General features: G+C 61.9%; 49 protein-coding genes and 2 tRNA genes (1 of these 51 running past the window's edge). 33 read left to right on the plus strand and 18 right to left on the minus strand.

The features are described 5' to 3' along the window. A partial coding sequence (locus tag BUA69_RS13180) for an IS5/IS1182 family transposase (RefSeq protein WP_072866560.1) occupies positions 1-346 on the plus strand: 346 nt, incomplete at its 5' end. Here the strand turns inward: BUA69_RS13180 and BUA69_RS13185 are convergent. Continuing rightward, positions 343-1,167: a sugar phosphate isomerase/epimerase family protein gene (locus BUA69_RS13185; RefSeq protein WP_244468785.1), complete on the minus strand. Its 825-nt coding sequence runs from the start codon at positions 1,165-1,167 to the stop codon at positions 343-345. The two genes, BUA69_RS13180 and BUA69_RS13185, sit on opposite strands and share 4 nt — an antisense overlap. A 183-nt stretch (positions 1,168-1,350) precedes the next feature. On the opposite strand from BUA69_RS13185, the gene BUA69_RS13190 reads away from it, so the two are divergent. Then, entirely contained in the window at positions 1,351-2,139 is a 789-nt protein-coding gene (locus BUA69_RS13190) for a DUF1684 domain-containing protein (RefSeq protein ID WP_046135962.1), read from the plus strand. A gap of 92 nt (positions 2,140-2,231) precedes the next feature. Here BUA69_RS13190 and BUA69_RS13195 read toward each other — a convergent pair whose 3' ends face one another. The 3 genes from BUA69_RS13195 to BUA69_RS13205 all read right to left on the minus strand — a co-directional run bounded on the left by BUA69_RS13195 (position 2,232) and on the right by BUA69_RS13205 (position 4,435). Beyond that, positions 2,232-3,005 carry a L,D-transpeptidase family protein gene (locus tag BUA69_RS13195; protein WP_046135963.1) on the minus strand — a complete coding sequence of 258 codons (774 nt, stop codon included), beginning with the start codon at positions 3,003-3,005 and terminating at the stop codon, positions 2,232-2,234. Positions 3,006-3,174: 169 nt separating this feature from the next. Beyond that, a tRNA-Arg gene (locus tag BUA69_RS13200) sits at positions 3,175-3,251 on the minus strand. A 116-nt stretch (positions 3,252-3,367) separates the two neighbouring features. Next, positions 3,368-4,435, minus strand: a complete 1,068-nt coding sequence (locus BUA69_RS13205; protein WP_046135964.1) for a LacI family DNA-binding transcriptional regulator — start codon at positions 4,433-4,435, stop codon at positions 3,368-3,370. A gap of 227 nt (positions 4,436-4,662) precedes the next feature. Here BUA69_RS13205 and BUA69_RS13210 point away from each other — a divergent pair, with 227 nt between their 5' ends. From BUA69_RS13210 to BUA69_RS13245, 8 genes are all read left to right on the plus strand, one after another. After that, the gene (locus BUA69_RS13210; protein ID WP_046135965.1) at positions 4,663-5,901 is read left to right on the plus strand and encodes an ABC transporter substrate-binding protein; all 1,239 of its coding nucleotides are present in this window, start codon (positions 4,663-4,665) and stop codon (positions 5,899-5,901) included. 221 nt (positions 5,902-6,122) lie between these two features. Beyond that, a complete protein-coding gene (locus BUA69_RS13215) occupies positions 6,123-6,959 on the plus strand; it encodes a carbohydrate ABC transporter permease (RefSeq protein WP_244468786.1) in 837 nt (278 codons plus the stop codon). Next, the gene (locus BUA69_RS13220; protein ID WP_046135967.1) at positions 6,959-7,876 is read left to right on the plus strand and encodes a carbohydrate ABC transporter permease; all 918 of its coding nucleotides are present in this window, start codon (positions 6,959-6,961) and stop codon (positions 7,874-7,876) included. Before BUA69_RS13215 ends, BUA69_RS13220 begins: the two co-directional genes overlap by 1 nt. Before the next feature lie 4 nt (positions 7,877-7,880). Then, positions 7,881-8,972, plus strand: coding sequence for an ABC transporter ATP-binding protein (locus tag BUA69_RS13225; protein ID WP_046135968.1), 1,092 nt, complete (start codon positions 7,881-7,883; stop codon positions 8,970-8,972). A gap of 183 nt (positions 8,973-9,155) precedes the next feature. Beyond that, complete coding sequence (locus BUA69_RS13230; protein WP_046135969.1) at positions 9,156-9,905, plus strand: sugar phosphate isomerase/epimerase family protein; 750 nt, start codon at positions 9,156-9,158, stop codon at positions 9,903-9,905. 5 nt (positions 9,906-9,910) lie between these two features. After that, positions 9,911-11,053, plus strand: coding sequence for a Gfo/Idh/MocA family protein (locus BUA69_RS13235; RefSeq protein WP_046135970.1), 1,143 nt, complete (start codon positions 9,911-9,913; stop codon positions 11,051-11,053). A 172-nt stretch (positions 11,054-11,225) separates the two neighbouring features. Beyond that, positions 11,226-12,281, plus strand: coding sequence for a sugar phosphate isomerase/epimerase family protein (locus BUA69_RS13240; protein WP_046135971.1), 1,056 nt, complete (start codon positions 11,226-11,228; stop codon positions 12,279-12,281). 81 nt (positions 12,282-12,362) lie between these two features. Further along, positions 12,363-13,520, plus strand: a complete 1,158-nt coding sequence (locus BUA69_RS13245) for a Gfo/Idh/MocA family protein (RefSeq protein WP_046135972.1) — start codon at positions 12,363-12,365, stop codon at positions 13,518-13,520. Between the two features lie 328 nt (positions 13,521-13,848). Here BUA69_RS13245 and BUA69_RS13250 read toward each other — a convergent pair whose 3' ends face one another. After that, positions 13,849-14,154 (minus strand): ETC complex I subunit, encoded by a 306-nt coding sequence (locus tag BUA69_RS13250; RefSeq protein WP_046135973.1) that lies wholly within the window; start codon positions 14,152-14,154, stop codon positions 13,849-13,851. A gap of 70 nt (positions 14,155-14,224) precedes the next feature. Next, positions 14,225-14,301, minus strand: a tRNA-Pro gene (locus BUA69_RS13255). A gap of 104 nt (positions 14,302-14,405) precedes the next feature. Between BUA69_RS13255 and BUA69_RS13260 the strand changes: the two genes are divergently transcribed. Further along, positions 14,406-15,143, plus strand: a complete 738-nt coding sequence (locus BUA69_RS13260; protein ID WP_052950634.1) for a phosphatase PAP2 family protein — start codon at positions 14,406-14,408, stop codon at positions 15,141-15,143. Here BUA69_RS13260 and metC read toward each other — a convergent pair. Then, entirely contained in the window at positions 15,125-16,306 is a 1,182-nt protein-coding gene (metC, locus tag BUA69_RS13265; protein WP_046135974.1) for a cystathionine beta-lyase, read from the minus strand. The genes BUA69_RS13260 and metC overlap by 19 nt on opposite strands. A 222-nt stretch (positions 16,307-16,528) precedes the next feature. Between metC and BUA69_RS13270 the strand changes: the two genes are divergently transcribed. The 5 genes from BUA69_RS13270 (at position 16,529) to BUA69_RS13290 (ending at position 22,125) form a co-directional block, all read left to right on the plus strand. Beyond that, positions 16,529-17,545 (plus strand): amino acid ABC transporter substrate-binding protein, encoded by a 1,017-nt coding sequence (locus BUA69_RS13270; protein WP_046135975.1) that lies wholly within the window; start codon positions 16,529-16,531, stop codon positions 17,543-17,545. Between the two features lie 200 nt (positions 17,546-17,745). Further along, on the plus strand, positions 17,746-18,936 hold the full coding sequence (locus BUA69_RS13275; RefSeq protein ID WP_046135976.1) for an amino acid ABC transporter permease: 1,191 nt from the start codon (positions 17,746-17,748) through the stop codon (positions 18,934-18,936). A gap of 10 nt (positions 18,937-18,946) precedes the next feature. Then, the gene (locus BUA69_RS13280) at positions 18,947-20,083 is read left to right on the plus strand and encodes an amino acid ABC transporter permease (protein ID WP_046135977.1); all 1,137 of its coding nucleotides are present in this window, start codon (positions 18,947-18,949) and stop codon (positions 20,081-20,083) included. 5 nt (positions 20,084-20,088) lie between these two features. Continuing rightward, on the plus strand, positions 20,089-20,886 hold the full coding sequence (locus BUA69_RS13285; protein WP_046135978.1) for an amino acid ABC transporter ATP-binding protein: 798 nt from the start codon (positions 20,089-20,091) through the stop codon (positions 20,884-20,886). Positions 20,887-21,084: 198 nt separating this feature from the next. Continuing rightward, positions 21,085-22,125 (plus strand): amino acid ABC transporter substrate-binding protein, encoded by a 1,041-nt coding sequence (locus tag BUA69_RS13290; RefSeq protein ID WP_160300140.1) that lies wholly within the window; start codon positions 21,085-21,087, stop codon positions 22,123-22,125. A gap of 179 nt (positions 22,126-22,304) precedes the next feature. Here BUA69_RS13290 and BUA69_RS13295 read toward each other — a convergent pair whose 3' ends face one another. Beyond that, positions 22,305-23,021 (minus strand): alanyl-tRNA editing protein, encoded by a 717-nt coding sequence (locus BUA69_RS13295; protein ID WP_046135979.1) that lies wholly within the window; start codon positions 23,019-23,021, stop codon positions 22,305-22,307. An 11-nt stretch (positions 23,022-23,032) separates the two neighbouring features. Then, on the minus strand, positions 23,033-24,484 hold the full coding sequence (gene cls, locus BUA69_RS13300; protein ID WP_244468787.1) for a cardiolipin synthase: 1,452 nt from the start codon (positions 24,482-24,484) through the stop codon (positions 23,033-23,035). 563 nt (positions 24,485-25,047) lie between these two features. Here cls and dnaE point away from each other — a divergent pair. From dnaE to BUA69_RS13375, 15 genes are all read left to right on the plus strand, one after another. Continuing rightward, entirely contained in the window at positions 25,048-28,503 is a 3,456-nt protein-coding gene (gene dnaE / locus BUA69_RS13305; RefSeq protein WP_046135980.1) for a DNA polymerase III subunit alpha, read from the plus strand. Positions 28,504-28,759: 256 nt separating this feature from the next. Continuing rightward, the gene (locus BUA69_RS13310; RefSeq protein ID WP_046135981.1) at positions 28,760-29,140 is read left to right on the plus strand and encodes a GFA family protein; all 381 of its coding nucleotides are present in this window, start codon (positions 28,760-28,762) and stop codon (positions 29,138-29,140) included. Positions 29,141-29,575: 435 nt separating this feature from the next. Next, positions 29,576-30,352, plus strand: a complete 777-nt coding sequence (rpsB, locus tag BUA69_RS13315; protein WP_046135982.1) for a 30S ribosomal protein S2 — start codon at positions 29,576-29,578, stop codon at positions 30,350-30,352. Between the two features lie 153 nt (positions 30,353-30,505). Next, positions 30,506-31,432 (plus strand): translation elongation factor Ts, encoded by a 927-nt coding sequence (gene tsf / locus BUA69_RS13320; RefSeq protein WP_046135983.1) that lies wholly within the window; start codon positions 30,506-30,508, stop codon positions 31,430-31,432. Positions 31,433-31,635: 203 nt separating this feature from the next. After that, positions 31,636-32,355, plus strand: coding sequence for a UMP kinase (gene pyrH / locus BUA69_RS13325; RefSeq protein ID WP_046135984.1), 720 nt, complete (start codon positions 31,636-31,638; stop codon positions 32,353-32,355). Positions 32,356-32,372: 17 nt separating this feature from the next. Continuing rightward, positions 32,373-32,933 carry a ribosome recycling factor gene (gene frr / locus BUA69_RS13330; RefSeq protein ID WP_046135985.1) on the plus strand — a complete coding sequence of 187 codons (561 nt, stop codon included), beginning with the start codon at positions 32,373-32,375 and terminating at the stop codon, positions 32,931-32,933. Positions 32,934-32,965: 32 nt separating this feature from the next. Continuing rightward, a complete protein-coding gene (locus BUA69_RS13335) occupies positions 32,966-33,727 on the plus strand; it encodes an undecaprenyl pyrophosphate synthase (RefSeq protein ID WP_046135986.1) in 762 nt (253 codons plus the stop codon). After that, positions 33,724-34,581, plus strand: coding sequence for a phosphatidate cytidylyltransferase (locus tag BUA69_RS13340; RefSeq protein ID WP_052950636.1), 858 nt, complete (start codon positions 33,724-33,726; stop codon positions 34,579-34,581). The genes BUA69_RS13335 and BUA69_RS13340 overlap by 4 nt, the downstream gene beginning before the upstream one ends. 39 nt (positions 34,582-34,620) lie before the next feature. Then, positions 34,621-35,757 carry an RIP metalloprotease RseP gene (rseP, locus tag BUA69_RS13345; RefSeq protein WP_046135987.1) on the plus strand — a complete coding sequence of 379 codons (1,137 nt, stop codon included), beginning with the start codon at positions 34,621-34,623 and terminating at the stop codon, positions 35,755-35,757. 184 nt (positions 35,758-35,941) lie between these two features. Beyond that, positions 35,942-38,056, plus strand: coding sequence for an outer membrane protein assembly factor BamA (bamA, locus tag BUA69_RS13350; RefSeq protein WP_052950637.1), 2,115 nt, complete (start codon positions 35,942-35,944; stop codon positions 38,054-38,056). 71 nt (positions 38,057-38,127) lie between these two features. Then, complete coding sequence (gene lpxD, locus BUA69_RS13355; RefSeq protein ID WP_046135988.1) at positions 38,128-39,153, plus strand: UDP-3-O-(3-hydroxymyristoyl)glucosamine N-acyltransferase; 1,026 nt, start codon at positions 38,128-38,130, stop codon at positions 39,151-39,153. Further along, positions 39,153-39,638 carry a 3-hydroxyacyl-ACP dehydratase FabZ gene (gene fabZ, locus BUA69_RS13360; RefSeq protein WP_046135989.1) on the plus strand — a complete coding sequence of 162 codons (486 nt, stop codon included), beginning with the start codon at positions 39,153-39,155 and terminating at the stop codon, positions 39,636-39,638. Before lpxD ends, fabZ begins: the two co-directional genes overlap by 1 nt. Next, positions 39,635-40,444 (plus strand): acyl-ACP--UDP-N-acetylglucosamine O-acyltransferase, encoded by an 810-nt coding sequence (lpxA, locus tag BUA69_RS13365; protein WP_046135990.1) that lies wholly within the window; start codon positions 39,635-39,637, stop codon positions 40,442-40,444. The genes fabZ and lpxA overlap by 4 nt, the downstream gene beginning before the upstream one ends. Further along, entirely contained in the window at positions 40,445-41,284 is an 840-nt protein-coding gene (locus BUA69_RS13370; RefSeq protein ID WP_052950638.1) for an LpxI family protein, read from the plus strand. After that, positions 41,277-42,413, plus strand: coding sequence for a lipid-A-disaccharide synthase (locus tag BUA69_RS13375; protein ID WP_046135991.1), 1,137 nt, complete (start codon positions 41,277-41,279; stop codon positions 42,411-42,413). Before BUA69_RS13370 ends, BUA69_RS13375 begins: the two co-directional genes overlap by 8 nt. Here the strand turns inward: BUA69_RS13375 and gltA are convergent. Together gltA and gltX are read right to left on the minus strand one after the other, a co-directional pair. After that, positions 42,400-43,689, minus strand: coding sequence for a citrate synthase (gene gltA, locus BUA69_RS13380; protein ID WP_046135992.1), 1,290 nt, complete (start codon positions 43,687-43,689; stop codon positions 42,400-42,402). The genes BUA69_RS13375 and gltA overlap by 14 nt on opposite strands. Positions 43,690-43,835: 146 nt before the next feature. Then, complete coding sequence (gltX, locus tag BUA69_RS13385; protein ID WP_046135993.1) at positions 43,836-45,254, minus strand: glutamate--tRNA ligase; 1,419 nt, start codon at positions 45,252-45,254, stop codon at positions 43,836-43,838. A 216-nt stretch (positions 45,255-45,470) separates the two neighbouring features. Here gltX and BUA69_RS13390 point away from each other — a divergent pair, with 216 nt between their 5' ends. Beyond that, entirely contained in the window at positions 45,471-47,489 is a 2,019-nt protein-coding gene (locus BUA69_RS13390; protein ID WP_046135994.1) for a ComEC/Rec2 family competence protein, read from the plus strand. Here the strand turns inward: BUA69_RS13390 and BUA69_RS13395 are convergent. The 4 genes from BUA69_RS13395 to BUA69_RS13410 are packed head-to-tail and all read right to left on the minus strand — an operon-like array spanning position 47,458 to position 51,852. Beyond that, positions 47,458-49,416 carry a beta-galactosidase gene (locus BUA69_RS13395; protein WP_046135995.1) on the minus strand — a complete coding sequence of 653 codons (1,959 nt, stop codon included), beginning with the start codon at positions 49,414-49,416 and terminating at the stop codon, positions 47,458-47,460. The two genes, BUA69_RS13390 and BUA69_RS13395, sit on opposite strands and share 32 nt — an antisense overlap. 10 nt (positions 49,417-49,426) lie before the next feature. Continuing rightward, positions 49,427-50,305 (minus strand): SMP-30/gluconolactonase/LRE family protein, encoded by an 879-nt coding sequence (locus BUA69_RS13400; RefSeq protein WP_046135996.1) that lies wholly within the window; start codon positions 50,303-50,305, stop codon positions 49,427-49,429. After that, the gene (locus BUA69_RS13405) at positions 50,302-50,916 is read right to left on the minus strand and encodes a 2-dehydro-3-deoxy-6-phosphogalactonate aldolase (RefSeq protein ID WP_046135997.1); all 615 of its coding nucleotides are present in this window, start codon (positions 50,914-50,916) and stop codon (positions 50,302-50,304) included. Before BUA69_RS13405 ends, BUA69_RS13400 begins: the two co-directional genes overlap by 4 nt. Before the next feature lie 12 nt (positions 50,917-50,928). Next, positions 50,929-51,852, minus strand: coding sequence for a 2-dehydro-3-deoxygalactonokinase (locus BUA69_RS13410; protein WP_046135998.1), 924 nt, complete (start codon positions 51,850-51,852; stop codon positions 50,929-50,931). Between the two features lie 284 nt (positions 51,853-52,136). Here BUA69_RS13410 and BUA69_RS13415 point away from each other — a divergent pair, with 284 nt between their 5' ends. Then, the gene (locus BUA69_RS13415) at positions 52,137-53,945 is read left to right on the plus strand and encodes an IlvD/Edd family dehydratase (RefSeq protein ID WP_046135999.1); all 1,809 of its coding nucleotides are present in this window, start codon (positions 52,137-52,139) and stop codon (positions 53,943-53,945) included. A gap of 782 nt (positions 53,946-54,727) precedes the next feature. Here BUA69_RS13415 and BUA69_RS13420 read toward each other — a convergent pair. The 3 genes from BUA69_RS13420 to BUA69_RS13430 all read right to left on the minus strand — a co-directional run. Then, positions 54,728-55,162 carry an NUDIX domain-containing protein gene (locus BUA69_RS13420; RefSeq protein ID WP_052950640.1) on the minus strand — a complete coding sequence of 145 codons (435 nt, stop codon included), beginning with the start codon at positions 55,160-55,162 and terminating at the stop codon, positions 54,728-54,730. Positions 55,163-55,171: 9 nt separating this feature from the next. Further along, positions 55,172-55,882, minus strand: coding sequence for a transcriptional repressor LexA (lexA, locus tag BUA69_RS13425; protein ID WP_046136000.1), 711 nt, complete (start codon positions 55,880-55,882; stop codon positions 55,172-55,174). Between the two features lie 116 nt (positions 55,883-55,998). Then, positions 55,999-57,671: the final stretch of a hybrid sensor histidine kinase/response regulator gene (locus tag BUA69_RS13430; protein ID WP_046136001.1), read on the minus strand. It continues 1,741 nt past the right edge of the window; 1,673 of the gene's 3,414 nt are visible here — the last part of the coding sequence; the start codon falls outside the window, past its right edge; its stop codon occupies positions 55,999-56,001.

Below are 57,671 nucleotides of genomic sequence, written 5' to 3' on the forward strand. Positions count from 1 at the left end.
ACCCGGGCAGGCCTCAGACAAAGCAGCGGTTCCCGCCCTATTGGCAACACGAGCAGTCGTCGGTGACGTGGTCGCGGACCGCGGCTACGACGCGCAAGCCATTATCGAGATGATCCAGCAAAGAGGCGGCCGCGGCCACATCCCAACCCAACGGGACCGCAAGCAGCAGCGCAGCGTCGACCCAGCCATCTACCGCCAGCGCAACCTCGTAGAACGGTTCTTCAACAAGCTCAAACACTTCCGCAAGATCGCAACCCGATACGAAAAGACGGCGCGCAACTATCTCGCCGCCGTTCTCATCGCTTGTTCACGCCTCTGGATGCGCTTTTATGAGTCCGCTACCTAGGCCGCAACGGCGCGGTCTGCCCGTGCCTTCAGGTCGGCAAGGTGCTTGCGGTCGCCGCCCGGCATTTCGACCGAAGCCCAGCCCGAATAGCCGACTGCCGATAGCGCACGATTGACCGCCGGCCAATCGCAGTCGCCATCGCCGAGCGCCACGTCAAAGCCCTTCCAGGTCCCTTCGGCGTCCATCTTCTTGAGGCTGAATTCCTTCATGTCGATCTTGAAGATGCGCTGGCCCAGCGCTTCGATCCAATCCACCGGGCGGACATAGCGCAGCACATTGCCGACGTCGAAATACCAGCCGATCCGTGGGTGCTCGAAGGTATCGATGAACCGGGCTGCCTCGAGCGGGCTGAGCAGGAAATCATTCCACACGTTTTCGATGGCCAGCGAAACGCCGGTGCGGTCGGTATGCGGGAGGATCCTGGCTATTTCGCTGACCGCCAGTTCATAAGCCGTCTTGTAGCTTGTACCCGGCTTGACCACGCCAGGAACCAGCAAGACGGTCGTTGCTCCAAGCTGCTGGGCCTCATCAAGTGCTGCAATCGTCGCATCGACGCAGGCTTGCCGCACCGCCGGATCGGGATCGGTCAGCGGGAGCTGCCAATGCTGACAATTGACCACGCCGGGCACTGTCAGCCCGGTCTTGTCGCGTGCAGCGATGACTTCGGCCAGCGGCAGGTCGCCGGGGGAATCAATCTCGATGCCGTCAAAACCCAGATCCTTGGTCAGCTGGAATTTCTCGAGGATGCTGAGACCGTCCTCCTCGATCATGTTCCACTTCAGGCTCAGCTTCGCGAGCGGGCGGGGCGTTTGGGCGGTCACAATTGCATCCTGGTTCTTGGTTGGCGCATGCATCAGTCTGTCAGGCGATTGGCAGGCCGATCAAGCCCGCAGAATGGAAAAGCGTGGAACCCGTGACCTTTGTTTTCGCTGCTATTCGTGGCATTGGCGAAAGGGTGCTGTTGGCGGGAACGCGCCCGCCAACCCAAGGTCCCGAGGAACACAATGTCTGACTATCAAGCCGAGATTGCCACCTGGCGCGCTGCGCGCCTCAAGACCCTCTTTGGCGATGAGGGATGGCTCAATCTCATTGGCCGCGAATGGCTTGCGCCGGGCAGTGCCACCATCGGCTCCGCCGAGGATAATGATCTCATCATGGAGCGGGGACCCGCCCATATCGGTACGGTGACGCTGGTCGAGGACGGCACGGTGACGCTTGTCTCTGCCGACAGTCTGACCACGCTCGAATTTGCGCCCAGCAGCCTGTCGCAGCGTCAGGTGCTGGGCTCGGTTCTGGTCGAAATCCACCAGTTCAATGGCCGCCCCTCCATCCGCCTGCGTGATCTTGATAGCAATCCCGGCGCCACCTTTCCGGGCATCGAAACTTTCCCGGTCGACCCGGCCTGGCGCGTCACCGGGCAATGGGTCAGCCTCGATACGCCACAGGCGATCGAGATCGACACCTTCGCCGGGATTCCCACGACGGTGACCGCGACCCATCGCGTCGACTTCACCCTTGCCGGGCAATCCCTGTCCCTGCTCGCCACCCATGGCTCGCGCGAGAAGCCCATGTTCGTGTTGCGCGACAAGACCTCCGGCGTCGAGACCTATGCTGCCGCCCGCTTCCTCTATGGCGAGAATTCCACCGACAAGCACGTGGTGCTCGACTTCAACAAGGCCTTCAACCCGCCTTGCTCGTTCACCCCTTATGCGCTCTGCCCGTTCCCGCCGGGACAAAACGTGCTGCCAGTCCGCATCGAAGCCGGCGAACTCCTGCCGCCAGGCCATCCCTGACTCCGCCGACCTCGCCCGCCGGGCGCTTACCTGGCTTGATAGCAACGTCGACGGGTAGGCACGCGTTCCCTCTTCGGGTGACAGCGTTCTGATCAGAAGTTGGCCATCACCGTAGATGGCGTAACAGGGCAGGCGCCTGCCGGGTCGAGCCCGCCCACGGGCGGATTGAAGACATACTTCTTCTCGCAAACGTCCCAGGCTGGCGGCTGCTTTGTCCGATCGAAAGCGTCGGTGCCTTGCTTGAGGTTGCCCCAGAAGGCGGCGTGTGGGCTGGCGGCGTGCTGAGCCAGGTTGGCATCGGTCATGCGGAATGGCAGCAATTGCAGCTGGAATGAGCGATTGCCGCCCCGGAACGACTCGCGCGCCAACGCATAGATCTCCTTGATCCCCTCATCGGTCATCGCAAAGCAGCCGACCGACCTGCAGTCGCCATGGACCATAAGATTGGTGCCTGTGCGGCCCCAGGCCTGATCAAACTTGTTGGGAAAGCCGACATTGAACGACAGCCAGTAGGCGGATTTTGGATTCATCAGGGCAGGGGTCACGTCATAGAACCCTTCGGGCGATTGATGATCGCCTTCACGGATCTTGGGGCCAAGCGCGCCCGACCATTTGCAGATCGGAAAGGTCTTGAGCAGCGCATACTGGCCCGAATTGGTGCGCTTCCACACTTCCAGCTCGGAACTCTGCTTGTAGACGCGGATCACCATGGGCTGGGCCGGCGAGGAGCCGATCTCTGCGAGACGCGCCACCAGTTCCTTGTTCAGGGGCACATTGTGTCGGTTGTCCCCCACGAACTGGCTGCAGCCGGCAAGGACAACAACGGCGGCGATGGCGATCAAAAAGCGGAGCGGATGGCGGTTCATAAAGGTCTCATTTCAAGACCCCATCCTAGTTGGGCGTGGTTACCCACTCGTATATGGACCCCGGACAGCCCCCCAAACGGGTGTCAGTTCGGATCAATATTTCGGGAGCCGAAATCGCTCTGGGCGCTGCTGACACGCGGTGGCGCTGCTCGCCAGATACCACTGGAATTGGCGATCCCGGGAGGACTCGAACCTCCGACCAACAGCTTAGAAGGCTGCTGCTCTATCCAACTGAGCTACGGGACCGTGCTGGGGTGGCTGCGCGCTCTTTAGCGCATTTTTCTCAGAAATGAACGCCCTTCTTGCGCGTTCGCGCCGAGCGTCCGGATCAAGTTGTGGACGAGGCGGGCGAGCCAGCAAATTCAAGTACAACGGATTTCGGCCGCATTGGGGTGGTGGACGCCAAAGGGCGCAGTGCTGTCGCGCAGGATCAATTCGGAATTGAGCACGATCCGGAGCGGCTCGCCCTGGCGGCTCTCACCTTCGAGAATGTCGATCAGCGCCTCCGCTGCCAGGCGGCCGATTGCGGCCCGGGGTTGGCGTATGGTGGTCAGTGGGGGCGCATAGTGCAGCGCGACGGCAAGGTCATCGAAGCCGATGATGGAGACATCGCGGGGGCACTCCAGACCATGTTCCCGCAACCCTGACAGAAATCCGATCGCCATTTCGTCATTGGCGGCAAAGATTGCGCTGGGGCGTTCCTGCAGGGCCAGGAAATGCGAGGCGGCCAGATAACCGCTCTCCATCTCGAAACTACCGGGAAATAGCCATTTCGGCGACGCTGCCAACCCAGCTTCTTGCATTGCCTGCAAGTACCCTGCACGGCGTTCGGCGGTCAGCACATTACCCTCCGGCCCCAGGATATGGCCGATCCGCATATGCCCGAGGTCGATCAGATGTCGTGTAGCCCTGGCGGCGGCAAAGCAATTGTCGGTTTTGACTGTATGGAACGGCGAATTGGGGATCTCTTCGCAGGCTACCACCAGTGGAACCGTAACCGGGCTGCCTGTCAGGTCGATGAGTTCATCGAGCTCCAGCGAGCCATCCAGCAGCAGCAGGCCATCGGCGCGGTTGGACCGGAAATAGTCTTTGAGGTGGCGAACGGGGTCGTGGCCCGAGAACCGATTGGTCACCAGCACGCCATAGCCACGCAACGCCGCCTCACGTTCAATGGCATCAAGGATGGTCGAAAAGAACGTATTACGAATATCGGGGAGGGCAACGAGGATCGTTCGCGAGGTTTTCTGGCGTAGTGACCGCGCCGCCTGGTTGAGCGTGTAGCCAGTTTTCGCAACCGCTTCGGAAACACGCGTTCGTGTTGCCTCACTCACCCGTCCAGGGTTGGACAGGGCGCGGCTTACAGTTGCAGTAGAGACATTAGCTATCCGAGCAACATCTTGAATTGTTGGGGCTTTTCGCGCTGCTGTCATTAAGTTCAGCACCCTCAAAATGCCGTATACGACTTCTGTCTAAATCGATCTTGACAGGCGCGCAAGAAGTGTCTGAATGTAATGCAATCGATTGCAGAGATTTCGGGCACCGAGTTATGCAATCGATTACACGCGGCCAGCTCGGGACCTCTCTCCAAGAAGATGACCCTGCGGCTGGCGGCTTCGCGGGAGCGATTTGCTCCAAGTGATCGTTGGGAGGACAACCTATGAAGAAGTTTGCAGTGGTTGCCGCTATGGCAACTGCTTTCCTCGGCTCCACGGCTGTTTATGCTGCGGATGTCGAAGTTATCCACTGGTGGACATCTGGTGGCGAACAGGCTGCCGTGTCGGTCTTCGCAGATGAGTTCGATGCTCTGGGTGAAGACAAGTGGGTCGATACCGCTATTGCCTTGGGTGAAAACGCCCGTGCTGCCACGATGCAGCGCGTTCTGGGTGGCGATCCTCCAGGTGCGGCGCAATTCAACCCCGGCCGTCAGTATGAGGAGCTGATCGCCGCGGGTCTCCTGCTCGACCTGACCCCGCTTGCGGAAGCCGAGGGCTGGGACGAGATCGTCCGTCCAGACGTGATTGCCGAGCCTTGCCATATCGATGGCAAATGGTGGTGCGTCCCCGTCAACATTCACTCCGAAGCCTGGATGTGGGCATCGATCCCCGCCTTCAAGAAGGCCGGCGTCGATCTGCCGACCAGCGTCAGCGATCTCGTGGCCAAGGCCCCCAAGCTTCAGGAAGCTGGGCTCATCCCCTACGCTCAGGGCGGCGAAAGCTGGCAGCTGAACGCGGCGTTTGGTGGCATCATCATCGCGGAACTGGGCATCGAGCAGCGCGACCAACTGCTGCGCGACCACAATCAGGATATCGCCAACTCTCCCGAATTCACCAAGGTCTTCGAGACCTTCCGCGAACTCAAGAAGTATAGTGATCCAGGCTCCCCGGGCCGTAACTGGAACGACACCACCAATCTCGTGCTGACCGACCAGGCTGGCGTGCAGATCATGGGTGACTGGGCTCGTGGCGAATTCGGCGTTGCCGGCAAGAAGCCAGGCGTCGATTACGCGTGCCTGCCGCTCGATAGCGCCAACCCATTCGTGACCACTGGCGGCGACATCTTCCTGTTCTTCAAGCAGGATGACCCGGCAGTCGAAGCGGCCCAGCTCAAGCTCGCTTCGACCATGATCAGCCCGCGCGTGCAGGCCCTGTTCAACGTTGCCAAGGGCTCCATGCCCGTTCGTGACGACGTGGACATGTCCCTCGCTGACGACTGCATGAAGCTCGGCCTTGAAATTCTCAAGGACCCTGCAAACGTCGTGACCAGCGCCAACAACTGGCTCTCGAACGACACCACTGGCCAGATGCAGGATTTGATCGCAGAATTCTGGGCCAATGACGACATGCCAATCGCAGACGCTCAGAAGCGTTATGCCGAAATCCTGGCCACGGCCGACTAAGGACGTGATGGAGCGGGCAGCGCGTCGCGCGCGCTGCCCGACGCCTCATGCCATTGGCGCCTTTGCGGGCAATGCCCTGGGCGTTGGCAGCTAACGACAAGGAAATCGTCATGACTGAAGCTGCTTCAGCAAGTCCTTTGGCCAAGTCTCAGGCCAGCGGCAGCGCGAGGCGAGGGCGCTGGCGCCTGTCTTCGATAATGTCGGTGGTCGGAACGACTCCGATGATCCTGACAGCCATCGGTGTATTCGTCGTCTGCATCATCTATTCATTCTTGCTTTCATTCACTAGCTCAAGGCTGTTCCCGTCCTTTGATTTCATCGGGTTCGATCAGTACGAGCGTCTTTGGTCCACTCAGCGTTGGCTGGTTTCCGTCAACAACCTCTGGATTTTCGGTCTGCTCTCGATCGGCTCCAACATGGTTGTCGGCTATTTGCTGGCCGTGTTCATGGACCAGCGTATTCGCCAGGAAGATCTGTTCCGCTCCATTTTCCTTTATCCTTTCGCCATGTCGCTGGTGATCACCGGCCTGGTATGGCGCTGGATTCTCGATCCGAATTACGGTTTGCAGGCGACGGTCCGGGGCTGGGGCTTCGCGGATTTCAGTTTCGCCCCGCTGGTGGATTCCAACACTGCCATTTATGGGCTGGTTGTTGCGGGCATCTGGAACGGCGTGGGCGTCAGCATGGCCATCATGCTGGCCGGTCTGCGCGGCGTGGACAGCGAAATCTGGAAAGCCGCCAAGATCGACGGCATTCCGACCTGGAAGACCTATCTGCAGATCGTCCTGCCGATGATGCGCGGCGCCATCCTGACGGCGTTCATCCTGCAATGCGTTGGCGTCGTGCGTGTGTTTGACCTTGTCGTCGCCATGACGCAGGGCGGCCCCGGCATTGCCACGCAGATGCCTGCCATCTTCGTCATCCAGCACATCACCGACCGCGCCAATGTCGGCCTCGGCATGGCCGCCGCGACCATGATGCTGCTTCCCGTCGTGCTGTTGCTGGGTCTGCAGCAGTTTATCCAGTGGCGGGCCAACCAGAAGCGGATGAACAGCTAATGACCACAGAAGCTCTTTCCCCCTCTGCGTCCCGCGTTGTCGAGGGACCGCGCGGCGCCAAGCCAAAAAGGCTGACCATCAGCCGGATCGGCGTCTATGCCTTTCTGGTGCTGGCGGCCCTGTTCTTCCTGATGCCGCTCTGGGTCATGGTCGTGACCTCGCTCAAGGGCATGCCTGAAATCCAGATGCGCAACCTTTTCGCCTGGCCGTCCGAGCTTACCTTTGAGCCCTGGATAAAGGCCTGGGACACTGCCTGCACCGGCCGCGATTGCAATGGCCTCAAGCCCGGCTTCTGGAACTCGATCAAAATCACTGCAGTCGGCACGTTCTTCTCCATCGTCATCGCGGCGATGAATGGCTACGCGCTGTCGTTCTGGCGCTACAAGGGCGCCAATATCCTGTTCGGGCTGCTGCTGTTCGGCGCGTTCGTACCCTATCAGGTGGTGATCTATCCGCTGATCCTGGGATTCCGTCAGGTCGGTCTGTTCGGCACGTTCCCGGCGATCATCATCGTCCACGTCATCTTCGGCATGCCCATCCTGACGCTGTTGTTCCGCAACTTCTTTGTCAGTTTACCGCCGGAGCTGTTCAAGGCGGCGCGCGTCGATGGTGCAGGATTCTGGCAGATTTTCTTCCAGATCATGCTGCCCATGTCGGTGCCGATCACCATCGTGGCGGTCATCCTGCAGGTTACCGGCATCTGGAACGACTTCCTGTTCGGCACGGTTTTCGCCGGTCGCGAAAACATGCCGATGACGGTCCAGCTCAACAACATCGTTCAGACGACAACGGGCGTGCGTGAATACAACGTGCACATGGCGGCGACCATCCTGACCGCTGCTGTGCCGCTCGCCGTCTATTTCATCTCCGGAAAATGGTTCGTCCGCGGCATCGCCGCTGGTGCGGTGAAGGGTTAAGCAGATGCAACATAGTGTTTCCATCCGGGATCTCTCGCTCAACTTCGGTAATGTCAGGGTTCTGGAAAACCTTAATCTGGATATCGCCCAGGGTGAGTTCATCGTTCTGCTGGGGCCATCCGGCTGCGGCAAGTCCACGCTGCTGAACTGCATTGCCGGCCTGCTCGACGTCACCGACGGGCAGATATTCATCGGTGGCAAGAACGTCACCTGGGAAGAGCCCAAGGACCGCGGCATCGGTATGGTGTTCCAGTCCTATGCGCTCTATCCGCAGATGACCGTGGAACGGAACCTCAGCTTCGGCCTGCGCGTCGCCGGCATGAAGAAGGACGAGATCGAAAAGCGCGTCGCCCGCGCCGCCGAAATCCTCCAGATCGGGCCGTTGCTGCAGCGCAAGCCGGTCGAACTGTCCGGCGGGCAACGCCAGCGCGTTGCCATTGGCCGCGCCCTGGTGCGCGATGTGGACGTGTTCCTGTTCGATGAGCCGCTGTCCAATCTGGATGCCAAGCTCCGCTCGGACCTGCGCGTCGAGATCAAGCGGCTGCATCAGCGCCTGAAGAACACCATGATCTACGTGACCCACGATCAGATCGAGGCACTGACCCTGGCTGATCGCATCGCCATCATGAAGAACGGGGTGATCCAGCAGCTCGCCGATCCGCACACAATCTATAACCGGCCAGTCAATCTCTATGTGGCTGGGTTCATCGGCTCTCCGTCGATGAATTTCATCCAGGGCGAACTCAAAGGCGGCGCCCAGCCGACTTTCGTCGCCGATGACGGCACAGTCATCACCACCGGCAACTACCAGTTTGACGAAGCGCCCGCCGCTTCTGTCAAGGCGGTCCTGGGCGTGCGGCCCGAGCACATCGTGATCGGGGAGGCGGCTCATGCCATGCCGTTCTCGACCGATGTCGAAATCGAGATTGTCGAGCCCATGGGGTCCGACACGCTGGCCTGGACCAAGATCGCCGGCCATCCGGTGACCTTCCGGTGCAGCAGCGACACGGAGATCAGGGTCGGCCAGAACCTCAAGGCCGGCTTCGACACCGCCCGCGGCTCGATCTTCAATGCCGAGACCACCAACCGGGTCTGATCGGCTTTCCTTCCATTTGGCGGCGCCTTTGGGCGCCGTCCATCAGTCGTCGCCGACGAGACTTGGCCAATATTACTATTGCGGTAATTGACCTGCCTTGTCGGCGCGACGGCACCCACAATCCCGGCTAGCCATGCATGCAGCGTGTCAGGCCAAACTCATAATCACTCTCAAGAGGCATCAATGACCGAATTGTCATTCCAGCTCTACAGCGCCCGTAACTTTCCGCCACTGGCCGATTTCCTGCCCAAGCTTGCCGCTCTTGGCTACAAGCAGGTCGAAGGCTATGGCGGACTCTATGGGGACGCGGGCGGCCTGGCAGCCCAGCTCAAGAGCAATGGCCTCGCGATGCCGACCGGCCACTTCGGCCTCGATCAACTCAAGGACACCGCGACCGCGCTCAAGACTGCCGAAACCATCGGCATGAAGAAGATCTACTGCCCCTATATCGGCGTGGAAGATCGCAGCACCGACGACTCCAAGTGGGTCGAGTTGGCCGAAACGCTGGCATCGCTCGGCGAGACCTACACCAAGGCCGGCTATGGCTTCGGCTGGCATAACCACGATTTCGAGTTCTTGCCCACGAGCAGCGGCCGCCTGCCGATGGATATCATCCTGGAGACCGCGCCCGATATCGAATGGGAAGCCGACGTCGCCTGGATCGTGCGCGGCAAGGCCGACCCGATCGCCTGGTTCGATCGCTATGGCAGCCGCATCACCGCCGTTCACGTCAAGGACATCGCGCCAGCCGGCGAAAATGCCAATGAAGATGGCTGGGCCGATGTGGGCCATGGCCGCCTCGACTGGGACAATCTGATCACCAAGGTGACCAGCAAGACCAAGGCTGAGTATTTCGTCGCCGAACACGATAATCCGTCCGATGCCGAGCGCTTCGCCAGCCGCTCGATCGCTACCGCCAAGAAGTGGAAGTAACTCCAATGGCCAAGACTTATGGCGTCGGCATCATGGGTGCCGGCAATATCTCCAGCGCCTATCTCAGGCTCGCGCCGCTGTTCAAGGGCCTCGAAGTGCGGGCCGTGGCCGATATTATTCCTGCCGCCGCCCAGAAGCGCGCCCAGGAATTCAACGTCGCCGCGCAGACGCCGGACGAGCTGCTGAAGAACAGCGAAATCGACGTGATTGTGAACCTCACCATCCCGGCGACCCACTATTCCGTCTCGATGGACATCGTCTCCGCCGGCAAGCACGCCTATTCGGAAAAGCCCTTTGTGCTGACGCTGGAAGAGGGCAAGGCGCTCAAGAAGGCTGCGGACGACCGCGGCCTCAAGGTCGGCAGCGCCCCTGACACTTTCCTGGGCGGTGCGCACCAGCAGGCGCGCGATATCATCGATAGCGGCAAGATTGGCAAGATCATGAGCGGCACCACGCACGTGATGAGCCGCGGCATGGAGCATTGGCATCCCAATCCGGATTTCTTCTTCCAGGTTGGCGCCGGTCCCATCCTCGATATCGGGCCGTATTACGTCACCGATCTGATTCATCTGATCGGGCCGGTCAGGCGCGTCTCCGCCTTCACCAATATGGCGCGCGAAGAGCGGGAAGTGACCGCCGAGGGTCCATACAAGGGTACCAAGATCAAGGTCGGCACGCCGACCACGATCCATGGTGTGCTGGAGTTCCACAGCGGTGCCATCATCACCATTGGCGCCAGCTGGGACGTGGCCAGCCATGGTCACCACAATATCGAACTCTACGGGACCGATGGATCGCTATACGTCCCTGATCCCAACTTCTTCGGCGGCGAGCTGATCACCACCGATATCGCGGGCACCAAGTCCACGGTGACCCCGTGGAGCCATCCGTTCGGTATTGCCAATCAGGATCTGGAATCGCCCAATCCGCGTGCCAATTACCGCACGGCCGGCCTCGCCGACATGATGGCCGCGCTGGAAGGCGGCTACACAGCCCGTTGTGGCCTCGATGTGGCGCTCCATGCCGTCGACGTGATGACCTCGCTGTTGAAGGCCGGCGAGAGCGGGCAGGTGCTGACCCTGTCCACCACTTGCGAACGCCCTATGGCGCTGACGCCAGCCGACGCCCAGGCGCTGCTCAAGGCCTGAGGTTCGTGCGTCATTGACAGGCGGGCAGCCGGTCAATGAATATGGTAATCGATTACATCGGCAGGCGGCGGCCTTTTCGCCGCCTGTTGTTTGGGTCCCAGGGGGCCAGTTAGAATAACAAGTCCGGCTCCGTGTTACGGCCGCCAGGGCTGGCTAAGTGAGGAGCAACGATATGCGCACCATCAAGGGGCCCGGTATTTTCCTGGCCCAGTTTGCGGGCGATGCCGCCCCGTTCAATTCCCTCGACGCCATCTGCGGCTGGGCCGCCAACTACGGCTACAAGGGCGTGCAGATTCCAACCTGGGTGGGCAGCCTCATCGATCTCGAAAAGGCGGCGACGTCCAAGACCTATGCGGACGAGTTGGCCGGCACCGCCGCCAAACATGGCCTGGAAATCACCGAGCTTTCCACCCACTTGCAGGGGCAGCTGGTTGCCGCGCATCCGGTCTATGACACCATGCTGGACGGCTTTGCCCCGGCCAAGGTGCATGGCAATCCCAAGGCGCGCCAGGAATGGGCGGTGCAGCAGCTGCATTGGGCCGCCAAGGCCTCCAAAAACCTCGGCCTCACCGAACACGCAACCTTCTCGGGTGCGCTGGCCTGGCCGTTCCTCTATCCCTTTCCCCAGCGCCCGGCCGGTCTCGTCGAAGAGGCCTTCGATGAATTGGCCCGCCGCTGGACCCCGATCCTCAATGCATTTGACGAGGCAGGCGTCGACGTCTGCTACGAGATTCACCCCGGTGAGGACCTGCATGACGGCATCACCTATGAGATGTTCCTCGAGCGCGTGAACAACCATCCACGCGCCAATCTGCTCTATGATCCCAGCCACTTCGTGCTGCAGCAGCTCGATTATCTCGACTACATCGATATCTATCACGAGCGGATCAAGATGTTCCACGTCAAGGACGCGGAGTTCAATCCAACGGGCCGGCAGGGCGTCTATGGCGGCTTCCAGAGTTGGATCAATCGGGCAGGGCGCTTCCGTTCGCTCGGCGACGGTCAGGTCGATTTCGCCTCGGTGTTTTCCAAGATGGCGCAGTATGATTTCGCCGGCTGGGCCGTGCTTGAATGGGAATGCGCCATCAAGCATCCCGAAGATGGCGCGCGCGAGGGTGCCGAGTTCATCAAGAATCACATCATCCGCGTCACCGAACACGCCTTTGACGACTTTGCGGCGTCGGGCACCGATCTGGCAGCCAACCGCAAGATTCTGGGGCTGAGCTAAACCATCCGCCCCGCCGGGTCATTCCCGCGTTCGTGGGAATGACCGGTGACTTAAAGACAATGACGCAAGAGGGAGGCATCAATGGCTGAAAATGGCGCGAAGCGCATTCGCCTGGGCATGGTTGGCGGCGGCACGGGGGCCTTTATCGGCTACGTCCATCGCGTCGCATCCCGGCTCGATGGGGACTATGAGCTGGTCGCTGGCGCGCTGTCGTCGCGCCCCGAAGTCGCCAGGGAGTCAGGTCGCAATCTTGGGCTGGCCGATGACCGGATCTATACCAGCTATGAAGAGATGGCCCGTGCGGAAGCCGCGCGCCCCGATGGCATCCAGGCCGTGTCGATCGTCACGCCCAATCACATGCATTTTGGGCCGGCCAAGGCCTTCCTCGAAGCCGGCATTCACGTCATTTGCGACAAGCCCATTACCTCGACCATCGAAGACGCGCGCAAGCTCGCCGAAATCAAGTCGAAGAACGGCGCCCGCTTCCTGCTGACCCACAATTACACGGGCTATCCGCTGATCCGGCAGGCTCGCGAACTCGTCGAATCGGGTGCGCTTGGCAATATCAGGGTGATCCAGGCCGAATACCCGCAGGATTGGCTGACCGAGGCCGTCGAGCAGTCCGGCAATGCCCCCGGCGCTGAATGGCGGACCGATCCGGCCCGCTCCGGCGCTGGCGGCGCCATCGGCGATATCGGCACCCACGCCTACAATCTGTTGCGCTTCGTTACCGGGCTCAAGACCGAGGCGGTTTCTGCCGATCTCACCAGTTTCGTACCTGGCCGCAAGCTGGACGACAACGTCCACATCATGCTGCGCTTTGAGGGCGGTGCGCGCGGCATGCTCTGGGCCAGCCAGGTTGCTGTCGGCAATGAAAACGGGCTGCAGCTGCGCGTCTATGGCGACAAGGGCGGTATCGAATGGCGTCAGGACAATCCCAACTACATGTGGTTCACCGAGTTCGGTAAGCCCAAGCAGTTGCTGACCCGCGGCGGCTCCATCACCGGGGCGCCGGCCTCGACCATGAATGTGCGCATCCCATCCGGCCACCCGGAAGGCTATCTCGAGGCCTTCGCCACCCTCTACACCCAGTTCGCCGCCATCATCCGTGGCGATGGCGCTGCCTATGAGGGTCTGCTGCCGACCCTGCAGGACGGCGTCGAAGGCATGGAATTCATCAACGCTTCGGTGAAATCGAGCCAGGACGACGGCAAGTGGACCAGGCTCAGCGACGTTTGAGCTCGATAACCGGCGTCTCGGCTGGGGCCGGGACGCACAACGCCTAAACTGCTCACATCACCTAACCATGGTGTCACTTCAGCCCGGAGTTAGTCCCGCGACGGCGGGAATCTCCTTGGGTCTGGGATGAAGAGATTCCCGCCTGCGCGGGAATGACTCCTTTTTTGGCTGCCAAGCCCGGCTCACCACACTGATACATCTGGGTAAGGCAGGCCCGCTGCAGCAGGACGATTATCTGCGCGGGGGCCAGGGCGTCAGTCCGGAAAAGCAAAGGCGCCGCAATGGCTTGCGGCGCCTTGGTGATTCTTTCTATCCGCCTTGGGTGACGCTAATGCGTCCAGGGCGTCTTGCGGTCGGAGCGGAAATTGTCTGGATAGTAGACGCGCTTGGGTGTTGCGTCGTGCGCCGGCTGCACCGAATAGGGAATGCCGTTCTTCTGGGCGTAGCCCTCGGCAGCTTCCAAGGTGTCAAAGGAGAGGCGGATCTGCTGGCGAGTGTCGCGGGAGCTCGTATACCCCATCAAAGGGTCGATTTCGCGCGGAACAGCAAGCTCGTGCACCAGAACCCACTGGTTCGACTTACCTTTACCCGACTGCATGGCATTACGGGCCGGGCGATAGATACGGGCGGTCATGCGACGTCCTCAACACAGCGCAGAGGCCGTACGGCTGGCCTGCGCCATGACGTAAGGCCAGAAGGTGCGATGGTCGGAGTACAAAGATTCGAACTTTGGACCCCTGGTTCCCAAAACCAGTGCTCTACCAGGCTGAGCTACACTCCGTAATCGCAAGCCTCCACTAGCGCGTTGCCCGGCAAAGGGCAAGCGCTTCTGACAAGTGTTCAGTGCTATTGACGATTTAAGGCTTTCGCCCGAGAAAGTCGCCCATGTTCGATTTGACCAAACCATGGCCGTTGGGCCTGTCTCGCCGCACCTGGCCGGCCTTTTGTGCCGGCATCGTGCTTGTTCTGCTGGTTCTCGCCAGCATTGATGCCTGGGCCTCGCAGGGGGCCATCAACTGGCCCGACGCCTGGCGGGCGCCATTCTTTTTCATCACCGATTATGGCCTGTCCGACTGGATACTGATTCCCAGCATGCTGGTTTTCTTGCTGGCAAGGCTGGCGATGATTCTGCTGCGTCGCTTGCCGCGTCTAGCAGCCTTTGAGGTCTCGCTGGTTTCCGGCTTCATCTTCCTCGGCGTGGCGATGCCGGGCCTGTTCGTTGCCATCGTCAAGCGCCTGATCGGGCGAGGCCGTCCAGACGAGTTCGAGGCCTCGGGCCAGTTTGCCTTTCACCACATCGTCAATGCATGGAATTTCCAGAGCTTTCCATCCGGTCACACCACCACGGCGATCGCCTTTGCCTTTGCGATGGGCTTTCTGATGCCGCGTCTATTCCCTTGGCTCCTGGCCTTGGGTGTCGCGGCCGGGATCTCGCGGGTGCCGGTGGGCATGCATTATCCGACCGATGTGTTCGGCGGACTGATCGTCGGCATGCTGGGCGCGTATCTGGTGCGCAACTGGTTTGCCGCCCGCAGCTTGCTTTTTATCAAGCAAGCGGACGGCAGGATCGTCAGGCGGCCATTGGTGGCCTTGCCGCGCCTGTTTCAGCGGGCGCGGGCGTAACGCTCGATAGCCGCCGCCAGGTCGGCCTTGAGGTCATCAACACCCTCGAGGCCGATATGCAGCCGGAACATGTTGCCTTCCTCGGTCCACTTCACCGCAGTGCGGATGCGGCCGGGCGTAATCGGGGTGCAGAGGCTTTCATAGCCACCCCAGGAATAGCCCATGGTGAACAGGCTCAGGTGGTCGATGAACGCGGCCACCGAGGCCCGTGGCGCCGGTTTCAGCGTGAAGCTGAACAGGCTGCCCGAACCGGAGAAGTCGCGCTTGAACAGGGCGTGGTCGGGATGGCTGGGCAGGGCAGGGTGATACACCTTGCTGACTTCCGGTTGCGTTTCGAGCCAGCTGGCAATCTCCAGCGTGCGGCGTTCATGTTCTTTCATGCGGATCGCCAGCGTGCGCAGGCCGCGTGCGACCAGATAGGCCTCGTCGCCCGAGGTGAAAAAGCCCAGCGCGCCGCGCGTTGCCTCGACGGCCGCCCAGCTCTCCTTGGTGGTGGAAATGGTGCCGGCAAAGGCATCGGAATGGCCGACGAACATCTTGGTCCCGGCATGGATCACGATATCGGCGCCCAGGCTCAGCGGCCGCAGGAACAGCGGACTGGCCCAGCTATTGTCGACGAGCAGCTTGATCCCTGCCTTGCGGGTGACTTCGGCCAGCGCCGGAATGTCCTGAATTTCGAAAGTCAGCGACCCCGGGCTCTCGGCCAGCACCGCCTTGGTGCGCGGAGTGATCAGTTCAGCCAGGCCTGCGCCAATGCGCGGATCGTAATAGCGCGTGGTGACGCCCATGCGCGCCAGGAAACCATCGGCAAACTTGCGGCCCGGCTCATAGGCGCTGTCGGTTACCAGAATTTCGTCGCCGGCCTCGACGCAGCTCAGGATGGCGATGGTGATCGCCGCCAGCCCTGACGGTACCAGCCGGGTGCGATATGCCCCCTCAAGGGCGGTCACGATGGTCTCGACGCCCTCGGTGGTCGGGTTGCCGGCGCGGCCATAAAGGAAGCGCTGCTGCTGCGACTCGATATCGTCCAGGGTTTTGAACAGCACGGTCGAGCCGCGATAAACCGGCGTATTGACGAACCCGAACTGGTCGTCCGGCTCGCGCCCGAGATGGGTCAGTAGGGTTTCTACCGATAGCGCCTGCTTGTTTGCTTCACTGGTCATCGCACTGGCCTGCACAAAATCAACTCACTCCTGTTTGACGCTCAAAAAAGAGACAGTATTCCTGCCTCAACGGTGGATCGGCCCTTGACGCCCGTTCCATTAGCCGCTTCCATGATTAGCAGCATCGCAATTGTCTAATAAGGCACGGTGTGGCCGGCTCCAAGTCGCTGCGAGGCGACGGGGGCACGGGAATAGAAGGTCAGGAAACAAAAAGGCAAATAAATGCAAAAGACGCTCCTTACTATTGCACTGTCGGCCTCGCTCGGGCTGACGGCAACTGCGGCTCACGCCCAGACGCTGGAAGCGGTAAAGGAAAAGGGCTATGTGCAGTGTGGCGTGACCGGCGGCGTGCCGGGCTTTTCCGCTCCCGATGCCAACAATAACTGGGCTGGTCTTGAAGTCGACTTCTGTCGCGCCCTTGCGGCCGCGATTTTCGACGATGCCGAGGCCGTCCGTTACACGCCTTTGACGTCCCAGGAACGTTTCGCCGCCCTCTCGGCTGGTGAAATCGACGTGCTGTCCCGGACCACGACCTGGACCATGAGCCGCGATACCGATCTCGGCATCTCGTTCATTGGCACGATGTACTATGACGGCCAGGGCTTCATGGTCCGCAAGGCGGACGAAATTGCGTCGTCACTGGACCTGTCCGGTGCAGCTATCTGCATCGAGTCCGGCACCACCACCGAACTGAACGCTGCCGACTACTTCGCCGCCAACAATCTCGAATTCAATGTGGTCGTGTTTACCGACCAGGACGAAGTCGTGAAGGCATTTGAAGACGGCCGCTGCGACGTTTACACCACCGACGCTTCGGCGCTGGCGGCGGAACGGTCCAAGTTCGCCAATCCAGATGACTACATCATCCTGCCCGAAATCATCTCCAAGGAACCCCTTGGCCCGGTGGTTCGCCAGGGTGACTCCACCTGGTTCAACATCGCTCGCTGGACCTATTTCGCCCTGCTCGAAGCCGAAGAACTGGGCGTGACCCAGGCCAATGTCGATGAAATGCTGGGTGCCGACAATCCGTCGATCAAGCGCCTGCTCGGCGTTGAAGGCGACTTCGGCGCGCCGATCGGCCTCACCGCCGACTGGGCCTACCGCATCATCAAGCATGTGGGCAATTACGGCGAGTCGTTCGACCGCCACGTTGGTCCTGCTACCCAGATCGGTCTGGCGCGCGGCCTGAACGCCCTCTGGAAAGACGGTGGGCTGCAATATGCCCCGCCGATCCGCTAACCATGATCTCGTCCGGCGCCTCCCCTTGGGGGGCGCCGGTTTCGTTTTGACTGGCGACTTTCGTGAACTCTTGCAAGCCGAACTGCTCTACGGGCAGCCCGAAGTCGAAGCGCTTCCGGTTGCCGGTGGAAGTGTTTGTCGTTTTTGTCTGAAGTTCCACGCAAGCGCTCCTGCTCTTGATTGAGAGGACCTATCGCCCCATGGCCGTGCAAGGTAATTTGCGGACTGCGCCACCCCGGACATCGTTCTTCAACGATCCGGTGGTCCGAGGCATCATCTACCAGGTCGTCGTCGCTGCCATCGTCATTGGTTTCTTCGCCTGGATCATCGTCAACACCGCCCAAAACCTGGCGGCTCAGAACAAGTCGACCGGGTTCGACTTTCTCTTCCGGACCGCAGGGTTCAATATCAGCTTCACGCTGATCCCGTTCGATCGCAGTTCGTATTACTGGGAGGCCTTTCTCGTCGGCCTGCTCAATACGCTGCTGGTCGCCGTCATCGGCATCTTCTTTGCGACCATCCTGGGCTTTGTCCTCGGTATCGCTCGCCTGTCATCGAACTGGCTGATCTCGCGGTTTGCCACCGTCTATGTGGAGACCATCCGCAACATTCCGCTGCTGCTGCAGCTGTTCTTCTGGTATTTCGCCGTGCTCAAGGCGATGCCGGCAGTGCGCGACAGCATTTCACTGCCCATGGGCATCTACATCAATCAGCGTGGCCTGTTCGTGCCCAAGCCGGTGCCCGATGACCAGTTCGTCTGGGTTTATGCGGCCGTGGTGCTGGCCCTCGTATTGTGTTTCGCGCTCAGCCGATGGGCCAAGCGCCGTCTGGAAACCACAGGCAAGCGCTTCCCGGTCCTGCTGAGTTCCATCGGGCTTTTCCTTGTCGTGGTGGCCGTCGGCTTCGTGCTCAGCGGCGCCAGCGTTTCCTTCGACATGCCGGAACTGCAGCGCTTCAACTTCAGGGGCGGGCTCGAACTGCCACCTGAATTCGTGGCTCTGGTCTTCGGCCTGACCATCTATACCGCCGCATTCATCGCCGAAAACGTGCGGGGTGGCATCCAGGCAGTCAGCCACGGCCAGACCGAGGCGGCTCAATCACTGGGGCTCAAGGAGGGGGACCGGCTACGCCTGGTGATCGTTCCGCAAGCCATGCGGGTGATCATTCCGCCCCTGACCAGCCAATATCTGAACCTGACGAAGAACTCGTCCCTGGGCGCAGCCATCGGTTACCCGGAACTGGTCAACGTCTTCACCGGCACGACGCTCAATCAGACCGGCAAGGCGATCGAGGTGATCGCCATGACCATGGCGGTCTACCTGACGTTCTCGTTGCTCACCTCAGCTTTCATGAACTGGTACAACGGGCGCGTTGCACTGGTCGAGCGATAGGAGCGCGATCATGAGCATTGCTTTTGTCCGCACTGACATGGCGCCGTCCCAATCCCCACCCACCCGCAGCAGCGGGTTGGTCGGCTGGGCCCGCAAGAATCTGTTCGCAACGCCCGTCGATACGATCTTCACGATCATCGGCGTACTGTTCCTGATCTGGGCCGTGCCGCCCATTTATGGGTTCATCTTTCCAACCTCGCTGGGCGGCAATGCCGTGGCGCCCGGCGGTACCGTCGAACAATGCCGGGTCGAGAATGCGGGAGCGTGCTGGGCCTATATCGCTGCCCGCTTCAACTTCTTCATCTATGGCTTCTACCCGATCAGCGAATACTGGCGTCCCAACATCGTGTTTGCCATGGGGGCGGTGCTGATCGTGCCACTGCTGTGGCCGGCGATTCCCTACAAGGGCATCAATGCGCTGCTGTTCTTCGTGGTGTTCCCGGTGGTCAGCTTCTACCTGCTCAATGGCGGCGTCTTTGGCCTCAAGCCAGTGCCGACCGAGCAGTGGGGCGGCCTGATGGTCACGCTGATCATCTCGCTGGTGGGCATCATCTGCTCCATCCCGATCGGCATCCTGCTGGCATTGGGACGGCAATCGGACTTGCCGATCATCAAGACGCTCTGCGTGATGTTCATCGAGTTGTGGCGCGCGGTGCCCTTGATTACCGTGCTGTTCATGGCCTCGATCATGCTGCCCCTGTTCATGCCGCAGGGCATGACGGTGGACAAGCTGCTGCGGGCTCTGGTGGGTGTGACGCTTTTCGCCTCGGCCTATCTGGCCGAAGTGGTTCGCGGCGGGCTGCAAGCCCTTCCGCGTGGCCAATACGAAGCAGGGGCCTCGCTTGGCCTGAGTTACTGGAAACGGATGTTCTTCATCATCCTGCCGCAGGCGCTCAAGCACGTCATTCCCGGGATCGTGAACAACTTCATTTCGCTGTTCAAGGATACCTCGCTGGTCTCCATCGTCGGCATTTTCGATCTCCTCAACACGGTGCAGGCAGCATCCTCCGATATTGACTGGGCATCACCGACCCAGGCGGTGACGGGCTATCTGTTTGCGGCCTTCGTGTTCTGGATTTTCTGTTTCGCCATGTCTCGATATTCGCTGTTCATGGAACGGCGTCTCAATACAGGGCACAAGAGGTAAGGCTAATGAACCAAGTTTCCCAAACCGAAAGCACCAGTGCCGCGCCCGGGGGCATGACCGTCTCGGATACCGATGTCGCCATCGATGTCGTCGGCATGCACAAATGGTATGGCGACTTTCATGTGCTGCGCGATATCGACCTGCGCGTCATGCGGGGCGAACGCATCGTCATTGCCGGACCCTCGGGGTCCGGTAAATCGACGCTGATCCGTTGCATCAACCGCCTTGAGGAGCACCAGCAGGGGCAGATCATCGTCAACGGCACGGAGCTGACCAACGACCTCAAGCGCATCGATGAAGTGCGCCGTGAAGTCGGCATGGTGTTCCAGCACTTCAACCTGTTTCCGCACCTGACCATCCTGCAGAACCTGACCCTGGCCCCGATCTGGGTCCGCGGCGTTCCCAAGGCCGAGGCGGAAGACATGGCCATGCACTATCTGGAACGGGTCAAGATCCCCGAGCAGGCGATGAAGTTTCCCGGCCAGCTGTCGGGCGGCCAGCAGCAGCGTGTGGCCATTGCCCGCTCGCTCTGCATGCAGCCCAAGATCATGCTGTTCGACGAGCCCACTTCGGCCCTCGATCCAGAAATGGTCAAGGAGGTGCTGGAGGTGATGATCTCGCTGGCCCAGGAAGGCATGACCATGATCTGCGTGACCCACGAAATGGGCTTTGCCCGGCAGGTCGCGAACCGGGTCATCTTCATGGACCAGGGCCAGATCATCGAGCAGAACGAGCCAGAGGCGTTCTTCTCCAACCCGCAGCATGAGCGGACCAAGCTGTTCCTCAGCCAGATACTGCACTAGCTGCCAAGCTGCGGATTGTCCTGTCGAAAAGACTGGGGCAATCCGCCTGCTGCCTTGACCCGAACTGGTTGACTGCCAATATGCCCGTCATCACGGCAACGGAGACGGGCGCAGCAATGCGGGGTCTTCAATTCACAACTCAAAGTAGGGCGCAACTCCGCAACGGAGTGACAGGCGCCCATGCAAGGCGTGCGCGGTTTGACGAAATCCATCAGGCGATTGCTGTCAGTCGGAGCGCGCATCGCAGGGGCTGCCGCCCTTGTGCTGGCTGCCGCTGGCGCAAGCCAGGCACAGACGCTCGATGCGGTGCGCGAGCGCGGTTTCCTGATCTGCGGGGCCACCAATCCCTTGCCGGGCTTTGCCCAGATGGACGCCGAGGGCCGCTGGTCGGGCTTTGATGTCGATCTGTGCCGCGGCATTGCCGCCGCTGTATTCGGCAATCCCGACCTGATTGAGTTCCGCTCGCTGCGCGGCGAGGCGCGCTTTGCCCCGTTGCAGACCGGCGAAGTCGACGTGCTGACGCGTAACGGTCCGTGGACGCAACGCCGCGATACGCTTTACGGCGCCAGCTATGTCGCCCCGAGCTTTTATGACGGGCAGGCCTTCATGGTGGCGCAATCGCTCGGCTTCGTCTCGGCCTATGAACTGGACGATGTCAGCATCTGCGTGGTGGACTCCGCCGGCGATCTCGAACGGATGGAAGAATTCTTCTTTGCCAATCAGGCCACCTACACCGAGGTGGTTTACGAGGATGTAGCCGACCTAGCTGTTGCCTACGTCGCCGGGAGCTGCCAGGCGGTTTCGGCATCGGGCCGGCAATTGCAGGCCATTCGTCGCGCGCTTCCCGAGCCGGCGAGCCATCGAATCCTGCCCGAACGCATCTCCAAGGAATTGATGGGACCCGTGGTCCGCGAGGGCGACGATCAGTGGTTCAACATCGTCAAATGGACGATGTTCGCGCTGATCGACGCCGAAGAAGTGGGCATCACCTCGCTCAACATCGACTCGCTGGCTGCAGCGCGAACACCGGCGGTGCGCCGCATTCTCGGGGTTGAGGGCGACTTTGGCGCGCCGCTGGGCCTCAAGGCGGAATTCATGAGCAATGTCATTCGCGCCATCGGCAATTATTCCGAGCTCTATGATCGCCATTTCGGCCCGCAGACGGGGGCGGCGCTGCTGCGCGGGCAGAATGCGCTGTGGAGCAATGGTGGGCTGCTTTACGCCCCGCCAGTGCGATAGGGACGCTTAGGTTCAATCACTCATCGAGCTACCCTCGGGCTTGACCCGTGGGCCATTCTCAACACGGCACATGCGACGAGTGACCCGCGGATCAAGTCCGCGGGCAGCGCAGTGGGTGGGGGAAGTGGTGCTTGATTGAGGGAGGCGTACGAAGAGCTCGCCTGCCTCCCTATCGGATTCTATTCCGCAAATAACAGGTTTAGGCGCCTGTTTTGCTTACCCTTATTCTCGATCTTGCCGAGCATTAGCGGACCGATTTCGGACGTATTGCGAACATGGGTGCCGCCGCAGGGCTGCAGGTCGACCGAGCCGATGCGGATTAGCCGAACGCGGCCCTGACCCATGGGCGGCTTGACCTTCATGGTCTTGATCATTTCCGGCTTGGCCGCCATTTCAGCGTCGCTGATCCACTCGTGGGTCACTGCATGCGCAGCGCTGACCATGGTGTCGAGCGCCGCCTGCAAAGCCTGGAGGTCGCCGGGTGCCTCGGCCATGTCGAAGTCCAGCCGCCCCTTGTCGGCGCCGATCGAGCCGCCGGTCACCGGGAAGGGGAACACCACCGAGAGCAGGTGCAGCGCGGTGTGCATCCGCATCAGGCGATAGCGGCGGTCCCAATCGAGATGCGCCGTGACGCTGTCGCCAACCGCGGGGAGGGACTGGCCCTCGGCGGGAACATGGACGATCCGGGTTTTGTCGCCATCCGGGTGGATGGCAGTGGCAATTGCCATGCTCGAACCGTCGGCCAGCTCGATCCGACCGTTATCGCCCGGCTGCCCGCCCGACGCGGCATAAAACACAGTCCGGTCGAGAACAATGCCGCCTTCGGGCGTGATGGCGACGACCGTCGCCGGGTTCGATTGCAGATAGCTGTCTTCACGGAACAGAAATTCAGTCATGCTGAAATACCTTAGAGAACAGGAGAAAACAGGCGGGCCGCCTGGGCGAGGAAGCGCATGGGCAATGGACGCTTGCGCACCTCCTCGAGCCCCACCTGGCGACAATTGTTGAAGTCTTCGAGCACCATGGTCTCGACGGCCTTGATGGTGCGGTGGTTGGTGAACCACAGGGTAATCTCGAAATTGATCGCGAAGGAGCGATTGTCGAAATTGACGCTGCCAATGGTGGCGATGCGGTCATCCATCAGCACCACCTTTTGATGCAGGAAGCCGCTGGTATAGCGATAGATCGAGATTCCATGCTCCACCATGGCATCGGCATGGGCGATGCTGGCGAGCCAGACCAGCTTGTGATCGGGCTTTTCCGGCAACATCACCCGCACATCGACACCCCGCAGCTGCGCAGCGAACAGGGCCGTGCGCACATCGGTATCGGGCACGAAATAGGGACTGACAATCCAGATGCGCTCGCGCGCCTGCGCAATCACGTCGGTGAAGGCGATGGCGCATTCCTCGAGCTTGTCGGCCGGGCCGCTGCCCATGACCAGCACCGACTCGGTGCCCGGCGTCGGCACGGATTCCGGCGGTGTCGCCGGGAGTTTCTCGCCGGTTGCCCATTCCCAGTCCTCGCGGAACAGCAGGGCGCAGCCCAGGGCGGCCGGACCCGATACCCGCACATGGGTGTCTCGCCAGCGTCCGAAGTGCTTGTCCTCGCCAAGATATTCGACGCCGACATTATGCCCGCCGACCCAGGCGACCTCGCCATCGACCACCACGATCTTGCGGTGGTTGCGGTAATTGATCCGTGCGGGACCATAGATCTTGAGAAACTTGTGGCGCTGGTTGAACCCGGCGACCTTGACCCCGGCCTCGCGCATCCGCACCCGGAAGCGCTTGGGCATGCCGGAACTGCCGATATCATCATAGAGCAGGAAGACCCGGACACCGGCCTTGGCCCGCTCGATCAACCTTTCGGCCAGCTCTTCGCCCAGCCGGTCATCCCGCACGATATAGAACTGCACCAGCAGGTAATGCTGCGCCTTCTCAATGCCGGCAAAGATCGAATCGAAGGTGGCGCGCCCGTCGATCAGCACCTCCACCTCATTGCCGGTGAGGAAGGGCACTTCGGAGACCTTCACCTGCACCGGCCATTGCGAGCTGGTTTCCGTGTCGATCAGGCTGAGGTCCTTGGCGCGCAGCGGCCGGGCGGCGCGGCCATTGCGGATCCGGTCGGTGGCATAGTCGTCGAACAGCTTCCAGCCAAAGATCAGGTAGAGAAAGGCCGTGGGGAAGGGCAGCAGGGCCAGCGACAACAGCCAGGCAATCGAGCCCTGCGAGGTCCGGGAATACATGATTTCGCGTACGGCGCAGACAAAGGCCAGCAGGTAGATCGCCGCCATGATGGCGGCAAGGATGCTCAGGTCGGCGGTGAGTGAGCGCAGAATGTCAGCGATGCCGAACAATTTCGTTCCAGACCCATTGTTGAAGCTGCACTGTATCAGTGGTTTGCATGGCGACAATGCGCGAGTTCGGATCCGGTTCGAACCGTTGGCCTCCAGGGCGTCTAACCGGTCAGCAAATCTGGCGTGCGCTCAGGTGAACGAAACCGGCAGAGGGCGGTACTGATGCGCCACCCTTTCACGTTCCAGCGTCCACACGGCTCCTCAACTTGCGGTGAACGGGCAGGGTAGCGAAGCGACAGAATCCTGGCTCTGCGCAACCAATTCGAAACACGTCCTAACGAATTCCTAACCACTTCTTTCCAATCCCCACTGTTCCCGTGTTCCACACTGGACAGGAACAAACGCGGAACTTATAAGAACGTAACGGAAACACAGGAGACGGACATGCTCACCTTCCTCAAGGACTTCATGGCGTTCATCACTCTCGGTGCCTTCACCATCGGCTCGGTTACCTGGATGGATTTGCTCAGCCGACTCGTGTGACGGTCCTGTGGATTGCGTCTTCGGGCCGGTATCGGGATGGCCCGGAGACTGTCACAAAGGCCTCCTAGGAAAGGTCAATCATGAGCGGCCCCGGCTTCATCCATCTGCACGTCCATTCCGCCTTCTCACTGCTTGAGGGCGCGCTGCAGCTCGAAGCCATTCTGGGGCTGGCCAAGGACGACCAGCAGCCCGCGCTGGGCATCGCCGACACCGGCAATCTGTTCGGTGCGCTCGAATTCTCCGAAAAGGCGGTCAAGAAAGGTATCCAGCCCCTGGTGGGCGTGGAGCTGGCCGTTGATTTCGCTGCCGACGAAGAGCGGGTCAGCGAACGCGGGCATGTCGCCTGGAGCGGCAAATCTTCCATCGTGCTGATGGCGGCCACCGAGACCGGCTTCGGCAATCTCTCGCGGCTGGTATCGCGCTCTTATCTTCAGGGCGATGGCGGTGCGGTCAAGGCCCAGATGGACTGGCTGACCCGCGAAAATCTGGACGGCATCATCTGCATGACCGGCGGGCCCGAAGGCGCCATCGATATGGCCTTTGCCAGCGGGCAGGACGCCAATGCCGTCAAGCGGCTCACCTTCCTGCATGACCTGTTTGATGACCGCCTCTATATCGAGCTGCAGCGACATGGGCGGCCACAGGAGGCCGCTGTGGAGCCACGGTTGGTGGACCTCGCCTATCGGCGCGGCATCCCACTGGTGGCGACCAATGAGCCATTCTTCCGCTCCTCCAAGGAATTCGAGGCCCATGATGCGCTGCTGGCAATTGCCGGCGGCACCGTGCTGGCCCAGACCGAGCGGCGCAAGCTCAATGACCAGTATTACTTCAAGACCCGGGCGGAGATGGCGGAGCTGTTCTCCGATCTGCCCGAGGCGCTCGACTCGACTGTCGAGATTGCGCGCCGTATTGCCTATCGCCCGCGCACCCGCGCGCCGATCCTGCCCAAATTCGCCGCCGCACCGGAACTGAGCGATAGCGAGGCAGTCGCCGTCGAAGCCGCCGCCCTGCGGAAGATGGCGGAGGATGGGCTCACCGAGCGCCTTGCTGAGGTCGGCCCCGGCCCGGGCAAGACCGAGCAGGAATACTGGGACCGGCTGGAATTCGAGCTGGACATTATCCAGTCGATGAAGTTCCCCGGCTACTTCCTCATCGTGGCTGACTTTATCCGCTGGTCCAAGTCGCAGGGCATTCCAGTCGGCCCGGGCCGTGGTTCGGGTGCCGGCTCGCTGGTGGCCTATGCGACCACCATCACCGACCTCGATCCGCTGCGCTATAACTTGCTGTTCGAACGCTTCCTCAATCCGGAACGCGTGTCGATGCCCGACTTTGACATCGACTTCTGCCAGGATCGCCGCGAAGAGGTGATCCGCTACGTCCAGCAGAAATATGGCACGGAGCAGGTGGCGCAGATCATCACCTTTGGAACGCTGCAGGCGCGCGCCGTGTTGCGTGACGTCGGTCGCGTGCTGCAGATGCCGTATGGTCAGGTCGATCGCATCTGCAAGATGGTGCCCGCCAATCCGGCCGATCCATGGTCGATCGAGCGGACGATGAAAGAGGTGCCGCAGTTCAAGCAGATGGCCGATGAGGACGAGACGGTGGCCGATCTCGTGGCAATCGCCAAGAATCTCGAAGGCCTGTTCCGCCACGCCTCGACCCATGCTGCCGGTATCATCATCGGTGATCGGCCGCTGCAGGATCTGGCGCCGCTCTACCGCGATCCGCGCTCGGATATGCCGGTCTGCCAGTACAATATGAAGTGGTCGGAAGCGGCCGGGCTGGTCAAGTTCGACTTCCTCGGCCTCAAGACGCTGACGACCATTCAATACGCCGTCAATATGGTCAACCAGGACGGCGGCAGCTTCCGCATCGAGGATATCTCGATCGAGGACGTGCCGACCTATAAGCTCTATGCGCAGGGCGACACGTTCGGCGTGTTCCAGGTGGAAAGCGCCGGCATGCGCCGTGCCCTGGTCGATCTCAAGCCCGACCGTTTCGAGGACATCATCGCTCTGGTGGCGCTGTATCGTCCGGGTCCGATGGATAACATCCCGCTGTTCTGCGACCGTAAGCATGGCCGCGAAGAGGTGGAATATCCACACGAGGACCTGTCCAAGGTGCTCGACGAAACCTATGGCATCATCGTCTACCAGGAGCAGGTGATGCAGATCGCCCAGCTGCTCTCGGGCTATTCTCTGGGCGAAGCCGATATGCTGCGCCGCGCCATGGGCAAGAAGATCAAGGCGGAGATGGATGCGCAGCGCGAGCGCTTCCGCGAAGGCGCCATCAGCTATGGCCTGAAGAAAAGCCTGGCCGATACGATCTTCGACCTGCTGGCCAAGTTCGCCAACTACGGCTTCAACAAGAGCCACGCTGCGACCTATGCGCTGGTTTCGTACCAGACCGCCTATCTCAAGGCGCACCACCCGCACGAGTTCCTCGCCGCTTCGATGACGCTCGACATGGGCAATACCGACAAGCTGGCGGAATTCCGCGGCGAAGCGGTGCGCAACAAGATCGAGCTTGTCCCGCCCTGCATCAATCGTTCGCAGGCGGTATTCTCGGTCAAGGACAAGCGGGTCCATTATGGCCTCTGCGCCGTCAAGGGCGTTGGCCGGCAGGTTGCCGATCATATTGTGGAAGTGCGCGGCAATACGCCATTCAAGGATCTGGGGGATTTTGCCCGTCGGGTCGATCCGCGCGTCCTCTCCAAACGCACGCTGGAAACGCTGACCAATGCCGGTGCGTTCGACGAACTGGTGCCGCGCCGTGAGCAGGCCTTTGCTGCCATCGAGACGGTGATGGGCGTGGCCCAGTCGCTGACCGCCGAGCGCAACGAGGGGCAGTGGAATATGTTCGATTCCGGTGAGCCCGAGCCGATCAAGCTGCCTGCCGGCGTGCCGGCCTGGACCACGACCGAGCGGGCCGACCGCGAACTCTCCGCCATCGGCTTCCATCTCTCGGCGCATCCGCTCGATGCCTATGCCGATCTGTTCGAGCGCATGCGCGTGCAGAAATGGACCGATTTCGAGCGCGCGGTGAAAGACGGGGCCTCGGCTGGCCGCCTTGCAGGTACCATTGCCTCGCGGCAGGATCGGCGAACCCGCAAGGGCACGCCGATGATGATCCTGACCCTGTCCGATCAGAGCGGCAGCTATGAGTGCATCGCCTTTTCCGAGCAGATCAACGATTTCGGTGCGGTGCTGCAACCGGGCAAGTCGGTAATCTTGCAGGTGGGTGCCGATGAGCGCGCCGATGGCGTCAGCCTGCGGCTGCTGTCCGCGCAAGGCATCGAGGCCGTTGCCGATAAGGTGGATCGACGGCTCACGGTGTTTGCTGCCGATGCCAAGGCGCTGGGGCCGATCAGCGCCCAGCTCAAGAAGGGCGGGGAGGGGTCGGTCAATTTCGTCGTCATCCGCGATGGCGGGGCGCGCGAATACGAGATTGAACTCGCCGGTGGCTACCGCCTGAACGCCGAAGTCGCCGGCGGCATCAAGGCGCTCGACGGCGTAACTGACGTGCGGTTCCACTAGGGGGGCTGCGGACTGTGTGGTGCCAGTCCCAACGGGCGGCTGGATCCATGCATCCCCACGGAGTCATTCCCGCGCAGGCGGGAATCCATTCTTCACGGCTTGCCCATAAGAATGGATTCCCGCCTGCGCGGGAATGACCCGGTGGTAGTGACGCGGTCAGTGGGAGTTGAGTGCCCGCAGGCAACAACAACCCCTTGCTCACAGAGGCCCGCATCGCGGTATGCTGGGCTGATCTCAAACCACCGGTGACTGGCAGATGCACAAAGGATCCTGTTTATGCGGTGCGGTGACGTTCACCGTTGAAGGCGAGCTTCCGGCGCCGACCGCGTGTCATTGCTCGAAGTGCCGCAAGCATACCGGGCATTACGAGGCGGGGACGGATGTACCGCGTGCGGCTGTGAGCATTGCGGGTGAAGAGCACGTGACGTGGTTCCACTCGTCGGAGACGGTGCGGCGCGGGTTTTGCTCGATTTGTGGGTCTTCGCTATTTTTTGATCCGCCGCATCTCGACTGGATCGGGATCATGATGGGCGCCTTCGATACGCCGACCAAGACCAAGATTTCGATGCACATTTTCGTCGCCGACAAGGGCGACTATTACGATATTGCTGATGGGGTTCGGCAGAACCTGCAGTGACTGTCCAAAAGCCCCACGGAGTCATTCCCGCGCAGGCGGGAATCCATTCTCCGTGGGCCCATGACCCGGTGAGGACTCACTGTCTCGGTGGGGGGCGAGGCCCTGCGGCGCGATGCGCGCGCGGTGAGCCGGGTCCGGGAGTGTCTTGATGCGGTGTGGCTCTGTCTGCCAGAGGATGGGGCAGGGCACAGTTCTCCGCGTTCCAGCCTGATCCAGGCGTCCCTTGGGTCCAGGCACCACATCAATCGAGTGAGCTGCCGCTGCGGGCCTTGCTTTGGGGTGGCATTTCACCTATATGGCCCCTGCGTTTGACTGCGCGTCAGCGCGATTTCACACACGAAGCACGGCCCCTGATCTCGATCAGGCGACCATCCGGTGGCGGGCAACCGTCGCAAGGCTTCGTGGAGGCATCAACCGGTAAAAGGAGTAGCCATCATGGCACTGCCCGAATTTTCTATGCGTCAACTGCTTGAAGCAGGCGTTCACTTTGGTCACCAGAAGCACCGCTGGAACCCGAAGATGGAGCGCTATATTTTCGGCGTTCGCAACGACATCCACATCCTGGACCTGAGCCAGACCGTTCCGGCCCTGAGCCGCGCCCTGCAGCTCGTCAGCGACACCGTTGCTGATGGCGGTCGTGTGCTGTTCGTCGGTACCAAGCGTCAGGCCGCTCCGCTGGTGGCTGAAGCTGCCCGCTCGTCGGCCCAGTACTACGTCAACTCGCGCTGGCTCGGCGGCACGCTGACCAACTGGCAGACCATTTCGAAGTCGATTTCGCGCCTGCGCGAACTCGAAGCAATGGGTCCCGATGAGCTCGAAGGCCGCACCAAGAAGGAGCGTCTGATGATGAGCCGCGAGCAGGAGCGTCTTGAGCGCGACCTCGGCGGTATCAAGGACATGGGCAACGTTCCGAGCCTGCTGTTCGTCATCGACACCAACAAGGAAGCCAACGCGATCAAGGAAGCCCGTCGCCTGGGTATCCCGGTCGTCGCCATCGTTGACACGAACTGCGATCCCGACACCGTCGATTTCGCCATCCCGGGCAACGACGACGCCAGCCGTGCGCTGGAACTCTACGTGTCGCTGATCTCGCGCGCCGCCATCGATGGCATCAGCCGTTCGTCGAGCGCCATGGGTGCCGATCTCGGCGCTGCTGCCGAGGCTCCGGTTGAGGCTGCCCTCGCCGAAGAAGCCGCTCCGGCCGCCAACTAAGTCCTTTACGGATTTCGCCCCGGACTGGAGTGTTTCGCTTCAGTCCGGGAGCTTAAATATTGGGGTGCGGCTCCGATGCGTTCGGGGTGTCAGGCGCTCTCTTTTCAATTTTGAACCATGCGGCCCCGTGGCGGGCCGCCGAAAGGTGAACCCATGGAAATCACTGCAGGAATGGTCAAGCAGCTCCGCGACGCTACCGGCGTCGGCATGATGGACTGCAAGAAGGCCCTTGCCGAAACCAATGGCGACATGGAAGCGGCGGTCGATTGGCTGCGCACACGTGGCCTTGCCAAGGCTGCCAAGAAGGCCGACCGCGTTGCGGCTGAAGGTCTGGTCGGCGTTGTGACCAACGGCACCGCTGCCGCTGCCGTCGAAATCAACTCCGAGACCGACTTCGTTGCCCGCAACGAGCAGTTCCAGTCGATCGTGAGCAGCGTCGCCAAGCTGGCGCTCGATGCCGACGGCGACGTCGTCAAGCTCGGCGAAATGCCGTTCCCCGGTTCGGGGCATTCGGTTTCGGCCGAACTGACCGCCGCCATCGCCAAGATCGGCGAGAACATGAACCTGCGCCGCACGCAGGCCGTTTCGGTCAGCGATGGCGTCGTGGAAAGCTATGTTCATAACGCCGTCAAGCCGGGCCTCGGCAAGATCGGCATCCTGGTGGCTCTCGAGTCGACCGGTGACAAGGCTGCTCTGTCGGCTCTCGGCAAGCAGCTTGCCATGCACATCGCCGCAGCACAGCCACAGGCCATCGCGCCTGACGAACTCGATCAGGATGTGGTTGCCCGCGAGCGCGCCATCATTCTTGAGCAGGTCAAGGAATCGGGTAAGCCCGCCGAGATCGCCGAAAAGATGGTCGAAGGCCGTATGCGCAAGTACTTCGAGGAAGTGACCCTGATGTCGCAGGTGTTCGTGATCGACGGCGAGACCAAGGTCGCCGACGTGATCAAGAATGCCGAGAAGGATGTCGGCGCGCCGATCAAGCTGACCAAGTTCGTGCGCTATGCACTGGGCGAGGGCATCGAGAAGGCCGAAACTGACTTCGCGGCCGAAGTTGCTGCCACTTCCGGCGTAAAGTAAGCCGATAAACGTCTGCAGGCGGGCCCCGGGGCCCGTCTGCTGCTCTCCCGCCACAGCCTTTCGAGTGGCTGGGATCGAGCGCTTCACCCTGACACAAAGCCAAATCTACCCGCTAGGCGCTTCCCACTGGGGCCGCTTATGCAATAGGGTCTGGCGGGCGTTGCCGGATTCGGCACCCCGCTGCAATTCAAAGGGGTTCGCCGATGGCGCCTGCCTACAAACGCATTTTGCTCAAGGTCTCGGGCGAAGTGTTGGCCGGAGACCAATCGTTTGGTATCGAGCCCGAGTTTCTGCATTCCGTCGCCCAGCAGATCGCCGATGCCGCCAAGGATGGCGTACAGATTGCCATCGTCATCGGCGCAGGCAATATTTTCCGCGGCATGGCCGTCGCCGCTGACGGCACCGATCGCGTCACCGCCGACCTGATGGGCATGCTGGGCACGGTGATCAACTCGCTGGCACTGTCCAATGCGATCTCGCGCCAGGGCGTCAAATCCAAGGTCTTCTCGGCCTTGACCATGCCATCGGTCGCCGACAGCTTCACTGCGCGCGCCGCCAAGGCGGCTCTGGACGAAGGCTATGTCGTGGTCTGCGCCGGCGGCACCGGCAATCCGTTTTTCACCACCGATACTGCCGCTGCGCTCAAGGCGATCGAGCTCGATTGCGACGTGCTGCTCAAGGGCACCAAGGTCGACGGTGTTTATTCGGAAGACCCCAAGAAGAATCCAAATGCAACCCGCTATGATGCCGTCAGTTATGATGAAGTCATCGGCCAGAACCTCAAGGTTATGGATACTGCGGCTTTCGCGCTTGCCCGCGATAATCAGTTGCCGATAATTGTTTACGCGCTCGACGACAAGGAAGGCCTCAGTGGCGTTCTTGCCGGCCGGTCTCGCTTCACGCGGGTCGGCAGCGCCAGTTAGCTAGAAGGAAGACGCCAATGGCCGCCAGTTACTCCCTTGCCGATCTCAAGTCGCGCATGCAGAAGTCGATCAATTCGCTGCGTGACGAACTCGCGGGCCTGCGCACAGGCCGGGCCAGCGCCAGCTTGCTCGAGCCAGTGACGGTCGAGGCCTATGGTTCGCGCATGCCGCTGAACCAGGTCGCGACCGTGACTGTGCCCGAGCCTCGGATGCTCAGCGTGCAGGTCTGGGACCGCCAGATGGCCAATGCCGTCGAAAAGGCGATCCGTGACAGCGGTCTGGGGCTGAACCCGATGGGGGAGGGGCAGGTGATCCGCGTGCCGTTGCCCGAGTTGAACGAAGAGCGCCGCCGTGATCTGACCAAGGTTGCGCATAATTATGCAGAGCAGGCGCGCGTTGCCGTGCGTCATATTCGTCGCGACGGCATGGATATTCTCAAAAAGGCCGAAAAAGACGGCGATATGAGCCAGGACGATGCCCGCGTGCAGGCCGATCTGGTACAGAAGGCGACGGATGCCGCAGTCGCCGAGATTGACGGCGTGCTGGTCACCAAAGAACAGGAAATCATGCAGGTCTAAGGACCCGCTTTAGCTGCGCCGGGAGGGCGTAGATGTCCATCGATCCCGCCATCAATGCCGAACCGGTGCTGCGCCAGCGCTTGCGCATCCCTGTGCATTTGGGCGTGATCATGGACGGCAATGGCCGTTGGGCCAAGGCCCGCGGCAAGATGCGCACCGAGGGGCATATCGAGGGGGTCAAGTCCCTCCGCAACCTCGTTGAACTGTCGATCAATTACGGCATCGCCCACCTGACCGTGTTCAGCTTTTCTTCGGAAAACTGGACGCGGCCCAAGGACGAAGTCGCGTTCATTTTCAATCTGCTGCGGCGCTTCGTTGCATCGGACCTTCAGCGCCTGATCCGCAATAATGTGCGTGTGCGTATCATTGGCTCGCGCGCGGGCCTGGAGCCTTCGCTGATCCGGCTGATCGACGATGTCGAAGCCAAGACCGTCGACAATACCGGCTTGGTGCTGGTCATTGCCTTCAATTATGGTGGCAAGGCCGAAATCACCGACGCGACCCGCAAGATCGCGGTCGAAGTGGCGGCTGGTCGGCTCAAGCCCGAGGATATCACCGAGGCCACGGTGGAGGCGGCGCTGTATACCAGTGGGCTGCCTGACCCCGATCTGATCATCCGGACCAGCGGCGAACAGCGCATTTCCAATTTCCTGCTCTGGCAGGCGGCCTATTCCGAATTCGTCTTCGTGGATGAGAACTGGCCTGATTTTGACGAGTCCAGCTTCGTGCGAGTGCTGGAGATATTTTCCAGGCGCGATAGGCGCTTCGGTGGCATCGAGGCGCAAACCAGTTGACCAGTCCCGGCGAACCCGCTGCCGAAAACTCTTCCAATCGCCGTAAATGGACCGATCTCGGTCCCCGCTTTGCCTCCGCCGCCGTTCTGGTGGCGCTGACCGCAACAGCGCTTTATATCGGCTCATATGTTTTTTCCGCCGTGGTGGGCGCCGTCTTTGCCGGTGCCTATCGCGAATGGGAGACCATGGTGATGCGGGCGCCGATCACCCCGGTCGGCATGCTGCTGATCGGGCTGGTAGCGCTGTCCGGCCTCGTCTTCCCGTTGATTGGCGCCATGGGCTCCATCGGCATCATCGCCGTCGCCTGCCTCATCGCCATCGCGGCGCGGGGGGAGGGGATGTGGTGGCGCGTTGGTGGCCTGGTGGTGTTCGGCGCGATCATCCTGTCGGCACTGCTGATGCGCGGCGATACCATTGCGGGCGTATGGGCTGGCGTCTATCTCGGCACCGTGGTGTGGATGACGGATTCTGCGGCTTTCTTTACCGGCCGGCAGATCGGCGGCGAAAAGCTGGCGCCCGATATTTCGCCGTCAAAGACCTGGTCGGGCGCCCTCGGTGGCCTGGCCCTGGGCACCTCGGCGGGGTTGTTGTTCTGGATCTTCATCAATGATTCCCCTTGGTGGATCGGTTTGGTGTTGTCGCTGGTGATCAGCGTTCTGGGGCAGCTCGGTGACTTGTGCGAGAGCGCGGTGAAACGTCACTTCCGCGTCAAGGATAGCGGCGATATCATCCCCGGGCACGGCGGCCTGATGGATCGGCTTGATAGCCTCACATTTGGCGTGATGTTCGTGCTGCTGGTCGGTGCGGCCCATGGTGGATTTGGCGCCGTGGCCGAAGGCCTGCTGTTCTGGTGATGGCGCGCTGGCGCTGATCGCCCCCCCACAAGGAAGACCATGCTCGATTTCGTTTTCTGGTTGCTATCCTATGTCGTTCCGTTCCTGGCGGTCCTGACTGTCATCGTCTTCGTCCACGAGATGGGCCATTATCTGGTCGCCCGCTGGAACGGCGTGGCTATCGACACGTTCTCTGTCGGCTTCGGCAAGGAACTGATCGGCTGGAACGACAGGCACGGCACCCGTTGGCGGCTATCGGCCATCCCTCTGGGTGGCTATGTCAAATTCACCGGTGATATGAACGCCGCCAGTGTTCCCGATCCCGACGCCCTGGCCAATGTCGATCCCGCCCTGGCGCCGCATCTGTTTGCCAACAAGAATGTGTGGCAGCGCATCGCGGTCGTCGCCGCCGGACCGCTGGCCAATGTGCTGCTGACTTTCTTCATTCTCTATGCGCTGCTGCTCGGATACGGGCGCTACACCATCCCGCCGGTCGTGGGCGAGGTGATTGCCGGTTCGGTCGCCGAGGCGTCGGGCCTTGAGGGTGGGGACGTGATTGTCTCTGTTGATGGCTATTCAGTGCGCGGCTTCGAGGATTTCCAGCGTCTGGTTGCAACCAGTCCTCAGCGCCCGGTCACCATCGAACTGGAGCGGAGCGGTGCGCCCCGGACCATCGTCGTGGTGCCCGAGTCGGTCGAGGTGCAGGACCGGTTCGGCAACAACCAGCGCATTGGCCGTATTGGCGTCAGTCGCGCGGTCGAAGAGGCCGATGTGACGCGCTATCGGCCGGGTCCGGTCGAGGCGATCGGCATGACGTTTGAGGAAATCAGCTTCATCATCAACCGTACGGCGGCGTTTCTCGGCGATTTTTTCGTCGGGCGCGGGGACATCGAGCAGCTGGGTGGTCCGGTCAAGGTGGCCAAGGTTTCAGGAGAGGTTGCGACTCTGGGGATTATCGCACTCATAAACCTGACGGCTTTGCTTTCGCTAAATATCGGGATTTTCAACCTTTTGCCCGTTCCAATGCTCGACGGCGGGCACCTGTTGTACTATTTGGTTGAGGCCGTTCGGGGGCGGCCATTGAGCGTGAAGGTTCAGGAAATCGGATTTCGCTTCGGATTCGCCCTGGTTATTACGCTCATGGTCTTCACACTGTTCAATGATACGCTCTTCGCATACCTGAGGACTCTCAGTTAACCTTCGGTTAACCTTGGTTCGCAAGGTGTTGCAGGAATGCAAGGGCGCCAATCATTTGCTAACCGCGTCGAGGCTTCCGCCTTGCCCGTGGTTAAAAAAACAGTAAAACGGTTCAATGGAGTTAGCTTGGGGGAGCGCTGTGCATGGCGATTCCCCTGGCCGGTCGCAGAAGGCAATAAGAAACATGATCCACCCCACCAAGCTGATGCGCGGCGCTTTCCTTGCGCTCGCAGTCCTGGGCGCCGCCCCGTTGGCCGGCACCAGTATTCCGCTTCTTGGCGTTGCGACTGCGCAGGCTCAGGAACAACTGGTCGGCTCGGTGCTGTTCGAGGGCAATCGGCGCTTCAATGATGCGCAATTGCTCGCCATGGTCGACATCTCGTCGTCCGGCGTGTTCAGCCAGCAGCGCCTTGCAGCCGATATCGAAAGCATCCGTCAGGCCTATGACCGCGATGGCTTCATGTCCGTTGGCGTCACCGCCAAGACCGAAGCTCTTCCGGATGGGCGCATTCGCGTGACTTTCCAGGTCAATGAAGGTGACCGCGCCGGTATCGCGGCGATCAACTTCACTGGCAATAATGCAGTCAATGGCGGCACCCTCAAGGGTGCGATCAACACCAAAGAGACCGGCATTCTCAGCTGGCTGGTGAAGGACGATACCTATGACGAGCGCAAGATCGCCGTCGATCGTGAACTGATCCGCCTGTACTACGCCAATCGCGGCTATCCCGATGCGCAGATCACCTCGGTCGGCGAGTATGATCCTTCACGCAATGCCTACTTCATCAACTTCACCATCAATGAAGGTGAAAAGTATGAGTTCGGCAATGTCGGGATCGAAACCAGCATCGATGGCCTGAACACCAATGCGCTGACCGGATCGGTTCAGACCGGGCAGGGCAGCCGCTATTCGATCACCGACCTGCAGAAGTCGATCGAGGAAATGTCCTATGAGGCAACTGCCCAGGGCTATTCTTTCGCCGACGTCCGGGCTCGTCTCGATCGCGACCTGACCAACAAGACCTTCAACGTCACCTATCTGGTCGATGAGGGTGCGCGGGTTTACGTTGAGCGCATCAACATCACCGGCAATACCAAGACGCGTGACTTCGTCGTCCGTCGGGAGCTGGAGTTCGCTGAAGGCGACCCGTTCAACCGTTCGATGGTTCTGCGTGGCCGTAAGAACATCGAGGGTCTCGGTTTCTTCAAGGCAGTCGAAGTCAGCACTGCTCCCGGTTCGGCCGCAGACAAGGTCGTCATCAACATCGCTCTGGTCGAGCAGTCGACTGGTGAGTATGGCGCGACCGCCGGTTACTCCACTGCCGATGGTATCCTGGGTGAAATCTCGCTGACCGAACGGAACTTCCTTGGTCGTGGCCAGTACCTGCGTGCCGCTATCGGCGCCTCGCAGTCGGGCCGTACCTTCGACTTCTCGTTCACCGAGCCTCGCTTCATGGGTCTCAAGATTGCAGCCGGCGTTGATGCATATCACCGCATCAACGAAGAGACTGTCTCGAGCTTCTATGGCTCGCAGGCAACTGGTGGCCAGCTCCGCTTCGGCGTGCCGATCACCCGCGATCTCTCGGCAACCGTCTTCGGTGGCATTGAGCGCAAGATCATCGTCGACGTTAAGGACACCACCTCGTCGTTGGTTGCCGATGGTCAGGAATTCCACAAGGCGTTCATTGGCTACACCCTGACCTGGAATGGCCTGGATGACGTCAAGAAGCCAACCGAAGGCCTCTATGCAACCTTCACGCAGCAATATGTCGGCTGGGATCATAACCTGATCAAAACCGAAGCGCGTGGCCGTTACTTCATGCCTCTGCTGGACGATAGCGGCATCGTCGCTAGCCTCAAGGGCCAGGCCGGTGTGGTCAATGATCTGAGCGGCAATGGCGTCAGCACTGTCGAAGCCTTCGCTCCTGGTTCCACGCTGATCCGCGGCTTTGAAAACCGTGGCCTCGGGCCGCGCCTGACAAGCGGCGAATATCTGGGTGCCACCGCCTATGCCGGTATCTCCGCCGAGATCCAGTTCCCGATCCCGGTTCTGCCGGAAAGCTATGGCCTGAGCGGCGCCATCTGGGCCGATGCGGCCTGGGTTGATGGTCTTGCTCGGGTTGGCGCAATCGGCCTCGATGCCGAGAGCACCGACCAGCCGTGGCGGACGTCGATCGGTGCCTCGATCATCTGGGACTCGCCGTTTGGCCCTCTGCGTGGCGACTTCGCCCACGTCATGAGCAAGTCGACCGCCGATCGTACACAGGTCTTCCAGCTGACGCTCTCCACCTTGCTCTAAGCAAGCTTGCGTGAAACATTTATCGAGCCGCGGGGCGGTAGCGCCCGCGGCTCTTTGTTTTAAGTGACACAATGGTCGATACCCGTTTCCACCGATTTTCCGGTCCATCAACGATCGGCACCATCCTGACCGCCATTGGTCGGGATGATCTGCTGTCTGGACTAAGCGATCCCGCGCTGGTCATTACCGGCGTTACCGATCTAGAACTTGCCGGTCCCAGCGATCTCGCCCTGGCCGCCAGTCCAACCTATATCGAAGAGCTTCGCTCGACCGCTGCTGGCGCCGTTATCGTGCTGCCGGCCCTGCGCGATGCGGCTCCGGCGGGGCGCGTCATAATTGCCGCTGACCGGCCGCACCCGCTCTTCGCCGATGTGCTGGATCTGCTTTATCCCGACGATACCCGTTCGGTCATCACCTCCCTGGGTGACGATGCGGTCCCTCCGATTGTCGAGCGCGACGTCACTATCGGCCCCAATGTCGTCATCGGCAGCGGTGTAGAGATCGGCCGCGGCAGCGTTATCGGTGCCAACACCGTTATTGGGGCGGGTGTCACCATCGGGCGCAACTGCGTCATCGCCTCCAACTGCACCATTGATTGCGCCCATATCGGCAATGACGTGGTGATTCACTCCGGCGTGCGCGTCGGCACGGAGGGTTTCGGGTGGCTCGATCATGGCCGCTCGAATCGCAAGGTGCCGCAGCTTGGCCGGGTGATTGTGCAGGACCGGGTCGAGATCGGGGCCAATTCGACCATCGATCGGGGTGCGCTGGGCGATACCGTGCTGGGCGAAGGCACCAAGATCGACAATCTCGTCCAGATCGGCCACAACTGCCGCATCGGCCGCAACTGCCTGATTGCGGCCATGAGCGGGCTTGCCGGCTCGACAATTGTTGGGGATGGGGTGCTGATGGGGGGCAATGTTGGCACCTCCGGGCACTTGACCATCGGCGCCGGATCGGTGATCCACGGGCGCTCTGCGGTGACCAAAGACTGGCCACCCGGATCCAAACTTGCCGGGGCTCCCGCGCAGGATATAAGAGACTTCTGGCGCGAACTCGCCACCATGCGGAAACTCACCAAGGGGGACAAGCGGTAATGAACGATATCTCGACCGCCGGTACGGAACTCAAGGCAATGCAGATTGCCGACATCCTGAAGGCCCTGCCGCATCGCTATCCCATGCTGATGATCGACCGCATCGTCGAGATCAATGGCGATGAGACCGCCATCGGCATCAAGAACGTGACCTTCAACGAGCCGATCTTCCAGGGCCACTTTCCGGACAATCCGATTTTTCCGGGTGTGCTGATCATCGAAGGTATGGCCCAGACTGCCGGTGCCATCGTCATCCATCACGATTCCAATGCGGCCAGCGAAGGCCGCAAGAACATCGTCATGATGCTGGGCGTCGATAAGGCCAAGTTCCGCAAGCCGGCGGGCCCCGGCGACCGCCTGGAATATCACATCGCCAAGATCCAGCGCCGGCGCAATGTCGGCCGCTATGAAGCCAAGGCGATGGTCGATGGCGTGTTGATCGCCGAAGCCGAGATCACCGCGATGATCATCGAGGCGCCGCTGTGACCGACGCGACCGTCCACCCCTCAGCCATAGTCGCGCCAACGGCGCGGCTTGGAGCGGGCGTGAAGGTCGGCCCCTTTTGCATCGTCGGCCCCAATGTGGTGCTGCATGATGGCGTGGAGCTGGTGTCGCATGTCTCTATCGATGGCATCACCGAGATTGGTGCGGGCACCCGTATCTTTCCGTTTGCCTCGATCGGCCATCAGCCGCAGGATCTGAAATACGCTGGCGAGGAGTCTCGGCTGGAGATTGGTGAACGCTGCGTCATTCGTGAAGCCGTGACCATTAATCCGGGCACTGAAGGCGGCGGCATGCTGACCAAGATCGGCAATGACTGCCTGATCATGGCCAATGCCCACGTCGCCCACGACTGCATCATCGGCAACAATGTCATCATGGCCAATTATGTTGGCCTTGCCGGTCACTGCGTGGTCGGGAACAATGTGATCTTCGGCGGCGCCTGCGTCGTGCATCAGTTCACCCGCGTTGGTCCGCATGCCTTCGTTGGCGCCCAGTCGATGGTCGATGGCGATATCATTCCCTATGGCATGGCCGTCGGGAACCGGGCTGCGCTCACCGGGCTCAACCTTGTCGGCCTCAAGCGCCGCAAGTTCGACCGTGAGGCGATCCATCGCCTGCGCGCCGCCTACCGGATGATCTTCTCGACCGAAGGCACTTTGCGCGAACGCGTCGAGGATGCCTCCGAGCTGTTCAAGGACGACCAGTTGGTGCAGGACGTCGTGGCCTTCATCGCCGCCGCGTCCGATCGCCCGATCCTGATGCCGCGCAATGGACAGACGACCGAGTAAATGGCCAAGTCGCCTGGGCGCTTGACCATCTTCGCCGGCACGGGTGACCTGGTTCCCCATGCCATCGACGCTGCTTTGGCGGCGGGCTACAAGGTGCAGGTCATGGCGCTGACGCCACGACCCGACATTACGGCGGTCAAGGTCATCGTCGCCGACGTAGCCAATCCCCTGGCGATCATCTGGTCGCTCAAGGTCTTCCGCACCAGCCACATCCTGATGGTGGGTGCCATCCATCTGCCGGACAAGGCCCGTGAGGGCCTGATCCGCTTTGCCAACGGCAATAACCCAACCAAATCAGCCTCTTCGGCGCCTGTCGGCGACGCGACGCTGGCTGCGCTGGGTACGGTGCTGAAGAAAATGACAGGTGCGGATTTGATCGGCGTTCATGAACTGTCGCCCGATCTCCTGGCACCCGAGGGCCATATTGCCGGCCCGGACGTCGCCAGCGACGATGCAGTGTTCGCACTGCAGACGGCGCGGGCCATTGGCCGGCTCGATATCGGGCAGGCCGCCGTGGTGTCCGGCCGCCGCGTCATAGCGGTTGAGGATATTGGCGGGACCGATGATCTGATTGCCCGGGTGGGAACGCTGCGGCGCAATGGGCTGGCGGGGGATGGCGCAGCGCGGTTGACGCTGGCCAAGGCGATGAAGCCGCAACAGCCTGGATTTGCTGATCTTCCGGCCATTGGGCCGACAACGGTTGAGAACTGCGCTGCGGCCGGGATTGCGACTATCGTGGTCGAAGCAGGGCGCAGCTTGCTGCTGATGCGGGCGGATTTGCTGGCAGCTGCTGACAAGCATGGCATCACTATTACCGGCGTGGTGATCGGCGATGAGTGAGGCCCTCAAGCTGTTCATTCTGGCTGGCGAACCCTCCGGCGACAGGATCGGCGCTGATCTGGTCCGCCGCCTGCGCGACAAGGCCACCATCGCGCTGACCGGCGTCGGCGGCGATGAACTGATCGGGCAGGGGCTCAAGCCGTTGTTCCCAATGAGTGACCTCGCCGTTATGGGTCTGACCGACGTGCTGGTGCGCCTGCCGCTGCTCCTGTGGCGGCTGGAGCAGACGGCCCGCGCCATCCTGGCAGCGAAGCCCGATGTCGTGGTGCTGATCGATGCGCAGGATTTTTCCAAACTATTGGCCAAGCGGCTCAAGGCAAAGGGCTATGCCGGACCGTTGATTCTCTATGTCGCGCCCAGTGTCTGGGCTCGCGCGCCGCAACGCGCTGCCAAGCTCCTGCCGCTGTTCAATGAAGTGCTCGCCGTGCTGCCCTTCGAGCCCAGGGTCATGGCCGAACTCGGCGGGCCGCCAACCTGTTTTGTCGGTCATCCCTCGCTTGGCGAAAGCCTGCCCGAGCGAGCACCCGCCGAGCGCGGCCTCGTCGCGCTGCTGCCGGGTAGCCGCAATGGCGAGCTGCGCCGGCATATGCCCCTGCTGCGCCAGGCGGCCATTGATCTGGCCGATCATCCTGCGGTCAGCGGCTTCTTCATTCCCACGCTCCGCTCGCTGGAAGCGCGGTTGCGCGCCGAGACGGCCGACTGGCCGGTGCCGGTGACCATCGTGGCGGATCGCGACGAGCGGCATAAGCTCTATGAGCAGAGCGTGCTGGCGCTTTCGGTGTCAGGAACCGCGACGCTGGAACTGGCCATGGCGCGGGTGCCGATGGTGGTGGTCTATGTGCTGGATGCGCCGCAGGCGCGCGAGTTCGACCGCATCGGCCGCCCCCATGTCGGTCTGCCCAATATCATCCTTGGCCGCAATGTGACCGAGGAACTGATCACCGCGCAGGCCGAGCCCGAAGCCCTGCATGCCGCGGCACTGCGGCTGCTGGATGACAAAAAAGCCCGCCAAAGCCAGGTTGAGGCATTTGGCGAGCTGATTGGTCTGATGGCGAATGGCACGGCAGATGCGCCCCGTCAGGACCCGGCGGACCGGGTCCTCGCCTATTGGCAGATTAGCGGCCGGTGATCTCAGCGTAGTCGCGGGCCGGCGAGCCGTTATACAGCTGGCGCGGACGGCCGATCTTCTTCTGCGGATCGCCGATCATTTCCTTCCACTGCGCAATCCAGCCAACAGTACGCGCGACGGCGAACAGCACGGTGAACATCGAGGTGGGGAAGCCGATCGCCTCGAGAATGATGCCCGAGTAGAAATCGACGTTTGGATAGAGCTTGCGGTCGATGAAGTAGGGGTCTTCGAGCGCGATCTTTTCCAGCGCCTGGGCAACCTGCAGTGTCGGGTTGTTGTGAACGCCGAGCAGGTCGAGCACTTCCTTGGCGGTAGCCTGCATCACGGTCGCGCGCGGATCGAAGTTCTTGTAGACGCGGTGACCAAAGCCCATGAGCTTGAACGGATCGTTCTTGTCCTTGGCGCGGGCGATGAACTCGGGAATGCGGTCGACGGTGCCGATTTCCTTGAGCATGTTGAGCGCGGCTTCGTTGGCGCCGCCATGGGCAGGGCCCCACAGGCAGGCCACGCCGGCAGCGATACAGGCGAAGGGATTGGCGTCGGACGAGCCGGCAAGGCGCACGGTCGAGGTCGAGGCGTTCTGTTCGTGATCGGCATGCAGGGTGAAGATCAGGTCCATTGCCTTGGCAATGGTCGGGTTCACCTTGAACTGCTCGGCCGGAACCGAGAAGCACATGTGCAGGAAGTTCGACGCGAAATCGAGATCGTTGCGCGGGTACACGAACGGCTGGCCGATCGAATACTTGTAGGCCATGGCTGCGATCGTCGGCATCTTGGCGATCATGCGGATCGAGGCGATCTCGCGCTGCTGCGGATCGGTGATGTCGGTGGAGTCATGATAAAACGCCGCCATGGCGCCGACCACGCCGGTCATCACTGCCATCGGATGGGCATCGCGACGGAAGCCGCGATAGAAATAGTGCATCTGCTCGTGGACCATGGTGTGGCGCGTCACCAGGGTGTCGAACTCGGCCATCTGGGCCTTGTTGGGCAGTTCGCCATAAAGCAGCAGGTAGCAGACTTCGAGGTAATTGCTCTTTTCGGCCAGCTGGTCGATGGGGTAGCCGCGATACAGCAGCTCGCCCTTGTCGCCATCGATATAGGTGATGGCGCTGTCGCAGGCCGCCGTCGAGGTGAAGCCAGGGTCGTAGGTGAACATGCCGGTCTTGGCATAGAGGGATCGGATATCGATGACATCCGGCCCAACCGTTCCGGACAAGACCGGGAATTCGTGGGTCTGGTCCCCGATGACGAGTTTGGCGACTTTGTCGGTCATTTAGCTCTCCTCGATGGCCCGCAACCCGGAAGGAATTTCGATGGGCTGGGCCGGCAAATTTGCCTCAGTTAGATACAGGCTTGGGTATCAGCTTTCACCCCTGGAGGGCAACCAATGGGTAAGCATTGCTTACCCTATGGCAGTCCTCAGGGAGCAGTAATCTGGTCGCCCAGCCGCGCCAGGCTTTCTTCCTTTCCGATCAACACCATCACCTCGAAAATGCCGGGGGAGATGGTGCGGCCGGTGAGGGCGGCACGCAGTGGCTGTGCCAGCTTGCCAAGCTTGAGCCCCTTGGATTCCGCCAGGGTGCGCATGGCCGCATCGATTGCCGGAACGCTCCAGTCATTGAGGCCACGCAGCAGCGCGTTCATGTCGGCCAGGACGCCACGCGCGTCGTCGGTCAACAGCACCGCCGCAGCAGCATCGATAGCAAGCGGACGTGTCGCATAGATGAACTGGGCGAGGTCAATGAGCTCCAGCACGGTCTTGGCGCGGGGCTGCAATTCGGGCAGGGCGGCCAGCACGGTCGCCTTGTTGGCGGTGAGCCCGTCGACATCGGTCAGGCGGCCGACTTCCTGCGCGGTCGCCAGCATGACCTCATAGAGATAGTCCGGCTTGGCTTCGCGGATGTAATGGCCGTTGATGCTCTCGAGCTTGACGAAATCGAAGCGGGCCGCGCCCTTGTTCAGCCCTTCGAGGCTAAACCACTCGATCATCTGCTCGGTCGAGAAGATCTCGTCGTCATTGTGGCTCCAGCCGAGGCGGGCGAGGTAATTGCGCAGCGCTTCGGGCAAATAGCCCATTTCGCGATAGGCGTTGACGCCCAGGGCGCCATGGCGCTTGGACAGCTTGGCCCCATCGGCACCGTGGATCAGCGGGATGTGGGTCATCTCCGGCACGGTCCAGCCCATCGCATTATAGATGATGATCTGGCGGGCGGCGTTGGTCAGGTGATCGTCGCCACGGATGATGTGGGTGACGCCCATGTCGTGGTCGTCGACCACCACGGCATGCATGTAGGTCGGGGTGCCGTCCGAGCGCAGGATGATGAAGTCGTCGAGGTTCTCGGTCTTGAACACGACCTTGCCCTGCACGTGGTCATCGACCACGATTTCGCCGGTCAGGGGCGCCTTGATGCGGATGACCGGCGCGACGCCAGCGGGCGCCTCCGACTGGTCACGATCGCGCCAATACCCATTGTAGCGCGGCGGCTTGCCGGCAGCGCGGGCTTCTTCGCGCATCTGGGTCAGCTCTTCGGGCGAGCAGTAGCACTTATAGGCATGGCCCATGGCGACGAGTTCGTGCGCCACTTCGGCATGGCGCGCGGCGCGCGAGAACTGCAGCGTCGGCTCATCGTCCCACTTCAGGCCCAGCCAGGTCAGGCCGTCATAGATGGCCTGGATCGCCGGTTCGGTCGAACGTTCGCGGTCGGTATCCTCGATGCGCAGCAGCATCTTGCCGCCGGTGTGACGCGCATAGGCCCAGTTGAACAGGGCCGTACGGGCACTGCCGATATGCAGATAGCCGGTGGGCGAGGGAGCAAAACGGGTGATGACCTGGGACATGCAAAGACCGGAACGGTTGGACGAGTTTCGGTGCCGTGTGTACCATAGGCGGGCATGAGCGCAAGGGCGGGGGCGCAGCCGGTGCAGGGGCCAGAAATTCTGGACGCAACCAGACCGGGCACACAGGCCCGGCCACCAGCGGTTTGGCCACGCCCGCAGCCAACAGAACTTGCCATTCTTGACCATCCCCTACGCGTAGCGAACTCGTTACGAGCGGTGCTGGCGAATGCCGTCGAGGGCCGCCGGCTCTTCGTGCTGCTGCCCTTCGCGATGATAGCCGGTTTGATCTGCTATGCCGGCCTGCCATTCGAGCCGCAATACTGGGCACTGGCCGGAATCGGTGCCGTCTTGGCGGCCGCAATCATCATGTCGCTGGCGCAAATTAACCGCCTGCGGGTGCTGGTTTTGCTGGCCGCATTCTGGGCCGGGCTGGGGCTTTTGCCGGTGCATGGCGCGCTGTTCGGCACGCCCATGCTGGGTTTTCCGATCTATGGCGAATACGAAGCCGTGGTCGATGAAATCCTGTCCCAGACTGACGTCGAGCGGCGGATCATCGTTTCGCGCCTGGTACCCATCGGCGATGCCAGGCCGGCGGGAATCGTCCGGGCCCGATTGCTGGTCGGAGCTGAGCCGCCCCTGCAGCCCGGCGACGTCATCCGGGCCAAGCTGCGGCTGGCGCCAGTGCCCGGCCCGGTCTTGCCGGGATCGTTCGATGGCCAGTTCCACGCCTTTTTCAGCGGCATCGGCGCCTATGGCAATGTCACCAGCGGATTGAGCCTCGTCTCGGAGGGCAGCGCCTTCGATCCGACAAGGCGGGTCGAGGGACTGCGCTCTGCCATTGCCGGGCGCATCGCAGCGGTGCTGGAGGGGCCGGCCTCCGCCATCGGTCAAGCCATGGTCATGGGCGACCAGAGCGCCATCAGCGACGAAACCCGCGATGTCATGGCCGCCTCGGGGCTGGCGCATATCTATTCGATCTCGGGCCTGCATCTGTCGCTGGTGGCGGGCGGCATGTTCTTCCTGCTGCGGTTGGCATTGGCCTCGGTGCCGGGCTGGACGCAGACCCTGCCGATCAAGAAGATCGCCGCGATTGGCGGCATCGTCACTGCCTGTGGTTACCTGCTGCTGGCGGGCGGCGTGGCCAATGTGCCGGCTCTGCGCTCCACCATCATGCTGGGGCTGATCTTTGGTGCCATCCTCGCCGGGCGGCGGGCACTGACGATGCGCAATGTGGCCATTGCGGCGCTGGCGATCATCATCATCGACCCCGCCAGCATCTTCCGCGCCAGCTTCCAGCTATCATTCGCCGCCGTGGTCGCGCTGATCGGAATTTATGAACTGCCGCGGCTGGCTCCGCCGGAGAATCGCGGCTGGTTCTCGCGTTTCGCCCGCAATGTCAGGCTGACAGCGCTGACCAGCCTGATCGCTGGGACCGCGACGGTGTTGTTCTCGGCCTACCACTTCCAGCAAACGGCGCCCTTGGGCGTCGTCGGCAATGTGCTGGTGCTGCCGGTGGTCAGCTTCGTCATCATGCCATTCGCCATGCTGTCGGTCCTCGCCATGCCATTCGGCATCGAGGCGCCATTCGTGCGCATCATGGGCTGGGGCATCGAGCGGATGGTCGATGGCGCGGAGCTGGTGGCGAGCTGGAGCGCCGGGCTTGATTCCAATCCGCTGCTGACCAGCACGGCCCTGATCATCGGACTAATCGCGCTGGCGTGGTTCGCCTTCCTGCAGAATTACTGGCGCTTGGCCGGACCGGTGCTGGCCATCCCGGCAGTGCTGCTGTTCGGCCTCGATATCAGGCCCGATGTCCTCATTGCCGACACCACGCAAGCCGTGGCCGTGCGGGGCGCAGATGGGATGGGGCTGCTGACCGGCAAGGCGGGCAGCTTTGCTGTCGATGTCTGGAGCGAGCATTATCAGGAAGAGATCGCGCCGTTACTGCCCGGTGCGCGCTGCGATAGCCTGGCCTGTGTGGCCAATGCCGGGCAATTCTCGGTCGCCGTGGTCAAGAGTGCCGAGGCCTTCGCCGAGGATTGCGCGCGCCATCAATTGGTCATCACAAGGTTACGGGCGCCGCAGGCCTGCCGGGCTCAGGCGCAGGTGGTGGATGCCCGCGATCTGGCGGCGGGCGGGGTGCATTGGCTGCGCTGGGACGCGACGGCGGACGGATTTGCCGTCCGCACCGCCGTGCCCAATCTCACCCGGCCGTGGCGAGCCGGGCCAAGGTAACGCCTGCAGCCGGCATATCCACGCCGCCCAGCACATAGCCGGTTTCATCGGCAGCCGGCGTCAGCGTCGCGGGGCCGGCGCCATAGTTGACATAGACCCGCATGCCATCGCGCACGCGGCAGCGCACACCAGCGGGCAGGGCCAGTGTCGGCAGGTCGGCTTCGGCGATCAGGTAATCAACGACGCGCTGGACCAGCGCCTTGGAGCCGCTGGCCGCGAGGTAGAACAGCTTGCCCTGCGACAGCAGCACCGGCCAGTTCTCGGCATCCTCGATCACCACTTCGGCAGTGGTCTCGATGCGCTCGCGCCAGTGATGCACCGAGCCGCCGCCGCCCTTGACCTCGACCTCCAACTGCGGATCGACGCTGTCGACGCGGATCACCTTGGCGGCCAGCAGGTTCTGCGGCAGGTCGGGACCCAGAGCGGCAGGGATCGAGAAGTTCTCCGTCTTCGAACCGCTGCGGGGCCCAATCAGCAGATGGCCCTCGAACTCGGCGATGGCAGTGCGCAGTGTCTCGTTCCAGGCAAACAGCGCCGGAATGGCGACAATGTCATAGCCGGCAAAGCTCTTGGTGTGGGGCGACAGGATATCGATATCGACGCCATGCTTGCGGAAGGCGGCATAGATGGCGCGGACATGGGCGCCATGGGTAAAGCCCCTGGCCTGTGGCTGGATTTCCCAGGCCCATTCGCTCTGATAATCAAAGACAATGCCGACGCGGCCCTTGGCAGCAATGCCGGCAAGGCCGGTGGCGCGCAGCTCCTCTGCGACTTGCGTCGCTTCGTGATAGGCGGGCGCTGGCTCGCTATCGGGCCGCAGCAGGCCGGCATGCATCTGCTCCTGCGCAAACGGCGCCTGCCGCCAGCGGAAATACGACACCACCTCGGCGCCATGGGCAAAGGCTTCCCATGCCCACAGCCGGGCCATGCCGGGCAGCGGATCGGGATTGAAAATGCCCCAGTTCACCGGGCCGGGCTGCTGCTCCATGATCCACCAGCGGCCATGGCCGACCGTGCGATAGAGATCGTGGTGGAAGGCCGCATTGTCGGGGTCGCCTTGGCGCAGATAGAGCCGCTTGACCTCGTCGGGCTCATTGCTGGTGGCCAGGTGGCCGAGCGGATAGCTGTCCCAGCTGGCAATATCGAGGGTTTCGGCCACATCGTAATGGTCGAACTCGGTGTAGCGGCTCATGAAATTGTGGATCACCGGCAGGTCGGGGCGCGCCTGCTTGAGGATGTCGAACTGCACCTTGTTGAAGGCCGCGACCTGATCGGACGCATAGCGGCGGAAATCGAGGTCATGTGCGGGCGCCGCCTCGCAGACCAGGAGGTTCGGCAGTTCGATCTGATCGAAGCGATTATATTCCATCGACCAGAACACATTGCCCCAGGCCTCGTTCAGGGCTTCGATCGTGCCATAGCGCTGCTCCAGCCACAGCCGGAATCCGCTCAGCGCCGCGGGGGAATAGGAATAGGTCGTTCCGTGGCAGCCATATTCATTGTCGGTCTGCCAGCCGCTTAGCGCCGGATGCTGGCCAATGGCATCGGCAAGCAGCTTGACGATGCGCTGGCATTCCGCCCGATAGCCGAGATGGGAGAAGTCATAATGCCGGCGCGAGCCAAAGCCCTTGCGCTGGCCCCTTGCGTCGACCGCCAGCATGTCCGGATGCTTGTCGATCATCCAGCGCGGCGGCGTTGCCGTCGGGGTGCCGAACACCACCTTGAGCCCGTGGCGCCCCAGCACATCCATGGCCCGGATCAACCAATCGAACTGCAGATCGCCCGGGGTCGGCTCCAGCCGCGACCAGGCGAACTCGCCGATGCGGACAATTCTGATGCCCACTTCGGCCATGCTGGCCGCATCGCGCTCCCACCCTGCCTCGGGCCAATGTTCGGGATAGTAGCAAACGCCGAGGGCAGGGGTCATGGGAGCGGCTCTAGAGAGTGATGAGGGCTTCGGGCAGGCCGGCAATATCCAGATCGATGGCGAAGACGCTGCCGGCATGTTTTTCGGCAGCGATCTGCTGGGGGCTCAGGGTCTTGCTGGCAGTGGTGATGTAGAGGGTCTTGAGATCGGGGCCGCCAAAGGCCGGGCATGTCACCTGGCTCACCGGCACTTCGATGATCCGGTCGATCGAGCCATCTGGCGCGTGGCGCACCACGCAGGAGCCGCCCCAGCGGGCGTTCCATAGATAGCCTTCGCTATCGACCACGGCGCCATCGGGATAGCCGCGATGGCCGGACACATCGGCAAACAGCGTCCAATCGCCAATCGGCAGCCCGGTGGCGGGATCGGTCGGGCACTGCATGATCCGCATGGTCGGCGTATCGGTCCAATAGGCGATGCGGCCATCCGGCGAGAAGCAGGTGGCGTTGGGGATCGAAATGCCCGATTTGAGCACGGTCAGCTCCCCGGCGCGGTAATGATAGACCGAGCCGATCGCCGCTTCCTCTTCGCTCTTGGTCATGGTGCCGATCCAGAATGCACCGGACGGATGCACCCGGCTGTCATTGCCACGGGTCTGCGGCTTGTCGGCCTCGATGCCCACAAGCGGCGCAATGCCACCGGTGGCGATGTCAAAGCCCTTGAGGCCAGTTTCGGTAACCAGAACCAGCGTCGCGTCATCAACGATCGCGGCAGCCGCGACGTTTTCATTGAACAGCCACTGGTCGGCGATCTCGCCGCTGGCAGTAACGGCGGACAGCGTCTGCTCGTTGATATCGAAGAAGAACAATTGCTGGCGGCCGACATGCCAGACCGGACCTTCGCCCAGCGAGGACTGGCTATCGAGAAACAGCTTTGCCGTCTGGGTCATTGCGGGCGGCCCTGGTCATAGGCCGCGACCGCTGTAACGGCGCGCTCGCTGACTTCGGCGACACTCATGCCGGGCTTGTAAATATAGGTGCCGAGCCCGAAACCGGCGCAGCCGGCGGCGAAATACTCGGTGAAATTGTCCGGATTGGCGCCGCCCACGGCATAAAGCGGCAAGTCGGGCGGCAGCACCGCCTTCATCGCCTTGATGCCCTTGGGGCCCAGCACTTCGGCCGGGAAGAATTTCAGCCCGGTGGCGCCGGCCTTGATGGCGCGGAACGCATCGCTGGGCGTGAACACGCCGGGATAGGAGCCGAGCCGGATGCGCACGGTCTCTTCGATCACCGATTTGTTGGTGTCGGGCGAAACGATGAAGGTGCCGCCGGCATCAGCCACGGCCCAGACCTGCTTCTTGCTGAGCACCGTGCCGGCGCCGATGGCAGCCATGTCGCCGAACTGGTTGGCGCATAGCGCAATGCTGGTCAGCGCATCCGGCGAATTCAGCGGCACTTCGATCATGGTGATGCCGGCATCGATCAGCGCCTGGCAGACGTCGATGGATTCGGGCGGGGTGATGCCACGCAGAATGGCGATGAGATGGCGGTGGGCCTGCATGATAGTCTCCGATCAGGCGATAAAGCTGCGGGCGGCGGTGAGGCCGGCGATGACGGCCTCGGTGGCGTCGACCAGGCGCGAGCGCGCGCCGATCCTGGCCAGAGCCCCAGCATAAAGGGTGCAGAGTTCGCTCGAACCGATCAGCGGCACTTCGCTGTCGCCGATCCAGTCGCGGTTGGCGCCGATTTCGGTGCCGATGAGGAGGCCCGACAGATAGCCGGCGCACCAGTCCGGCTGGCGGCCCGACAGGAGTGAGCCGGCCCGAACCTGGAACAATTGCCCCATCAGCTTTTCGGGATGAGCGAGGCCAATTTCAACGCCGGCCTCAAAGCCAGCTGCGCGGCCGGGCCCGTTGAGCTCGCCCTGCAGCGAATGGCGCAGCACCGAATGGGTGCGCAGCACCTCGAACATTTCGCCGGTCATGGCGGTGGCAAAGCGCTCGATCCGCGTGCCGTTGAGCTGCACCCATTTGGAATGCGTGCCGGGCATGCAGACAACGCCGGAAAACCCGGGCTGCAGCGCCGCGAGGCCGAGCAGCTGGGTTTCCTCGCCGCGCATGACATTGTCGCCGCCCTGGCCCTTTTGGCACACGCCGGGCAGGATCGCTGGCCGCAACCGGCCCTCTGGCATCTCCGGATGCACCGCGCCTTGCAGCAGCCCGCGCAGATCGGCGGGGGCCTCGAGATAGGGCGCTTCCAGCCAGCCCTGACGGGCGCCGGCCATGCCACAAATCAGCACATCGAGGTCATTGCCACTCGCTGGAACGACATCGCCCAGCAATTCACTCAACGCGCCGGAGAACTCCTCGCGGCTGAGCTTGCCCATGCCCTTGGCTGATGAGCGCGCGAATGTCACCGCGCCGGCATCATCCACCCCCCAGGCGCGCAGATTGGAGGTTCCCCAATCCACCGCGACCCATTCCGCCTTGTTCGTCAACGCCAGACCCCGTTTGTTACAATGGTTGCGGGGAAACTAGTCGCTGTGTCCCGTTTCAACCAGCCCGAATCTGGCGCGCAAAGCTGCGTCCAAACCAACATGAAAGCGGGCAGGGGTCTTGTCGTCCGGTAAGGTTGTTCAGCCGTTCCGGAAACTCCTCAAAGTCTTCTGTCATCAAGGCCGTTTTCGACAGAATCGCCTTCATTCCTAGTATGGAAGTGCTAGAACGACAGGCGACATCAGGCGCGGATGGTGCGCCCAGACGCGGATCGAGGAATACGGACATGACGGCAAGCAACGGCGGTAATCCCAGCAAGAAGCTGCGCTCGCGCGCCTGGTTCGACAATCCGGATAATCCGGACATGACGGCGCTCTATCTTGAGCGCTACATGAATTTCGGGGTGTCGCGCGAAGAGCTGCAGTCCGACCGCCCGATCATCGGCATTGCCCAGACCGGCTCCGATCTCAGCCCCTGCAATCGCCACCATATCGTGCTTGCCGAGCGTGTCCGCGAAGGTATCCGCGAAGCGGGTGGCATTGCCATCGAATTTCCGGTGCATCCGATCCAGGAAACCGGCAAGCGCCCGACCGCCGGGCTCGACCGGAACCTGGCCTATCTCGGCCTCGTCGAAGTGCTCTATGGCTATCCGCTCGATGGCGTCGTCCTCACCATCGGCTGCGACAAGACCACCCCGGCCATGCTGATGGGCGCGGCGACGGTCAACATTCCCGCCATCGCGCTGTCGGTCGGCCCGATGCTGAACGGCTGGCACAAGGGCGAGCGGACCGGTTCGGGCACCATCGTCTGGAAGGCCCGCCAGATGATGGCCGCCGGCGAGATCGATTACGCCCAGTTCATCGAGCTGGTAGCCTCTTCTGCCCCCTCGACCGGTTTTTGCAACACCATGGGCACGGCCACGACGATGAACTCGCTGGCCGAAGCGCTGGGCATGCAGCTGCCGGGCTCGGCCGCCATTCCCGCGCCGTATCGCGATCGCCAGGAAATGGCCTATCGCACCGGCAAGCGGATCGTCGACATGGTGCATGAGGACCTCAAGCCCTCCGACATCCTGACCAAGGACAATTTCCAGAATGCCATCGTGGTCAACTCGGCCATCGGTGGCTCGACCAATGCGCCGATCCACATTCAGGCCATCGCCCGGCACATCGGCGTCGAACTGGAACTGCAGGATTTCCAGACCTATGGCCACAAGGTGCCACTGCTGGTGAACCTGCAGCCGGCTGGCGAATATCTGGGCGAGGACTATTACCACGCTGGCGGAGTGCCCGCGGTGGTCAACGAGTTGATGGGGCAGGGCCTGATCCGCGAGGATGCCCCGACCGTCAACGGCAAGAGCATTGGCGAGAACTGCCGCAATACAACCATTCAGGACGATAAGGTCATCCGCCACTTCGATAATCCGCTCAAGACCGATGCGGGCTTCCTGGTGTTGCGCGGCAACCTGTTCGACAATGCCATCATGAAGACCAGCGTGATTTCGTCCGAGTTCCGCGAGCGCTATCTGGCCAATCCCGAACATCCCGGCATGTTCGAAGGCAAGGCGGTGGTGTTCGATGGTCCCGAGGACTACCACCACCGGATCGACGATCCCGCGCTGGAGATCGACGAGAATACGCTGCTGTTCATGCGCGGCGCCGGCCCCATCGGCTATCCCGGCGCAGCCGAAGTGGTGAACATGCGGCCACCGGCCTATCTCATCAAGAAGGGCATCCACGCCCTGGCCTGTATCGGCGATGGCCGCCAGTCCGGCACCTCCGGCTCGCCCTCGATCCTCAACGCTTCGCCCGAAGCCGCCGCCGGCGGCAATCTCGCTATCCTGCGGACGGGCGACCGGGTGCGCATCGATCTCAATCTCGGCCAGGCCAATATCCTGATCTCCGACACCGAAATCGCCACCCGCCGCCAGGAACTCGCCGAAGCCGGCGGCTACAAATACCCCGCCAACCAGACGCCCTGGCAGGAAATTCAGCGCGGTATCGTCGACCAGCTCGGCAACGGCGCCGTGCTCAAGCCGGCGGTGGGGTATCAGCGTATCGCCCAGAGCAAGGGCCTGCCACGCGACAATCACTGATTGTCGTAAGGTATTGAATAAAAAGGGCGATCAGGGAACTGGTCGCCCTTTCTGTTTGGGGCGAGGTCTATTTTGTTGGGTAGGGGTGCTCGAGACAACGATGCCTGCGCACGACGGGTCAACAACCCAGCAGCAGCACAAGCTCGCCCACGGAGTCAGTCCCGCGCAGGCGGGAAACCATTCTTGCTTCAGCGTCGTGAGCATGGATTCCCGCCTGCGCGGGAATGACCCGGTGTGTTTGCGGTGCGATGCGGTGTGTGTGCTTTAAACCAATGCGAGCGGCTCCAATAGCCGACCCGCTGTCACCTTGTTGGTATCCCACCCACCACGCCGCCCACAGGCTTCACACGCGGGGCACTTTCGTCACGGCACGAACAGCCAATGATCCGTGGGCCGGGGCCCAGGCGGGGCGGCAAAGAGGCGGCAGGTGAGAAGAAGTCGGCGCGTGACAGCCCTAGCAACGGAGCAGCAGTTCGATCTCTCAATCAAGCGAGAAAACTGGATCCCGGCTTTCGCCGGGATGATGCGGTGGGGAGCAAGATGCTGCTTCTTCGCGTGCAGGCAAACTGCGCGAATACAACCTCTGCCGTGCCCCACAAAACCATCACCCGTCATCCCGGCGAAAGCCGGGATCCAGTTTGTTTCAGGCAAGTCTGAAGTGCATGATCCAATCCGCAGCACCGCACACAGGCCGCCGTTCGCGAAACAGCCCCGGCGAGCAGCCGCGCGCCACTCACAATCGACCATCAAGCCGCTGGAACCGCCGCCGCCTCCCGCGTCACCTACAGCCCAACCTGCGCCTGCTCGTCCAGCATCCGCTCAATGCTCGCCATCGCCCGGACGAAAACCGGATCCCAGTCCGCATCTGCCATTGGCGTGCCGAGGCGGTGCCAGGAGAAGGCAAACAGGTGGCCGCCATCGTCGAAGCAGCGGAAGCTCCAGCTGTCAGGCAGGTCGGCAACCGGGCAGAGAACGAAGTGCCAGAGCTGGCCATCGGCAATTTCCGCATCGCTGCCGAGGAGGTGCCCCTCAGCCTGGGTCGGAACGCCGGATTTCTCGAACAGCTCGCGCTGGGCGGTCCGGCCCGGCTTCTCACCCGGCTCGATACTGCCCTTGATGAGCTGCATACCGGCCAGGGGATGGCGAAACACCACGATATCAGTGCCGTCCTCCCGATGGCGCAATACCACCGGGCAGGCCTTGCCGATTGCCGTCACAGCCGGCCCTCAATATTTGCGCAGCAATCCGACGAGACGGCCCTGAACCTTGACGCGATCCGGCCCGAAAATGCGGGTTTCATAGGCCGGATTTGCGGCTTCAAGCGCAATGGTATTTCCCTTGCGGCGCAGGCGCTTGAGGGTGGCTTCTTCATCGTCTACGAGAGCAACGATAATCTCACCGGTGCCCGCCGAATCCTGCTTGCGGATGAGCACGGTGTCGCCATCGAAAATACCGGCCTCGATCATCGAATCGCCGCGCACTTCCAACGCGTAGTGCTCACCGGCACCGAGCATTTCGGGCGGTACGGCAATGGTGTGGGAATGCGTCTGGATCGCTTCGATTGGCGTGCCCGCCGCAATGCGGCCCATGACCGGGATCGAAATCGGCCGCGCATAGTCCTCGACACTGCTGCGCACGGGTGGCGCAGCGACCTTGCCGAGATTGCCCTCGATGACGCTGGGTTCGAACCGGGCCTTGCGGCCGCCAAGCGAGGGGTTCATCGAATCTGGGAGCTTGACCACCTCGAGCGCGCGGGCCCGATTGGGCAGGCGGCGGATGAATCCGCGCTCCTCCAGCGCAGTGATCAGCCGGTGAATGCCCGATTTCGAGGCCAGGTCGAGCGCGTCCTTCATCTCGTCGAATGAAGGCGGGATGCCGCTCTCCTTCATCCGTTCATGGATGAACATCAGCAGCTCGTGTTGTTTGCGCGTGAGCATTCGGGCCCCTCGGTCGGGAATCGGAACAAAGACTGAACGACTATACGTGTTCCAGTTATGTTCCGCAATATCCAACAGAATTTCGCTGTAACGGTCCCACGGATCCTGGTGCGGTCCTAGCGCGTGTGCGCCTGGTCGCGCGAATCCGCTGCCGTGTCGCGGGCCGGGTTGGCCATCTGGGTCTTGACCTGCGCGCGCAGCAGGGCAAGCGCCGAGCGCAATTGCTGGGTTTCCTTTTCGCTGGCATCACCGACATTGCCCAGCACATATTCGGCGGTCAGGATGACGTCGCGCCAACGCGGCTGATCGGGCAGGGTCTCCATCAGCAGGTACTTGTCGAGGGTGCGGCACTGCAGCGACGAGCGGTCAAGGCTCACCCGCCAGATGCCGCTGGCTTCGGCGAGGTCGAACTTGCACATGCCGGTCACTTCGCGCCAGACCCGCAGGCTTTCGGTGACGACCTTGACGATGGTCTGTCGGTAATGCTGCCGGTCGAGCTTGTCGCTTGGTGGGTGCGGCGGCTCGGCGAGTGCCTCGGCCACGGCGGCGGTCTTGGGCAATTCGCTGCCAACGGTATCGATAAGCCCGCGCACCGAGCGCGTCAGGCTTGCCGCGGTCAGGCGGGTTTCGGCAGAGTCGGGGGCGATGATCAGCGCCAGGCCACCGCCGGCGGCGGGCTCGACGTCGAAGGCATTGATGAGCACGCACTGGTCGAGCGTGCCGAAGGGAATATCGGAGAGATTAGCCTGGCCATCCTGTTCGACGCTGCGCTTGACCGCATCGAGCAGGCTGGGGCTCAGGATATCGGTGAGCAGGGTCGTGCCGGCCACCAGCCTGGTATTGGCCAGGCGGGAGGCGGCGCGATTGGCATAGGTGATGCGGCCGCTGTCGCTGACGCAGATGAGGCCAGCATCGAGCGTGTCGAGCAGACGGGTCATGCGTTGCTGTGACAGGCGCAGAGCGTCCTCGACCTGCACACGGCGGTCGATTTCGGTCTTGAGTTCGATATTCTCGCGCGCCTGCGACTGGGCGCGGCTGGCGGCCAGCAGCGTGGCGACGCGGGCCAGCAGCTCGTCCTTGACGAAGGGCTTGACCACATAATCGTTGGCGCCATTCTCGAAGCCGGCAATGACGTCACGGGTCCGGCTGCGCGCCGTGACCATGATGATGGGCAGTTCGATAAGCGTATACCTGTCGCGCAGCCGGCGGGCGACCTCGAGCCCGCCCATTTCCGGCATCATCACATCCAGCACGACCAGATCGGGCTTCTGTTGGTCGATGAATTCCAGCGCCCTGGCGCCATTCTCGGCCGCCCGGACGGCATAACCATGCGGCTGCAGCACATTGCGCAGCACCTGGATATTGATTGGCTCGTCGTCCACCACCAGCACCAGCGGCATGCCGCTGCTGATCGGGCCCTCGGTTTCCAGCCCCAGCATTTGCAAGCCATCAAAGGTTTCGCGCAGGCTCGTGGTGGTCGCCGCAGCGGCCATGCTGGTTTCCGGCGAAACGGCGTCCGCGACGGGCAGGGCAAGCGTGAAGCTCGAGCCTTCGCCCAGTGTGCTTTCGGCCGAGAGCTTGCCGTGCAGGGCGTGGGTCAGCTGACGGGCAATGGTGAGGCCAAGCCCTGCGCCGCCGGTCTCGTGGTCGGCGGCGCGCTCCAGCGGCTGGAAGATGCGCTCGAGGCTGTCGCGGGCTATGCCGATGCCGGTATCGGCAACCACGACCTGCACCATGCCGTCGGCCTCGCGCGCCGAGATCTCGATACTGCCGCGCCTGGTATATTTAA

It is taken from the genome of Devosia limi DSM 17137 (assembly GCF_900128975.1).
In the GTDB taxonomy this organism is placed as follows: Bacteria; Pseudomonadota; Alphaproteobacteria; order Rhizobiales; family Devosiaceae; genus Devosia; species Devosia limi.

Bases quoted from the DNA above. Each gene is read 5' to 3' on its own strand.
- BUA69_RS13190 (WP_046135962.1), top strand. From the start codon at position 1,351: ATGTCTGACTATCAAGCCGAGATTGCCACCTGGCGCGCTGCGCGCCTC.
- BUA69_RS13195 (WP_046135963.1), bottom strand. From the start codon at position 3,005: ATGAACCGCCATCCGCTCCGCTTTTTGATCGCCATCGCCGCCGTTGTT.
- BUA69_RS13205 (WP_046135964.1), bottom strand. From the start codon at position 4,435: ATGACAGCAGCGCGAAAAGCCCCAACAATTCAAGATGTTGCTCGGATA.
- BUA69_RS13210 (WP_046135965.1), top strand. From the start codon at position 4,663: ATGAAGAAGTTTGCAGTGGTTGCCGCTATGGCAACTGCTTTCCTCGGC.
- BUA69_RS13215 (WP_244468786.1), top strand. From the start codon at position 6,123: ATGATCCTGACAGCCATCGGTGTATTCGTCGTCTGCATCATCTATTCA.
- BUA69_RS13220 (WP_046135967.1), top strand. From the start codon at position 6,959: ATGACCACAGAAGCTCTTTCCCCCTCTGCGTCCCGCGTTGTCGAGGGA.
- BUA69_RS13225 (WP_046135968.1), top strand. From the start codon at position 7,881: ATGCAACATAGTGTTTCCATCCGGGATCTCTCGCTCAACTTCGGTAAT.
- BUA69_RS13230 (WP_046135969.1), top strand. From the start codon at position 9,156: ATGACCGAATTGTCATTCCAGCTCTACAGCGCCCGTAACTTTCCGCCA.
- BUA69_RS13235 (WP_046135970.1), top strand. From the start codon at position 9,911: ATGGCCAAGACTTATGGCGTCGGCATCATGGGTGCCGGCAATATCTCC.
- BUA69_RS13240 (WP_046135971.1), top strand. From the start codon at position 11,226: ATGCGCACCATCAAGGGGCCCGGTATTTTCCTGGCCCAGTTTGCGGGC.
- BUA69_RS13245 (WP_046135972.1), top strand. From the start codon at position 12,363: ATGGCTGAAAATGGCGCGAAGCGCATTCGCCTGGGCATGGTTGGCGGC.
- BUA69_RS13250 (WP_046135973.1), bottom strand. From the start codon at position 14,154: ATGACCGCCCGTATCTATCGCCCGGCCCGTAATGCCATGCAGTCGGGT.
- BUA69_RS13260 (WP_052950634.1), top strand. From the start codon at position 14,406: ATGTTCGATTTGACCAAACCATGGCCGTTGGGCCTGTCTCGCCGCACC.
- metC (WP_046135974.1), bottom strand. From the start codon at position 16,306: ATGACCAGTGAAGCAAACAAGCAGGCGCTATCGGTAGAAACCCTACTG.
- BUA69_RS13270 (WP_046135975.1), top strand. From the start codon at position 16,529: ATGCAAAAGACGCTCCTTACTATTGCACTGTCGGCCTCGCTCGGGCTG.
- BUA69_RS13275 (WP_046135976.1), top strand. From the start codon at position 17,746: ATGGCCGTGCAAGGTAATTTGCGGACTGCGCCACCCCGGACATCGTTC.
- BUA69_RS13280 (WP_046135977.1), top strand. From the start codon at position 18,947: ATGAGCATTGCTTTTGTCCGCACTGACATGGCGCCGTCCCAATCCCCA.
- BUA69_RS13285 (WP_046135978.1), top strand. From the start codon at position 20,089: ATGAACCAAGTTTCCCAAACCGAAAGCACCAGTGCCGCGCCCGGGGGC.
- BUA69_RS13295 (WP_046135979.1), bottom strand. From the start codon at position 23,021: ATGACTGAATTTCTGTTCCGTGAAGACAGCTATCTGCAATCGAACCCG.
- dnaE (WP_046135980.1), top strand. From the start codon at position 25,048: ATGAGCGGCCCCGGCTTCATCCATCTGCACGTCCATTCCGCCTTCTCA.
- BUA69_RS13310 (WP_046135981.1), top strand. From the start codon at position 28,760: ATGCACAAAGGATCCTGTTTATGCGGTGCGGTGACGTTCACCGTTGAA.
- rpsB (WP_046135982.1), top strand. From the start codon at position 29,576: ATGGCACTGCCCGAATTTTCTATGCGTCAACTGCTTGAAGCAGGCGTT.
- tsf (WP_046135983.1), top strand. From the start codon at position 30,506: ATGGAAATCACTGCAGGAATGGTCAAGCAGCTCCGCGACGCTACCGGC.
- pyrH (WP_046135984.1), top strand. From the start codon at position 31,636: ATGGCGCCTGCCTACAAACGCATTTTGCTCAAGGTCTCGGGCGAAGTG.
- frr (WP_046135985.1), top strand. From the start codon at position 32,373: ATGGCCGCCAGTTACTCCCTTGCCGATCTCAAGTCGCGCATGCAGAAG.
- BUA69_RS13335 (WP_046135986.1), top strand. From the start codon at position 32,966: ATGTCCATCGATCCCGCCATCAATGCCGAACCGGTGCTGCGCCAGCGC.
- rseP (WP_046135987.1), top strand. From the start codon at position 34,621: ATGCTCGATTTCGTTTTCTGGTTGCTATCCTATGTCGTTCCGTTCCTG.
- bamA (WP_052950637.1), top strand. From the start codon at position 35,942: ATGATCCACCCCACCAAGCTGATGCGCGGCGCTTTCCTTGCGCTCGCA.
- lpxD (WP_046135988.1), top strand. From the start codon at position 38,128: ATGGTCGATACCCGTTTCCACCGATTTTCCGGTCCATCAACGATCGGC.
- fabZ (WP_046135989.1), top strand. From the start codon at position 39,153: ATGAACGATATCTCGACCGCCGGTACGGAACTCAAGGCAATGCAGATT.
- BUA69_RS13370 (WP_052950638.1), top strand. From the start codon at position 40,445: ATGGCCAAGTCGCCTGGGCGCTTGACCATCTTCGCCGGCACGGGTGAC.
- BUA69_RS13375 (WP_046135991.1), top strand. From the start codon at position 41,277: ATGAGTGAGGCCCTCAAGCTGTTCATTCTGGCTGGCGAACCCTCCGGC.
- gltA (WP_046135992.1), bottom strand. From the start codon at position 43,689: ATGACCGACAAAGTCGCCAAACTCGTCATCGGGGACCAGACCCACGAA.
- gltX (WP_046135993.1), bottom strand. From the start codon at position 45,254: ATGTCCCAGGTCATCACCCGTTTTGCTCCCTCGCCCACCGGCTATCTG.
- BUA69_RS13395 (WP_046135995.1), bottom strand. From the start codon at position 49,416: ATGACCCCTGCCCTCGGCGTTTGCTACTATCCCGAACATTGGCCCGAG.
- BUA69_RS13400 (WP_046135996.1), bottom strand. From the start codon at position 50,305: ATGACCCAGACGGCAAAGCTGTTTCTCGATAGCCAGTCCTCGCTGGGC.
- BUA69_RS13405 (WP_046135997.1), bottom strand. From the start codon at position 50,916: ATGCAGGCCCACCGCCATCTCATCGCCATTCTGCGTGGCATCACCCCG.
- BUA69_RS13415 (WP_046135999.1), top strand. From the start codon at position 52,137: ATGACGGCAAGCAACGGCGGTAATCCCAGCAAGAAGCTGCGCTCGCGC.
- lexA (WP_046136000.1), bottom strand. From the start codon at position 55,882: ATGCTCACGCGCAAACAACACGAGCTGCTGATGTTCATCCATGAACGG.